Source organism: Bacillus sp. FSL W7-1582, from assembly GCF_038593325.1.
Taxonomy (GTDB): Bacteria; Bacillota; Bacilli; order Bacillales; family Bacillaceae; genus Bacillus; species Bacillus altitudinis.
The window spans coordinates 2,947,011-3,004,681 of sequence record NZ_CP151987.1; the positions used below are offsets into that span (position 1 = coordinate 2,947,011).

General features: G+C 42.2%; 58 protein-coding genes and 1 riboswitch (2 of these 59 cut by a window edge). Of the genes, 13 read left to right on the top strand and 45 right to left on the bottom strand.

Annotation, left to right across the window (positions count from 1 at the left end; genetic code table 11):
- The 7 genes from NSQ11_RS15305 to NSQ11_RS15335 form a co-directional block, all read right to left on the bottom strand.
- Window positions 1-312, bottom strand: partial view of a toprim domain-containing protein gene (locus tag NSQ11_RS15305; protein ID WP_008347035.1) — the 5' portion only. The gene continues 33 nt to the left of window position 1, outside the view; 312 of the gene's 345 nt are visible here — the first part of the coding sequence; the start codon lies at window positions 310-312; its stop codon lies off the left edge, out of view.
- 127 nt (window positions 313-439) lie between these two features.
- Entirely contained in the window at window positions 440-676 is a 237-nt protein-coding gene (locus tag NSQ11_RS15310) for a YusG family protein (protein ID WP_008347037.1), read from the bottom strand.
- Between the two features lie 44 nt (window positions 677-720).
- The gene (gene gcvH, locus NSQ11_RS15315; RefSeq protein WP_008347039.1) at window positions 721-1,104 is read right to left on the bottom strand and encodes a glycine cleavage system protein GcvH; all 384 of its coding nucleotides are present in this window, start codon (window positions 1,102-1,104) and stop codon (window positions 721-723) included.
- 66 nt (window positions 1,105-1,170) lie between these two features.
- Window positions 1,171-1,527, bottom strand: a complete 357-nt coding sequence (locus NSQ11_RS15320; protein ID WP_008356673.1) for an arsenate reductase family protein — start codon at window positions 1,525-1,527, stop codon at window positions 1,171-1,173.
- A gap of 110 nt (window positions 1,528-1,637) precedes the next feature.
- Complete coding sequence (locus NSQ11_RS15325) at window positions 1,638-3,419, bottom strand: acyl-CoA dehydrogenase family protein (protein WP_024719779.1); 1,782 nt, start codon at window positions 3,417-3,419, stop codon at window positions 1,638-1,640.
- A gap of 14 nt (window positions 3,420-3,433) precedes the next feature.
- On the bottom strand, window positions 3,434-4,609 hold the full coding sequence (locus NSQ11_RS15330; RefSeq protein WP_019743167.1) for an acetyl-CoA C-acetyltransferase: 1,176 nt from the start codon (window positions 4,607-4,609) through the stop codon (window positions 3,434-3,436).
- Window positions 4,610-4,621: 12 nt separating this feature from the next.
- Window positions 4,622-7,009 (bottom strand): 3-hydroxyacyl-CoA dehydrogenase NAD-binding domain-containing protein, encoded by a 2,388-nt coding sequence (locus tag NSQ11_RS15335; protein WP_335358089.1) that lies wholly within the window; start codon window positions 7,007-7,009, stop codon window positions 4,622-4,624.
- A 199-nt stretch (window positions 7,010-7,208) separates the two neighbouring features.
- On the opposite strand from NSQ11_RS15335, the gene NSQ11_RS15340 reads away from it, so the two are divergent.
- The 3 genes from NSQ11_RS15340 to NSQ11_RS15350 are packed head-to-tail and all read left to right on the top strand — an operon-like array spanning window position 7,209 to window position 7,968.
- Window positions 7,209-7,346 (top strand): YuzL family protein, encoded by a 138-nt coding sequence (locus NSQ11_RS15340; protein ID WP_008347049.1) that lies wholly within the window; start codon window positions 7,209-7,211, stop codon window positions 7,344-7,346.
- A gap of 10 nt (window positions 7,347-7,356) precedes the next feature.
- Entirely contained in the window at window positions 7,357-7,608 is a 252-nt protein-coding gene (locus NSQ11_RS15345; RefSeq protein ID WP_060698253.1) for a hypothetical protein, read from the top strand.
- Between the two features lie 12 nt (window positions 7,609-7,620).
- The gene (locus tag NSQ11_RS15350) at window positions 7,621-7,968 is read left to right on the top strand and encodes a spore coat protein (protein ID WP_007500333.1); all 348 of its coding nucleotides are present in this window, start codon (window positions 7,621-7,623) and stop codon (window positions 7,966-7,968) included.
- Between the two features lie 31 nt (window positions 7,969-7,999).
- Here the strand turns inward: NSQ11_RS15350 and NSQ11_RS15355 are convergent, their stop codons facing one another.
- The 3 genes from NSQ11_RS15355 to NSQ11_RS15365 form a co-directional block, all read right to left on the bottom strand.
- Complete coding sequence (locus tag NSQ11_RS15355) at window positions 8,000-8,251, bottom strand: YusU family protein (protein WP_035389350.1); 252 nt, start codon at window positions 8,249-8,251, stop codon at window positions 8,000-8,002.
- Between the two features lie 72 nt (window positions 8,252-8,323).
- Window positions 8,324-9,154 (bottom strand): ABC transporter ATP-binding protein, encoded by an 831-nt coding sequence (locus NSQ11_RS15360; RefSeq protein ID WP_035389352.1) that lies wholly within the window; start codon window positions 9,152-9,154, stop codon window positions 8,324-8,326.
- Between the two features lie 145 nt (window positions 9,155-9,299).
- A complete protein-coding gene (locus NSQ11_RS15365; RefSeq protein WP_171465740.1) occupies window positions 9,300-9,746 on the bottom strand; it encodes a YusW family protein in 447 nt (148 codons plus the stop codon).
- A gap of 113 nt (window positions 9,747-9,859) precedes the next feature.
- On the opposite strand from NSQ11_RS15365, the gene NSQ11_RS15370 reads away from it, so the two are divergent.
- A complete protein-coding gene (locus NSQ11_RS15370) occupies window positions 9,860-10,702 on the top strand; it encodes an oxidoreductase (protein WP_017368022.1) in 843 nt (280 codons plus the stop codon).
- 243 nt (window positions 10,703-10,945) lie between these two features.
- Here NSQ11_RS15370 and NSQ11_RS15375 read toward each other — a convergent pair whose 3' ends face one another.
- Complete coding sequence (locus tag NSQ11_RS15375) at window positions 10,946-12,316, bottom strand: trypsin-like peptidase domain-containing protein (RefSeq protein WP_008347064.1); 1,371 nt, start codon at window positions 12,314-12,316, stop codon at window positions 10,946-10,948.
- Between the two features lie 337 nt (window positions 12,317-12,653).
- Here NSQ11_RS15375 and NSQ11_RS15380 point away from each other — a divergent pair, with 337 nt between their 5' ends.
- Window positions 12,654-13,328, top strand: a complete 675-nt coding sequence (locus NSQ11_RS15380; protein WP_035389355.1) for a response regulator transcription factor — start codon at window positions 12,654-12,656, stop codon at window positions 13,326-13,328.
- A complete protein-coding gene (locus NSQ11_RS15385) occupies window positions 13,325-14,656 on the top strand; it encodes a HAMP domain-containing sensor histidine kinase (protein WP_007500323.1) in 1,332 nt (443 codons plus the stop codon). The genes NSQ11_RS15380 and NSQ11_RS15385 overlap by 4 nt, the downstream gene beginning before the upstream one ends.
- Window positions 14,657-14,675: 19 nt before the next feature.
- Here NSQ11_RS15385 and spxO read toward each other — a convergent pair whose 3' ends face one another.
- The gene (gene spxO / locus NSQ11_RS15390) at window positions 14,676-14,840 is read right to left on the bottom strand and encodes an anti-adapter protein SpxO (RefSeq protein WP_008347070.1); all 165 of its coding nucleotides are present in this window, start codon (window positions 14,838-14,840) and stop codon (window positions 14,676-14,678) included.
- 192 nt (window positions 14,841-15,032) lie between these two features.
- On the opposite strand from spxO, the gene NSQ11_RS15395 reads away from it, so the two are divergent.
- The gene (locus NSQ11_RS15395) at window positions 15,033-15,911 is read left to right on the top strand and encodes a TetR/AcrR family transcriptional regulator (RefSeq protein ID WP_017359276.1); all 879 of its coding nucleotides are present in this window, start codon (window positions 15,033-15,035) and stop codon (window positions 15,909-15,911) included.
- Between the two features lie 25 nt (window positions 15,912-15,936).
- Here NSQ11_RS15395 and NSQ11_RS15400 read toward each other — a convergent pair whose 3' ends face one another.
- The 3 genes from NSQ11_RS15400 to NSQ11_RS15410 all read right to left on the bottom strand — a co-directional run bounded on the left by NSQ11_RS15400 (window position 15,937) and on the right by NSQ11_RS15410 (window position 18,045).
- Window positions 15,937-16,272: a hypothetical protein gene (locus NSQ11_RS15400; RefSeq protein ID WP_035389357.1), complete on the bottom strand. Its 336-nt coding sequence runs from the start codon at window positions 16,270-16,272 to the stop codon at window positions 15,937-15,939.
- Window positions 16,273-16,395: 123 nt separating this feature from the next.
- Window positions 16,396-17,790, bottom strand: coding sequence for a class II fumarate hydratase (fumC, locus tag NSQ11_RS15405; RefSeq protein ID WP_008347076.1), 1,395 nt, complete (start codon window positions 17,788-17,790; stop codon window positions 16,396-16,398).
- Window positions 17,791-17,877: 87 nt separating this feature from the next.
- Window positions 17,878-18,045, bottom strand: coding sequence for a YvzF family protein (locus tag NSQ11_RS15410; RefSeq protein ID WP_003213147.1), 168 nt, complete (start codon window positions 18,043-18,045; stop codon window positions 17,878-17,880).
- 113 nt (window positions 18,046-18,158) lie between these two features.
- Between NSQ11_RS15410 and NSQ11_RS15415 the strand changes: the two genes are divergently transcribed.
- The 4 genes from NSQ11_RS15415 to NSQ11_RS15430 are packed head-to-tail and all read left to right on the top strand — an operon-like array spanning window position 18,159 to window position 22,188.
- On the top strand, window positions 18,159-19,583 hold the full coding sequence (locus NSQ11_RS15415) for a spore germination protein (protein WP_035389359.1): 1,425 nt from the start codon (window positions 18,159-18,161) through the stop codon (window positions 19,581-19,583).
- Window positions 19,570-20,664 (top strand): endospore germination permease, encoded by a 1,095-nt coding sequence (locus tag NSQ11_RS15420; RefSeq protein WP_035389361.1) that lies wholly within the window; start codon window positions 19,570-19,572, stop codon window positions 20,662-20,664. The genes NSQ11_RS15415 and NSQ11_RS15420 overlap by 14 nt, the downstream gene beginning before the upstream one ends.
- Window positions 20,661-21,779 (top strand): Ger(x)C family spore germination protein, encoded by a 1,119-nt coding sequence (locus NSQ11_RS15425; RefSeq protein WP_035389363.1) that lies wholly within the window; start codon window positions 20,661-20,663, stop codon window positions 21,777-21,779. The genes NSQ11_RS15420 and NSQ11_RS15425 overlap by 4 nt, the downstream gene beginning before the upstream one ends.
- A gap of 40 nt (window positions 21,780-21,819) precedes the next feature.
- Window positions 21,820-22,188: a hypothetical protein gene (locus NSQ11_RS15430; protein ID WP_007500307.1), complete on the top strand. Its 369-nt coding sequence runs from the start codon at window positions 21,820-21,822 to the stop codon at window positions 22,186-22,188.
- A 42-nt stretch (window positions 22,189-22,230) separates the two neighbouring features.
- Here NSQ11_RS15430 and NSQ11_RS15435 read toward each other — a convergent pair whose 3' ends face one another.
- The 7 genes from NSQ11_RS15435 to NSQ11_RS15465 form a co-directional block, all read right to left on the bottom strand.
- Window positions 22,231-22,866, bottom strand: a complete 636-nt coding sequence (locus NSQ11_RS15435) for a response regulator transcription factor (RefSeq protein WP_007500305.1) — start codon at window positions 22,864-22,866, stop codon at window positions 22,231-22,233.
- Window positions 22,863-23,927: a two-component system sensor histidine kinase LiaS gene (liaS, locus tag NSQ11_RS15440; protein WP_007500303.1), complete on the bottom strand. Its 1,065-nt coding sequence runs from the start codon at window positions 23,925-23,927 to the stop codon at window positions 22,863-22,865. The genes NSQ11_RS15435 and liaS overlap by 4 nt, the downstream gene beginning before the upstream one ends.
- The gene (gene liaF, locus NSQ11_RS15445) at window positions 23,924-24,688 is read right to left on the bottom strand and encodes a cell wall-active antibiotics response protein LiaF (protein ID WP_035389364.1); all 765 of its coding nucleotides are present in this window, start codon (window positions 24,686-24,688) and stop codon (window positions 23,924-23,926) included. Before liaF ends, liaS begins: the two co-directional genes overlap by 4 nt.
- A gap of 30 nt (window positions 24,689-24,718) precedes the next feature.
- The gene (locus NSQ11_RS15450) at window positions 24,719-25,588 is read right to left on the bottom strand and encodes a DUF4097 domain-containing protein (RefSeq protein ID WP_019744036.1); all 870 of its coding nucleotides are present in this window, start codon (window positions 25,586-25,588) and stop codon (window positions 24,719-24,721) included.
- A 111-nt stretch (window positions 25,589-25,699) separates the two neighbouring features.
- Entirely contained in the window at window positions 25,700-26,365 is a 666-nt protein-coding gene (locus NSQ11_RS15455) for a PspA/IM30 family protein (protein WP_342501151.1), read from the bottom strand.
- A gap of 15 nt (window positions 26,366-26,380) precedes the next feature.
- The gene (locus NSQ11_RS15460; protein ID WP_008347092.1) at window positions 26,381-26,776 is read right to left on the bottom strand and encodes a membrane protein; all 396 of its coding nucleotides are present in this window, start codon (window positions 26,774-26,776) and stop codon (window positions 26,381-26,383) included.
- 165 nt (window positions 26,777-26,941) lie between these two features.
- Window positions 26,942-27,511, bottom strand: coding sequence for a cob(I)yrinic acid a,c-diamide adenosyltransferase (locus NSQ11_RS15465; protein WP_007500294.1), 570 nt, complete (start codon window positions 27,509-27,511; stop codon window positions 26,942-26,944).
- A 189-nt stretch (window positions 27,512-27,700) separates the two neighbouring features.
- On the opposite strand from NSQ11_RS15465, the gene NSQ11_RS15470 reads away from it, so the two are divergent.
- The gene (locus NSQ11_RS15470) at window positions 27,701-28,447 is read left to right on the top strand and encodes a 3-oxoacyl-ACP reductase family protein (RefSeq protein WP_076821085.1); all 747 of its coding nucleotides are present in this window, start codon (window positions 27,701-27,703) and stop codon (window positions 28,445-28,447) included.
- Window positions 28,448-28,483: 36 nt separating this feature from the next.
- On the opposite strand, the gene pdxA is transcribed toward NSQ11_RS15470, so the two are convergent.
- From pdxA to NSQ11_RS15570, 20 genes are all read right to left on the bottom strand, one after another.
- On the bottom strand, window positions 28,484-29,488 hold the full coding sequence (gene pdxA, locus NSQ11_RS15475; RefSeq protein ID WP_035389369.1) for a 4-hydroxythreonine-4-phosphate dehydrogenase PdxA: 1,005 nt from the start codon (window positions 29,486-29,488) through the stop codon (window positions 28,484-28,486).
- A complete protein-coding gene (locus NSQ11_RS15480; protein WP_035389371.1) occupies window positions 29,464-30,810 on the bottom strand; it encodes a four-carbon acid sugar kinase family protein in 1,347 nt (448 codons plus the stop codon). Before NSQ11_RS15480 ends, pdxA begins: the two co-directional genes overlap by 25 nt.
- A gap of 25 nt (window positions 30,811-30,835) precedes the next feature.
- A complete protein-coding gene (locus NSQ11_RS15485) occupies window positions 30,836-32,620 on the bottom strand; it encodes a PrpR N-terminal domain-containing protein (RefSeq protein ID WP_335358076.1) in 1,785 nt (594 codons plus the stop codon).
- 146 nt (window positions 32,621-32,766) lie between these two features.
- Window positions 32,767-33,942, bottom strand: a complete 1,176-nt coding sequence (locus tag NSQ11_RS15490; RefSeq protein ID WP_008347099.1) for an exo-alpha-sialidase — start codon at window positions 33,940-33,942, stop codon at window positions 32,767-32,769.
- On the bottom strand, window positions 33,942-35,345 hold the full coding sequence (locus NSQ11_RS15495) for a sodium:solute symporter family protein (RefSeq protein WP_008347100.1): 1,404 nt from the start codon (window positions 35,343-35,345) through the stop codon (window positions 33,942-33,944). Before NSQ11_RS15495 ends, NSQ11_RS15490 begins: the two co-directional genes overlap by 1 nt.
- Before the next feature lie 71 nt (window positions 35,346-35,416).
- On the bottom strand, window positions 35,417-36,589 hold the full coding sequence (locus NSQ11_RS15500; RefSeq protein ID WP_081114494.1) for an iron-containing alcohol dehydrogenase: 1,173 nt from the start codon (window positions 36,587-36,589) through the stop codon (window positions 35,417-35,419).
- 4 nt (window positions 36,590-36,593) lie between these two features.
- Window positions 36,594-37,496, bottom strand: a complete 903-nt coding sequence (gene dapA / locus NSQ11_RS15505; RefSeq protein ID WP_079919746.1) for a 4-hydroxy-tetrahydrodipicolinate synthase — start codon at window positions 37,494-37,496, stop codon at window positions 36,594-36,596.
- A gap of 179 nt (window positions 37,497-37,675) precedes the next feature.
- Complete coding sequence (locus NSQ11_RS15510) at window positions 37,676-38,962, bottom strand: heme ABC transporter ATP-binding protein (RefSeq protein ID WP_202734227.1); 1,287 nt, start codon at window positions 38,960-38,962, stop codon at window positions 37,676-37,678.
- A complete protein-coding gene (locus NSQ11_RS15515) occupies window positions 38,959-40,017 on the bottom strand; it encodes an iron ABC transporter permease (RefSeq protein WP_335358075.1) in 1,059 nt (352 codons plus the stop codon). The genes NSQ11_RS15510 and NSQ11_RS15515 overlap by 4 nt, the downstream gene beginning before the upstream one ends.
- Window positions 39,983-40,933 carry an ABC transporter substrate-binding protein gene (locus tag NSQ11_RS15520; protein WP_335358074.1) on the bottom strand — a complete coding sequence of 317 codons (951 nt, stop codon included), beginning with the start codon at window positions 40,931-40,933 and terminating at the stop codon, window positions 39,983-39,985. Before NSQ11_RS15520 ends, NSQ11_RS15515 begins: the two co-directional genes overlap by 35 nt.
- A gap of 171 nt (window positions 40,934-41,104) precedes the next feature.
- Window positions 41,105-42,496, bottom strand: coding sequence for a glycoside hydrolase family 28 protein (locus NSQ11_RS15525; RefSeq protein WP_335358073.1), 1,392 nt, complete (start codon window positions 42,494-42,496; stop codon window positions 41,105-41,107).
- Window positions 42,497-42,516: 20 nt separating this feature from the next.
- Window positions 42,517-44,010: an altronate dehydratase family protein gene (locus NSQ11_RS15530; protein WP_048002134.1), complete on the bottom strand. Its 1,494-nt coding sequence runs from the start codon at window positions 44,008-44,010 to the stop codon at window positions 42,517-42,519.
- Entirely contained in the window at window positions 44,007-45,458 is a 1,452-nt protein-coding gene (locus tag NSQ11_RS15535) for a tagaturonate reductase (RefSeq protein ID WP_048002133.1), read from the bottom strand. The genes NSQ11_RS15530 and NSQ11_RS15535 overlap by 4 nt, the downstream gene beginning before the upstream one ends.
- A 58-nt stretch (window positions 45,459-45,516) precedes the next feature.
- Window positions 45,517-46,527: a LacI family DNA-binding transcriptional regulator gene (locus NSQ11_RS15540; RefSeq protein ID WP_017359253.1), complete on the bottom strand. Its 1,011-nt coding sequence runs from the start codon at window positions 46,525-46,527 to the stop codon at window positions 45,517-45,519.
- Between the two features lie 67 nt (window positions 46,528-46,594).
- A complete protein-coding gene (gene uxaC, locus NSQ11_RS15545; protein WP_335358072.1) occupies window positions 46,595-48,031 on the bottom strand; it encodes a glucuronate isomerase in 1,437 nt (478 codons plus the stop codon).
- Between the two features lie 136 nt (window positions 48,032-48,167).
- The gene (locus NSQ11_RS15550; protein WP_017359251.1) at window positions 48,168-49,922 is read right to left on the bottom strand and encodes a HAMP domain-containing sensor histidine kinase; all 1,755 of its coding nucleotides are present in this window, start codon (window positions 49,920-49,922) and stop codon (window positions 48,168-48,170) included.
- Window positions 49,923-49,925: 3 nt separating this feature from the next.
- The gene (locus NSQ11_RS15555; RefSeq protein ID WP_017359250.1) at window positions 49,926-50,648 is read right to left on the bottom strand and encodes a response regulator transcription factor; all 723 of its coding nucleotides are present in this window, start codon (window positions 50,646-50,648) and stop codon (window positions 49,926-49,928) included.
- 178 nt (window positions 50,649-50,826) lie between these two features.
- The gene (locus NSQ11_RS15560; protein ID WP_017368048.1) at window positions 50,827-51,642 is read right to left on the bottom strand and encodes an ABC transporter ATP-binding protein; all 816 of its coding nucleotides are present in this window, start codon (window positions 51,640-51,642) and stop codon (window positions 50,827-50,829) included.
- Window positions 51,643-51,663: 21 nt separating this feature from the next.
- Window positions 51,664-52,686, bottom strand: coding sequence for an iron ABC transporter permease (locus NSQ11_RS15565; protein ID WP_007500263.1), 1,023 nt, complete (start codon window positions 52,684-52,686; stop codon window positions 51,664-51,666).
- The gene (locus NSQ11_RS15570; protein ID WP_017368049.1) at window positions 52,687-53,739 is read right to left on the bottom strand and encodes an iron ABC transporter permease; all 1,053 of its coding nucleotides are present in this window, start codon (window positions 53,737-53,739) and stop codon (window positions 52,687-52,689) included. It abuts the gene before it with no gap.
- A 259-nt stretch (window positions 53,740-53,998) separates the two neighbouring features.
- Here NSQ11_RS15570 and NSQ11_RS15575 point away from each other — a divergent pair, with 259 nt between their 5' ends.
- A complete protein-coding gene (locus NSQ11_RS15575; RefSeq protein WP_025207967.1) occupies window positions 53,999-54,937 on the top strand; it encodes an ABC transporter substrate-binding protein in 939 nt (312 codons plus the stop codon).
- Between the two features lie 242 nt (window positions 54,938-55,179).
- On the opposite strand, the gene NSQ11_RS15580 is transcribed toward NSQ11_RS15575, so the two are convergent.
- The 3 genes from NSQ11_RS15580 to NSQ11_RS15590 all read right to left on the bottom strand — a co-directional run.
- On the bottom strand, window positions 55,180-56,589 hold the full coding sequence (locus tag NSQ11_RS15580; protein WP_035701368.1) for an amino acid permease: 1,410 nt from the start codon (window positions 56,587-56,589) through the stop codon (window positions 55,180-55,182).
- 192 nt (window positions 56,590-56,781) lie between these two features.
- A riboswitch (Lysine riboswitch) is annotated at window positions 56,782-56,960 on the bottom strand.
- 122 nt (window positions 56,961-57,082) lie between these two features.
- Window positions 57,083-57,226 carry a small acid-soluble spore protein SspJ gene (sspJ, locus tag NSQ11_RS15585; protein ID WP_008347117.1) on the bottom strand — a complete coding sequence of 48 codons (144 nt, stop codon included), beginning with the start codon at window positions 57,224-57,226 and terminating at the stop codon, window positions 57,083-57,085.
- Between the two features lie 82 nt (window positions 57,227-57,308).
- Window positions 57,309-57,671, bottom strand: the 3' portion of a protein-coding gene (locus tag NSQ11_RS15590) for a MarR family transcriptional regulator (protein WP_007500254.1). Its footprint extends 66 nt past the window's final position; 363 of the gene's 429 nt are visible here — the last part of the coding sequence; the start codon falls outside the window, past its right edge; the stop codon is at window positions 57,309-57,311.

Here is a 57,671-nt window from a genome sequence, read left to right on the forward strand (position 1 = left end):
AGCTAATAGAATAGATGCAATGTGGGCTGACGGTGAAGCGGCCACTTCGCGGTACGTTCTGTCGACAAAAAGATGCAGTGCTTCAGGGAATTCTTTTCGGAATTGCTTCCGCAGTTTGTCGCCAGCATCGTCACTGTCTGCTAATATGTAAACGTCTTTCCCGAATAAATCGTCCACAAGCTGATCCAGCTTCGATGTACTGATCGTGCCATTGGTGCAAATGATGGTAACAGGTTCACTTATGACTTCTTTTAGCTTCTGTTTATCTGATTTACCTTCTACAATGATGACCTTTTCTATCTCGACATTCATCACGATCACCCGGCCCTTTTGACGTTGATTCACTTCTTCCTTAGATTACAATCTTTCATTCGGGTTGTAAAGATTGGGCAATTGATCAACAAAAAGACTGCAGCACTCACTGCAGCCTTATCTGTGATCAGCACCAGCCATTTTCATCGTCACAGTCTACATATTTTTCAGTCCCATGGGTCAACGTATCTGACAGACGATAAAAACGGTTTTGATCATAGGAATAACCTGATTTTAATTCATATTGATTTTCACTAATCATCGTGCCAATCTCTTCGTTTTGATGGTAAAGCACCATGCCGCTCTCTTTGAATCGTCCAGTGACATGCTCTGTTATATCCACCTGTTCTTTTTGAAAAGACAAATTGGACACCCCCCATATAGGTAGAGTGTCCAATTTCACATGAATTAGTCTTCTTTTGTCATTTCTTCATATTGCTCAGCTGTCATTAAGTTCTCGATTTCAGATGCGTCCGCTGGCTCTACTACGATCATCCAAGCTTTTTCGTATGGAGAGTCGTTGACGAACTCTGGGCTGTCATCAAGCTCATCGTTTACTTCAACGATTGTGCCGTTAATCGGTGCGTATAGTTCAGAAACTGTTTTGACTGATTCTACACTTCCGAAAGGCTCGTCCGCTGTAATTTTGTCTCCTACTTCAGGAAGCTCAACGAACACGATATCGCCTAGCTCAGATTGAGCAAAATGCGTAATACCGATACGCACCTTATCTCCTTCTACTTTGACCCATTCGTGTTCTTCTGAATAACGTAAATCTTTTGGTGTGCTCATTTCATACCCCTCCAGTCTTTTCTTACAATCTATATTGAAGATACCACAATCTGAATGAAAGTTACATCATTTCCAGACGCTTTTAAATGTATCTTCATTAAATCCAACTGTCACTCGTTTGCCGTCTGTTGTAATTGGACGCTTGATTAGCATTCCGTTAGACGCAAGTAATTCAAGCTGCTCGTCCTCTGACATTGCAGGAAGTTTATCTTTCAGCTGCAGCTCTCTGTATTTCTGACCGCTCGTATTAAAAAATTTCTTCAGCTCTAAACCGCTTTTTTCGTAAAGGGCTTTTAATGTTTCTTTATCAGGCGTCTCTTCGACGATATGTATGCTGTTGATGTCTTTATTGTGTTCTTCCAGCCATTTCTTTGCTTTTCGGCATGTACCGCAAGATGGGTATTCGTAAAAATCTAAAGCCACCATTTTCACCTCCTGCAAATAGTGACAACATTTTATCACAAAACATATGAAAAACCTAAATGTATGCTTACAAAAAGGTGCGACATGATATCCGCACCTTTTCAGCCGTCTTATACGATATATTTCTCTGCTTCAAAGATTCGTTTCGCCACTTCGCGCTTTTTGGCGATGACATTCATTGGCGTGAATCTTGTCAGCTTGCGAAGGGCTGACAGACTCATACGGAGTGAATCTCCTTCTTCCATGGCAATCAATGATTCTTTCGCATGAGCTTCAATCTTTAAAAAGGCTTCCTGCGTGAAAATTTGTGTATACGCAAGCTTTTGTGCATTTTTTTCTGCGCCTGATGCTGCGATTGCTTTTTCCGTACGCAAGACCGCCGACTCAGCAGCAAAGAGTTCATTGACGATATCTGCTATATTCACAAGGATTTCTTGCTCTTTGTCTAATGCTTTCCCATATTTCATGGCGGCCATACCTGCCACCATCAAGGCGATCTTTTTCGCATGGGCAAGTAAGTATTTCTCTTGATCAAGCGGCTGATCACCCGGCTCTTCCGGCATCATCATCATTAGCTCTTCCTGTAGGGTTTGCGCTTTTTGAAGAAGCGGAAGCTCTCCTTTCATCGCTTTCTTCAAGAAGGTGCCTGGCACAAGCAATCGGTTAATTTCGTTCGTTCCTTCAAAAATACGGTTAATTCGTGAGTCGCGATAGGCTCTTTCGACTTCGTATTCTTGCATGAAACCATATCCGCCGTGAATCTGCACACCTTCATCCACAATATAATCGAGCGTTTCAGAGCCAAGCACTTTACAAAGAGAGCATTCAATCGCATATTCTGCAATGGATTGCGCAATTTGTTTCCCATCCTTTTGCTCCTCGTCACTTAACAGACCCATTCTTTGTTCAAATAACCCGACTGTGCGGTATACAGCACTTTCCATGGCATAAAGCTTTGCCGACATGTTGGCTGCTTTTTCGCCAATTAAGCTAAATTGAGAAATTGGTGTTTTAAACTGCTTGCGCTGATTGGCATACTCTGCCGATAATTGAATGACTCGTTTTGATGCTCCGATTGTCCCTACAGCCAGCTTATAGCGTCCAATGTTCAAAATGTTAAAGGCAATGACATGACCTCTGCCTGCTTCACCAAGCAAATTCTCCTTTGGCACTTCGGCATCTTCAAGGATTAACGTTCTCGTCGATGACCCTTTAATGCCCATCTTTTTCTCTTCAGGTCCTGTTTTGACTCCAGGAAAATCCTTTTCTACGATGAAAGCAGAGAAGTGTTCACCATCAATCTTCGCATACACGACAAACACATCGGCAAATGCGGAGTTTGTGATCCATTGTTTTTCCCCATTGAGGACATAATGTGTTCCAGCTTCATTCAGGACTGCCGTTGTTTTCGCACCTAGCGCATCAGAACCTGACCCTGGCTCTGTTAGGGCATAGGCCGCAATTGTTTCTCCAGAGGCGAGTCCTGGCAGGTACTTTTCCTTTTGCGCTTGATTGCCGAACAGCACGATCGGCAAAGAACCGATCCCAACATGGGCGCCGTAAGAAAGAGAGAAGCTGCCTGCTCTTGCAAATTTTTCAGTAATGATGGCTGAGCTGATTTTATCTAGCCCAAGCCCGCCAAATTCCTCAGGAACATCAGCACCAAGCAGGCCAAGCTCTCCAGCCTTTTTCAAGAGACGAACAGAATGCTCGAATTCATGATTTTCAATTTGATCGATGTGCGGAACGACATCTTGTAAAATGTAATCTTCTGTTGTTTTCCCGATCATTTGATGTTCATCAGAGAAATCCTCTGGTGTAAAGATATGCTCATAATTCGTCTCATCAATTAAGAAACTGCCACCCTTTTTTACTTCTTCCATTGCTTTCATCCTGTTTTCCCCCTTTAGATCAATTCAAAAATGCCTGCTGCTCCCATGCCCCCGCCGATACACATCGTCACAATACCAAATTGTTCATTTCGCCGTTTCATTTCATGAATGAGGGACAGCGTGAGTTTCGTTCCTGTACAGCCTAGCGGATGTCCTAATGCAATGGCGCCGCCGTTGACATTTACCTTCTCTTCATCGATCCCTAAATGACGAATGACTTGAATCGCCTGAGAAGCAAATGCTTCATTTAATTCAAACAGCCCGATGTCCTTCAGCTCTAGACCAGCGATTTTCAGCGCACGCGGAATGGCTTCAACCGGCCCAATTCCCATGACTTCAGGTGGTACACCACCAACAGCAAACGCTCTGAACTTGGCGAGCGGCTGAAGAGAAAGAGAAGATGCTTTTTCGCGATCCATCATCATGACACATGCCGCTCCATCACTCGTCTGCGAAGAGTTTCCTGCAGTCACTGTGCCTTTTGTTGAGAAGGCAGGTCGTAACGTTGAGAGAACCTCCTCTGTTGTGCCCGCTCTGACACCTTCATCTTGTGAGAACGTAAATTGGCGTTCTTCTAGTTGATTCTGCTCTCCTACCCGTCTTTCTGTCACATCAACGGGAACAATTTCATCTGAAAATTTCCCTTCTTGAAGTGCCTTTGCTGCCTTTTGATGGCTCCTCACCGCAAAAGCATCTTGATCTTGCCTTGTGACCTGATACTTTTGCGCCACTTGCTCCGCTGTGTGGCCCATGCTCATATAGTATTCAGGCGCTTGCTCTGTCAAAAGAGCGTTTGGACGAATGGAGTGACCCATCATTGGGACTTGCGACATCGATTCGACGCCTCCGGCCAAAATGGTTTCTGCCTGCCCAAGCATAATTCGTTCACCTGCATAAGCAATTGACTGCAGACCAGAAGAGCAATAGCGGTTAATGGTAATAGCAGGTACTGTATATGGCAAACCTGCTAATGCCCCAATATTCCGGGCCACATTCAGCCCTTGCTCTGCTTCTGGTGTCGCACATCCGATGATTAAATCATCGATTGTTCCATCATAATCACCGGCACGCTTTAGCGTTTCTTTTACACACAATGCGCCCATATCATCAGGTCTGACATGTTTTAATGATCCCTTTTTGGCTTTCCCTACTGGTGTTCTTGCGCCAGCTACAATCACTGCTTCTCTCATTTTGACTCCCCCCTAGTTACGTAAAGGTTTTCCTTTAACGAGCATGTGCTGCATGCGTGCCTGAGATTTGACTTCCCCTACAAGACTTAAAAAGGCTTCTCTTTCAAGCTCTAATAAGTATTGTTCATCCACCTCTGTACCAAATGGCAATTTGCCGCCAGAAATGACATGTGCTAGTTTTTTCGCAATGGTCATGTCATGGTCTGAAATGTATCCAGACAATCTCATGTTTTCAGCAGCCAGCACCATTGCTGCGTAGCCTGTTTCCCCCATCACGGGCACCTTTCGCTTCAGAGGTGCACGATAACCCGCTTCATCAAGAGAAAGAACGAGTTGTTTCGCATCATGGATTAAATGATCACCATTCATGCTGATCCGGTCATTCACTCGGAGCATCTTCATATCACGCGCTTCCTCTGCTGATGTAGATACCTTTGCCATCGCAATGGCTTCAAAGGTTTGTAGCGCAGCATCTTGGATCGCAGTTGCTGATGGCTTTTCCGCTCCTTGCAGATGGCGAATATAGAGTTCTTTGTTTCCGCCTCCGCCCGGAATGAGTCCGACCCCCGCTTCGACAAGCCCCATATACGTTTCACTGGACGCTTGGATAGCGGCTGCTGGTAGACAAAGCTCCGTCCCTCCGCCAAGTGTCATACCAAATGGTGCAGCCACAACTGGACGGTCACTATACTTCACCTTCATCATCGCCTGCTGGAACCTACGAATGACAAAATCAATTTCAAAGAAGTTGTCGTCCTGTGCTTCCATTAAAATTAAGGCGAGATTCGCACCAACACAGAAGTTCTTTCCTTGGTTACCGATGACCAGCCCTTTATAATTCTTTTCTGTTTCATCTACAGCACGGTTGATCATATCAATGACATCAAGCCCAATGGCATTGCTTTTCGAATGAAATTCAAGCAAGGCAACATCATCCCCGATATCGATCAAGCTTGCACCCGTATTTTTAAAAATGACATCGTGTTTCTTTTTCAATCTAGCTAACGAAATATTCTTGTCGTTTCCCTTTTCCTGTTCATAAGCACCAGTCTGATAAAATGCACGGTCTCCTTTGGCATTTTCTTGATAGAACGTGTCATGTCCTTCTGAAAGCATATCTTGCACCCATGTCGGGGTGCTGTGCCCTTCCGCTTCCATTCGACTGACGGCTTTTTTCACACCAATCGCATCCCACAGCTCGAACGGGCCATGCTGCCAGCCAAATCCCCATTTCATGGCGTTATCGATGGACTGAATATCATCCGCAATGTCGCCTTTTAGATGAGCTGAATAAAGAAGAACAGGTGCGGTCATATTCCAAAGCAATTGCCCAGCACGGCCGTCTTGATAAATAAGCGCTTTCAATTTCGCTTTTGTCCCCTTTTGCTGCTTGGTAATGTCAATGCCTGGATCCTTCAGCTTTGTCCGTTCTCCGTATGTGAGTGTGACAGGATCAAGCTCTAAAATGGTCTTTCCGTTTTTTTGATAAAATCCTTGCCCTGCTTTGCTGCCGATCCACCCTTTTTCGAGCATTCTTTCCATAAACTCAGGCAGCTGAAAAATATCTTTTTCCTTTCCTTCTACCTGTTCATACACATTGCGGGCTACATGAGAAAATGTGTCGAGTCCCACCACATCAAGTGTGCGGAAGGTCGCACTTTTCGGTCTGCCAATGAGTGGACCTGTAACAGAATCGACCTCTCCGATCGTGTATTTGTTCTCAAGCATTTCACGCACTGTGACAAGAAGCCCATAAGTGCCAATTCGGTTGGCAATAAAGTTCGGTGTATCTTTTGCTTCGACCACACCCTTGCCAAGTACATCTTCACCAAATGTTTTCATATATGAGAGTACTTCTGGATCTGTTTCTTGAATAGGAATTACTTCTAACAGCTTTAAATAACGAGCTGGGTTAAAAAAGTGAGTGCCTAAAAAGTGGCGTTTAAAATCAGCTGATCGGCCTTCTGCCATTTTTTCAACAGAAATACCGGATGTATTGCTGGATACGATGCTGCCTTCTTTGCGGTGTTCGTCGATGAGAGAGAATACGTGTTGTTTAATGCTGAGCTTTTCAGTGACGACTTCAATGATCCAGTCAGCATCGTGTAATAAGGAAAGGTGATCTGTGAGATTTCCGGGTGTGATGTATGATAGGTTTTTGGCTGAAGTAAGAGGTGCTGGCTTTTGCTTTAACAATTTTTTCATTGCGTCTTGGCTTAATCTATTCCGAACACTAGGGTGATCAAGCGTTAGCTTTTTTGCCGTTTCTTCCTTTGTCAGTTCATGTGGCACAATATCTAGCAATGTTACTGGTATCCCGATATTGGCTAGATGTGCAGCAATGCCTGAGCCCATGACACCTGAACCAATGACAGCCGCCTTGCGAATATGTTTGCCCATAAATATCCCCCTAAACATTTTGAATGAACAGTCATTCATTTTTTGTCCAAAAAAAAGCAATGCCTCTTTCTTTATCTTAAAAGATTTTCCGAAACAGTTCAATAGCAGATTTCAAAAATTTACACATTCTCATGCGTCTTTCTTTACAGCGTATGAATTAAAGACGAGGGGGAATTGTAAGAATGGAGGTGATGTCCACATGTCTCGTTTGCAAAAGAACCCATCAAAAGCAGGCGTAAGTGCTGCAAGTGTGAAAGGAAACGCAGGTCCATCACAAGAAGCAGACCTAGGTGGTAAAAAGACCAGTCAAAATCAGCAATATAAAAAGAAATCGTAAGGAGGAACACATCTTGAACAACCAGCAAATGAATATGCCCCCACAGGTGATTTCAGTAAAAGATTCCTTGTACCTAGAGGATATGCTGAACTGGAATTTGATCGCCATGAAAAAGGCTCATTTTATGGCCGAGCATTGTCAGGATCAAACATTGAAACAAGAACTCAATCAAGTTGGCCAAATGCATCATCAGCATTACACACAAATTCTTCAGCATTTAGGCAGCTCAGGGCAAGGCCAGTCTTCTGGCTTTATGCAATAGGAGGTAACAGACATGGAACAGCAAAACCAACAAAAAATCGGGAATCCACAAACGCCGGTTCCAACAACGACAAACATGAACGATCGCGACTTTGTCACAGACCTTTTGTCGACTGAAAAATATATGACAAGCGGATATAACACAGCGCTCAATGAATTCAGCCATGAATCTCTTTACCAAGATATTCAGCGAATTGCGCTAGAAACACAAAAAACGCAAAGACATTTATATGATGTCATGTTCAAATATGGCTGGTACTCTGTCGAAGCCGCTGACCAGCAGAAGCTCCAGCAGGCACATCAAAAGTTCCAGCAAACACTGACAGATCAATCACCGTACGGATCATCACCCATGTCATAAAGAAAAACTGCCAGTTTGAGCTGGCAGTTTTTTAACGGTCTTTATTCGCACGATGAGCTTCATTTAATTGCTTGATCCGCTGAATCATTTCTTTGATGTCTTCTTTTGCCTCTGGATACATGTCATTAAAATGCTTGGCTAAAGGCGGCATGCTTTTGGCAATATGAGAATAGATGATCCACTGCGTGACCTCTCTTTTCAGTTCCTCATTCGTTTCACCAAGCAGCAGCTCTGTATATTTATCAAGTAGGCCTTCGAGCTTTTCATCTAATTCATTTCCCATTGGTATTCCGCTCCTTTTTTCAGAAAAAAGCCTGACTCTGCATGTAACAGATGTCAGGCTTTTCACATACGATTATCTTGCAGCAAGAAATGTCTCAGCTTGTGCCTGTTGGACAATACAGCGTCCTCTGCCGTGCGGAATACATAACGGCGTTCCGAATAAAGGATCTGTTGTGACTTGGCAGTTCATATCAAAAACATTTTTCACAAGATCACAGTTAATGACAGTTTCCGGTCTTCCTTCTGCATAAATCGCCTTGTCTTTAATGGCCACAAGGTGATGCGCATATCTGCAAGCGAGATTGAGGTCATGCAGAACCATGACAATCGTGCGCTGCTCTTTTTCATTTAAATCAAAAAGAAGATCCAGGATTTCAATTTGGTGCGTCATGTCTAAATACGTTGTTGGCTCATCTAATAGAATAATATCCGTCTCCTGAGCCAGTGTCATCGCAATCCATGCACGCTGCCTTTGTCCACCTGATAATGAATCAACCGTTCGATCAGCAAGGTCTTCCATCTTCGTTGACTTTAGTGCGCGATTAACCGCTTCTTCATCTTGCTTTGACCATTGCTTCAGCCAATTTTGATAAGGATATCGCCCTTGCTTGACGAGCTGATGCACCGTTAATCCTTCTGGCGCTTCTGGTCCTTGCGGAAGAATGGCGAGCTGTTTCGCCACTTCCTTTGTTGGTAATTTTGCAATGGAATGACCTTCAAGAAGGACAGAACCACCCATTGGCTTCATGAGACGGGCCAAAGAGCGAAGTAGCGTGGATTTACCGCATCCATTGCTGCCAATAAATACTGTGATTTCACCCTTAGGGATTGACACATTTAGTTCGTCTATGATCATTGTTTCTCCGTAACCTAAGCTTAAACCTTCAGTAGAAATGGCACTCATTCCGCTCAAACGCTCCTTTTCTCATCCAAATTTTTTATATTGAATATCGTCTATGTAGACGTCAAAGATCACTTATCTCAATTTAGTGTATCAGATTTAAGTGATCTTGAAAATCATTTTCAATTAAAAAATGAGAAAGTCTCGTTTACTTTTTCTTTTCGAATGCACGTTTTGTCCCATCTTCGAGCTTGATATCGACTCGTATCCGCTGATAATCATCATCTAAATTAAAAGCAGATAATAACTCATTGACATATGTTTCATTCAGCTTTGCACTAGGAATCGACATATCATTGAGCTTCATTTTCATTTCACGTAAAGCTTCTTCCCCTTCATAGCGGACACCATTCATATGATCTCGAATCAGTGCTTCTTCTCTTCCACCAGCTTGACGATAGGTAGCTTCATATAATTCGCTTTTTTGTCCATATTGTACGTGCAATTGCAAATGCTGAAATGGCAATTCCTTCATTTGAACAGCTGACAGACTTTCAGCTTCTGCTTCATGTGGATGTTGTATTGGTTCGATTGAACGACAGCCAGACAGCATAAAGAACAGCACTCCTAGCAGTCCCGCCTTCTTCCAGCACATCATGTGTTTCCTCCTATTTCATAGCATCGTTTTTTATTCTTCTCCAAGCCCCTTTTGGTTATTCAATAAAACAGCAGACTATGGTAGATTAAAACAAAAAGGAGAACCGGAAGATGAATAAAACAGCCATTGTGACTGGTGCCAACAGCGGTTTCGGAAAGCTCATCACACTGCGTCTCGCTCAGCAAGGGTACACTGTGATTGCTGGCGTAAGACAGGAAACCAATGCGAAAAAGCTTGCCGAAGAAGTAAAGAACGCCGCTTTATCCGAATCAATACATATTGAAGCATTAGATGTGACAGATACACAGTCCATTCAAGCATTTCAAAAAAGGCTTAATGCCTATGCTCCCATTCACCTGCTTGTGAACAATGCGGGAACGGCCTATGCTGGTTTTGCTGAAGAAGTGCCTGTTGACCAGTACCGTGAGCAATTTGAAGTCAATGTCTTTGGTGTGATGGAAATGACACAAGCAGTCCTTCCGTTGATGACGAGCGGTGCAAAAATATTGAATATGAGCAGTATCAGCGGACTCATGGGAATGCCCGCACTCTCTCCATATGTATCGTCAAAGTTTGCGCTAGAGGGCTATACAGAGAGTTTGCGAATTGAGCTGGCTGCGTTTGGCATTCAGGCCGCTTTGATTGAGCCGGGTTCTTTCCAAACGAACATTTGGAACACCTCCATGAATGAGCAAATGACGCCGCCTGCAGAAGGTTCTAAATACACAGCTATTTATCAAAAGATGATGTCCTATATAGAGGCTCAAAAAAACAACTATGGAGATCCCGGCGAAGTTGCAGAGCTTGTGGTTTCGCTTGCAGAGAAGAAGCGGCTAAAGAAGCTAAGGTATCTTGTCGGGAAAGGTGTTCGTCTTTCATTCATAGCAAAGCAGCTCCTGCCTTGGAATGTATGGGAAAACATTATTTTACGGACACTATCCTCAAAAAAATAGGCACAAAAAAACAGGTGGATCGCTTATCCACCTGTCAGCGTGTAGACAAACCTTCGCATTCTTTGTCATCCTGCGTGCTGGTGCTCACGAATGTCAAATTCGCTCCGCGCCAGTACTCGTCCTTCCTAGACTTCAAAGGTTTTCTATCACGCTGAAAAAAAGAAGACAAAGGGCTAAAATCAAGTTCATTTTAGCCCTTTGTCAACAATCTAACAGGTGGATCTTTTATCCACCTGTTTTCTTTTATTCGTTATCAGACTGCCCAAGGGTAATATCAAGATTTTTATTCTTTCCATCACGAATGACAGTCATTGTCGTTTTATCGCCAATTTTTGTTTCTTTATAAAGGATTTCTTTCAGTTGTGAGCTGTTCGCTACATCTTTTCCTTTGAACTTGATGATGACATCTCCAGACTTCAAGCCTGCTTTTTGTGCAGGAGATCCTTTTGATACATCTTTTACATAGATTCCTTTACCGATTTGTTTATCAAATAGGCCAAGTGTATTTTCCTGATACGTTTCAGGCACTTGCTCAAGGTCAATCATTTGTACGCCAAGGTAAGGACGTTCGACTTTTCCATTTTTCAACAGCTGATCTACGATCGGTTTGACATCGTTACTTGGGATCGCAAATCCGAGTGATTCTACTCCGCTTTCGCTAATTTTCAAGCTGTTGATACCGATGACTTGACCGTCTGTATTGATCAGTGGACCGCCACTGTTTCCAGGGTTAATGGCAGCATCTGTTTGAAGCACATTCATCTCAACGGTTCCAGATGATGTATTGGCTTCAACGGTACGATCGAGACCACTAATAATCCCTTCTGTTACTGTACCAGAGAACTGCGCACCGAGCGGGTTCCCGATTGCGATGACTTTGTCTCCAGCCCGAAGCTTAGAAGAATCTCCAAAACTTGCAACTTTATCAATGCCGTCAGCATTTATTTCCACGACAGCTAAATCTGTCATTACGTCACTGCCGACAAGCTTGGCATCTTTTGTTTTCCCATCGTATAGTGTGACCTTTAATTTATTGGCACCCTCGACTACATGGTTATTTGTGATAATGTATGCTTTTTTTCCATCTTTTTTGAAGATGACACCAGAACCCGTTCCAGCTTCTGCTTCAGTTGAATCACCGCTAAGACCGAACGAGTTTTGTGTAGATTGATAGTTTGAGACCCCTACAATCGTCGGCTCTAAATCTTCTACCATATCAGCAACATTCGTCGCATTGGTGATTTGTTTTGTTGAGAAATTTTCAGATGAAGCCGGTTCGCTTGATGCTGTTTGGGTTTGAGTGTTTGCCGCTGTATCTTGTGACTGCGGTAAAAGCGGTGTAATGCCAAGCACAAGACCGCCTCCAATAATCCCTCCAAGAATCGGACTTAGCCATGCAGCCTTTCGTTTTTTCTCCTTTTTAGACGAACGGTCATCAATCACTTGAGGAGACCCATTTGTCACCCTCTCCTGAGAGGCAGATGCTTCGTTTTCATGATGGTGAAAAACGAGTTCTTTCTCTTTTTCTGGTTCTTCTATTTGTTTCTCATTCTCTTGATGTGTGTGTTCTTGATCATTCATTTTTTTCTCTTCATCTTCTCTTCGGAAATCCATCGCTTGCACTCCTTTGCATCATTTTCATGAAATGCTTCATTCATATGTCTAGACAGGACTCATGTCCTCTTAATGGCAATATCATTGAAAAATTCTTTATGACAATATGTCAAATTATATAATACTTATTCATAGAAAAAAAGCAAGGTGTGCACATTGGTGAAAAGCACCTATTCATTAGCCTTTTGTCTATGCCCTTTTTTCCCTTGAGCTTATCATAAACAAACATTATGGGATAATGATGAGAAGAATATGTGAAATTGTGAAAAAAGCGTGTGATTGTTGACATGCCGCCTTTGTATCCCGTTATAATGACGTTGAGAGGATGTGGAAGACTTTGTCGTACACCATTTATTTAGTTGAAGATGAGCAGAATTTAAATGAACTGTTAACCAAATATTTAGAGAGTGAAAATTGGAATGTGTCCTCTTTTTTAACCGGAGAAGCGGCACGCGAAGCAATGAACAAGCCCCCGCATCTATGGGTTTTAGATATTATGCTGCCTGATACAGATGGCTACACACTCATTAAAGAAATCAAAGCAGCCTCGCCTGACGTACCGGTCATTTTTATTTCGGCACGTGATGCAGATATTGATCGTGTGCTTGGCTTAGAACTCGGGAGCAGTGATTATATTGCGAAACCCTTTCTTCCGCGCGAGCTGATCATCCGCGTGCAAAAGCTGCTGGAGCTTGTATATAAAAACAGTGACACACCGCAGCAAAGCGTCACACCCGTTTCTTCCTATATCATTCATGAGGACGTAAGAGAGGTGTATGAAGGAGATCAGCTGATTAATTTAACGTCTAAGGAATTTGATTTGCTGCTCTTATTTACCCATCATCAAGGACATGCCTTTTCCCGGGAAGATATCCTCGTCAAGATCTGGGGGCACGATTACTTCGGGACAGATCGTGTGGTCGATGATCTTGTCAGACGGCTGCGCAAAAAAATGCCTGACTTAAAAGTCGAGACCATTTATGGATTTGGCTATAGGATGCTAAAGGGATGAAGAACAAACCACTCGCTTTTCAAATCTGGGTTGTCATCTCTGGCATTTTACTCACCATCTCGATTGTCCTGATCATTTTATTTTCAAATACATTACGCAGCTTTTTTACGAATGAAATTTATAAAAACATCGAAAACGAGCAGCAAGTGTTAACAGAATACCCTCTGAATCGAGACGGCTCACCAAAGTCGACACCAGAAAACCGCTCGGTTCAGCACATTCTGATTCCGTCAGATGAATTAAATCAAATGGCTCAGTTTTTCCCGCATGCCTTTATTGAAAAAGTGCAGTCCTTTGTTAAAAAACAAAAAAGCGCAACAAAACGCTATTCTGAAGAAGTGAATGGTCAGCATATCTTCTTTGTGATCAAAAAAGTCTCAACAGGCAATACACAATATATTCTCTTGTCATATGCACCCGATTCTTATCGAGATGACTTGTCCTTTACACTGTTTAAACAGCTGATTTTCATCTTAGGAACGGTTATTTTACTAAGCTGGATTCCATCGATTTGGCTCGCCCGCTACTTATCACGTCCAATCGTCGCGTTTGAAAAGCACGTCAAGCGCATTGCACAAGAAGACTGGGACGATCCTGTGATGGTTGACCGGCAAGATGAAATTGGCAAACTGGGGCATACGATTGAAGAAATGAGACAAAAGCTCATTCAAAAGGATGAAACAGAACGAACGCTTTTGCAAAATATATCACACGACTTAAAAACACCTGTGATGGTCATCCGCGGTTATACGCAGTCTATTAAAGATGGAATTTTCCCTAAAGGAGATCTTGAACAAACGGTGGAAGTGATTGAAGGCGAAGCGGAAAAGCTTGAGAAGAAAATCAAAGATTTGCTGTATTTAACAAAGCTTGATTATTTATCAAAACAACATCCGGCGCATTCTCCCTTCCTTGTGAGTAATACAATGCTGGAAGTGGTTGACCGTTTACGCTGGTCGAAAAATGAATTGCAGTGGAACGTGGACTTAGATGATGAGGCTGCACTTGAAGGCGATCCAGAACAATGGAGCAAATTATTTGAAAATGTATTAGAAAATCAACTTCGCTACGCAAAAAATAAAATTGATATTCATATGAAGCAGGAAGAGGATCAAATTCGCATCGTCATTCGTAATGATGGCCCTCCAATTGAAGAACACATGCTATCCAGCCTATACGAACCTTTTAGTAAGGGAAAAAAGGGCGAATTCGGCATTGGATTAAGCATTGTCAAACGAATTCTTTCAATGCATCAAGCGTCCATATCAATTGAAAATGATGAACTAGGTGTACGCTATACGATCACTGTTCCAAAGAAGAGGCTGTAGGTTTTTACCGCAGTCTTTTTTAGATGAATGAATACCCATTGAAATCACGGTATGTGGCTTTGATCTTCTTGCCAGCTTGATACATCCATTTCTTTTCAATGGTTGTCTCTTTCGGCATTTTGACTTTTTCTACTTGAATTCCTTTTGCTTTCAAGCGTCTAATCATATCATCAATTTCTCTCATGGAACATCATCCTTTCACATTTTTTGACCGGTTGGTCACCTTACTTTATAATATAAAGAATTACACTGTAAAAAACAAGTTACAATCTGATTAATTTTTGAAAAGTTTTGTCGTTTATGACCGATAAGTCACATCTCTTTGCGCACGTTTCCTAAGACATTTGTCTCTCGGTAAGAAAGGATGACATTCATATTGAAAAAGAAAGAAAAAATGATTATTGAGGCTGGTATGAAGTTATTTGCCAGCAAAGGCTATAATACAACGTCTGTTCAGGAAATTGCGGATGAATGCCACATGTCAAAGGGTGCGTTTTACCTTTATTTCAAATCGAAGGAAGCACTACTTATTTCGATCTTGCATTACTATTACGATAAGGTATTTACCCGGATTCATGAGGTTCAAACAGAGGGCGGCACACCAAAAGAGGCCTACCGGAAACAGCTCACTGTCTATTACGATAATATTTTGCAGCAAAAAGATTTTATTAAAATGCAGCTAAGCGACAGGGCGCTCCCATTGAACGAAGAAACACAGCAGCTCGCAAAGCAAATTCGACTTGCGACGATTCAGCTGCACATTGATAACATTAAGCAAGTGTATGGAGATGCGGCCATTCCTTATATGGCTGATCTATGTTTAACGATTGAGGGCATGAGTCACGTTTACTTTGAGCTTGCCATTTTATATGATTTTCAGCTCGAAGCAGAGGAGCTTGCCGCAACAATGATTCACCGTATTGATGATCTAATGGGCGGTATGATGAAGCGCAATGACCATCCGCTCATTTCTGTGGACCAAGCAAGCGACTGGTTTGGCCCGATTTATGAACGATCATTTGACCCGCTCACAGAATCTCTATTAAAAGAATTAAGAGAACTGGCAGAAGCACATTATGAAGTGAAAGACGAGCCAGATTTATTTGAAGCGCTTGGCATTTTAGAAAACGAGTTAAACAAACAAAAGCCAAGACAAGTCATCGTCAAAGGCATGCTTTATCAATTGAAATTATACACACCGCTTCAGCCGGTCTCCGGCTCCTTATTACGCATTCTAAAAGAAGATCATTTATAAACCCAGGGCTTGCTTGCCCTGGGTTTTATTGTGACAAATAATCAAAATTCTTTTCTGTTATGTCAGGAAGTTTGTTCGCTTGGACTCTTTCAAGCAATTCATCTACATATCTTTGAACAGCCAGCATGTCATACGGAAAATCAAAATCAAATTCTTCCTCCACCGGCAGTATATCCATATAATACGAACAGGCTGGTTTGTTACCAAGCATATCGTTATTGAAGCTTAACACATCTTCATACGATTCTTCTGACAGTTCAAAATGAGAAATCAAGTATATATCAATATGATTTCCGCTCTTTTGGCACCTTTGATCAACATATAATAAAAAAGCAGACTCCTCCGTATCCTGTGATATCACTTGGAAAAATTCAACATCCCGTGTCCGTAACCACCTAATAAATCTTGTCTTCAACTGCCTCAAACACCATTCACCTCGATAAGTTTCCATATAAAAACCAGAGGCACAGAGGCCTCTGGTGTCTTATTTTGCTTTCGGTGTCACCATTTCTTCTGGTTTCACAAACTCTTCAAACTGCTCTTCTGTTAATAGTTCTAATTGAAGGGCAGCTTCTTTTAGCGTTAATCCTTCTTTGTGCGCAAGCTTCGCAATTTTCGCTGCATTTTCATATCCGATGTGCGGGTTGAGTGCCGTCACAAGCATCAATGAATTGTTTAGGTTTTTCTCGATTGTTTCTAGGTTTGGTTCAATTCCAATGGCACACTTGTCATGGAATGAGTTCATACCGTCAGCTAGCAATTCAACTGACTGCAAGAAGTTATAGATGATGACCGGCTTAAATACGTTCAGCTCGAAGTTTCCTTGGCTTGCGGCAAAACCGATTGTTGCATCATTCCCCATGATTTGTGCGGCAATCATTGTTAAAGCTTCACTTTGAGTTGGGTTGACTTTTCCTGGCATAATGGAGCTGCCTGGCTCGTTTTCAGGAATGATCAATTCACCAATTCCGCAGCGAGGACCACTTGCAAGCCATCTCACATCATTGGCAATTTTCATTAAGTCAGCTGCAAGAGCTTTAAGCGCTCCGTGTGCATATGTGATTTCATCATGGCTTGTCAGCGCATGGAATTTGTTTGGTGAAGAATTGAACGTTTGACCTGTTAACTGGCTGATTTCTTCTGCCACGTATTTACCAAACTCAGGATGTGCGTTAATTCCCGTACCAACAGCTGTTCCGCCAATGGCAAGTTCTCTCATTTTTTCAGTAGATTCTAAAATCATTTCTTTTGAACGATCAAGCATGTACACCCAGCCGCTAATCTCTTGGCCCACTGTAAGAGGTGTTGCATCTTGCAAATGCGTACGGCCAATTTTCACGATCTCTTGGTATGCTTTTGCTTTCTCATCAAGCGTCGCTCTTAACTGGTCAATCGCAGGCAATAGCTTTTTGTACACAGCTAAAACAGCTGCCACGTGCATAGCCGTTGGGAATGTATCATTTGAACTTTGGCTACGGTTCACATCATCATTCGGGTGAATGCTGAATTCACTATTTTTATCTTTCAAGTAAGCAGTTGCTCTATTTGCAACGACTTCGTTCATGTTCATATTACTTTGTGTTCCACTTCCTGTTTGCCATACAACAAGCGGGAAATGCTCGTCATACTTACCACTGATGATGTCATCACATACAGCAGCAATCGCTTCAGCTTTTTCACTTTCTAAGTTGCCAAGACGTTCGTTCGCAATCGCTGTGCTACGTTTCAAAATTGCAAACGCATTCACAACTTCCTTTGGCATTTTCTCAGAACCGATTTTGAAATTTTCTTTACTTCGTTGTGTTTGTGCACCCCAGAACTTGTCCTGTGGCACCTTGATTTCGCCCATTGTATCTTTTTCGATTCTAAATTCTGTCATTATGTATCCCTCCATAGCTTCATCACTCAACTCTATTCTATACAAAAAACGAAAATCCTTTAAGCGTTTTCAATTAAAATTTTATCTTTATTTTAATTTTAGTTCAATATAAACACGAACATCTTTGGAATATTTGTATTTTGGATTTGTTTTTCCGTAATCTTTTGACGTATAGGTCACCTCATAATGCTTGTCAAACGACTGTAGAATACGGTCGATCTCCTCTTTTGTTCCTGCTAAACGAATTTGCGCCATCTTCTTTCCTCCAACACCGTGATTCTTTCATATACCACAAAATAATGTAACACAGAATATTGTTTTTTCAAGCAGGTAATGCTAAGAAAAAGAAATTGAGGCGGGTGATCCATTTGAATCAAACTCCATTGAAAGAGCACTTATACGATAATCTCTCTGTCATTCTCCCTCAGTTAAAGGACATGGATGATTTGATCCATGAGAAAAAAACATTGCCTCATGGACAGGTTGTCTACTATTTATACATTAAAGAAATGAACGAAACGATGCAGATTCAAACCTTCTTAAAGCTGCTATTGCAAGATCATGCCTCTCTGACAAAAGAGAAGCTAGAATCCAATTTATCAATGATGACAACTCGTACGGTGAAAACCTCTGAAGAGCTGGTAGATGCCATTTTTCAAGGACATTGTGTCGTAATGATTAACGGATTTCAGCACGCTTATATTTTAGAAACGCACGGAACGAAGAAACGCAGTTTAGGAGACGCTACATCTGAAACCGTCGTAAGAGGACCAAAGATTGGTTTCATTGAAGATATCAACACGAACTTGGCTCTCATCAGACAACGTTTGAAAAACCCTGATCTCAAAACAGTAGATATGAAAATCGGCGAAAAAAAATACACCAAAGTATCGATCATGTACATTGACGGGATCGTTGAGCCCTCTGTTTTAAAAGAGGTAAAAAAGCGTCTCAAACAAGTCACCATTGATGATATTCAAGACTCAGGCGTTCTTGAGGAGCTTATTGAAGACAATGTGTATTCTCCTTTTCCGCAAATTCAAAACACAGAACGGCCTGATAAAGTCGCATCTGCTTTAAACAATGGGCGCGTCGCCATCTTTGTTGATCATTCGCCTTTTATCTTAATTGTGCCTGCTTCCCTTGCGACGATTATGCAGTCACCTGATGATTATTATGAAAGGTGGATCGCCGCCTCTCTGATTCGTTTGCTGCGTTTTACGTCCATCTTTCTCACATTGTTTTTATCAGCCATTTATATTGCCCTTGTGTCCTTCCATCAAGGTCTTTTGCCCACAACTTTAGCTATTTCCATCTCAAGCACACGTGAGAATGTCCCCTTTCCTCCTATTGTGGAAGCACTCATCATGGAAATGACCATTGAGCTGCTGCGGGAAGCTGGGTTAAGACTGCCTAATCCACTTGGACAAACAATCGGACTTGTGGGCGGTGTTGTCATTGGGCAGGCAGCCGTACAAGCCCATATCGTCAGCTCCATTATGGTCATTATTGTCAGCGTCATTGCACTTGCATCCTTTACCTTTCCTCAATATGGAATGGGGATATCATTTCGTGTCCTTCGCTTTGTGTCCATGTTTACTGCAGCTGCATTCGGTTTATATGGACTTGTCCTGTTTATGCTCGTCTTACTCACTCATTTGACAAGACAAAAAAGCTTTGGCACCCCATATTTTTCACCAGATTTTGTGTTCAGTTATAAAAATGAGGACAATTCCATCATCAGATTGCCTTTGAAAAATCAAAAGAAAGGGGAACGACATGGTCAATCATAAAGAGTCGATCACAAGCTATCAGGCAAGTGCCATTATCGCCAATACCACACTAGGTGCAAGTATGATGATTCTGCCAAGATCAATGGCTCAAGCTGCGCCTACACCTGACGGCTGGATTGCACTCTTACTCATGAGTGTGATATACATTGTGTTCATTTTTGTCAATGTGCTCATGATGAAAAAGGTCTCCTTTTCTTCCTACTATGACTATACAAAAGAAGGACTTGGGAAATGGATTGGCTCACTTGCCAACCTGTTGATTATTATTTACTTTCTCGGCGTTGCCAGCTATGAAGTACGAGCCATGTCTGAGATGGTGAAATTCTTTCTACTTCAAAACACACCGGTAGCCGTGACGATGATCAGCTTTATTTTGGTTGGTTTTTACCTTGTGATTGGGGGGATTGGAGATTTTGCCCGGCTGTGCCCTTTTTTTCTGATTGTCACACTCATCATCTTATTTGTAGCCTACGGACTTAGTGTACAAGAGTTTAAGCTCGATAACCTACGGCCAGTTTTAGGAGAGGGCATTTCCCCTGTTTTCAATTCCTTGAATGCTTCGGCCATTTCGTTTGTCGGCATTGAAATGATGCTTTTCATGCCTGCCTATATGAATACGCAAAAACACACTTTTGCATATGGCTCCATCGGCTTTTTGATTCCTGCGATCATCTATATTTTCACCTATATTCTTGTGGTTGGTGCGCTCACGGTGAAAGAAACGGCGACTCTGACGTGGCCGACCATTGCCTTATTTCAATCATTTGATATTCAGGGGATTTTTATTGAACGGATTGAATCCTTTTTGCTGATTGTTTGGCTTGTCCAGCTTTATACGAGCTTTGTAGGATATACGTTTTTTGCTACGATAGGAGTCATCAAATTGACTAAATTCCCTAAAAAAATCTCGCTCGCCTTGATGGGCATTGTGATCTTCTTTGCCGCTCTTTTCCCAAAAGATGTTGATACGGTCCGAGACTATTTAACCTACGTAAACAACTTGTTCTTTCTTCTATTTGGTATACTCCCGTTTCTTTTATTTATCATCGTATTTTTCAAAAGGAGGCGGAAAACAGCATGAAAAAGAAAGCGGTTCTTGCGCTCTTCTCACTGATTCTATTATGCGGGTGCTGGGATAGTACAAATATCGAGGAGCTCAACATGGCAATTGGATTTGCTGTAGATAAAGGAGATGACGGACATAAATTGAAGCTGTCTATGCAGGTGCTCGTTCCGCAAAAAATTGAGCAAGAATCAAGCGTGAAAGATCCGACGAAGATTATTGAGACAAGCGGTGATTCCATACACCAAATTTTTCGTACAACGGCCCTAAAAACACACCGCATTTTTGCTCAGCAGCTGAGGGTTTATTTGTTTTCTCAAGACCTTATCAATGAAAATAATTTCGATTTGGTCATCAATCAATTCATTCGGGACAATGAAACACGAAGAGGAAGCCTTGTCTTTATGGCCTCTGAGAAGCCTGGAGATATGCTGAAAATCAATGACGACGGCCAGCCTGCCGCTTCCACCTTATACGATATTTCTTCGAATACAAAAACGACCATTCGTATGTTCAAGCCCGTTTCCTTAGGAGATATTTCTTCTGCTATGCAAAACAACGTATCCTTTGCCATTCCGAAAGTCAGTGTCAGTCAGGGCAAATTAATGCTGGATGGTGCCTCGATTATTCAGAACAAACGATTTCTCACCAACATCTCTCCTTTAGCGGTGCAGTCCTACAACCTGCTGACTGGAGATGCAACAGGCGGAGTGATTGAATTCCAATATGAACATAGCATTTATTCTTTTGAGATCTTTAAAATCAAACACAACATTGACACCCATAAAACAGCCAGTGGCAAATATGAATTTGATGTGTCAGTGGAGCTTGATGGAAGATTGTCTGAGGATTGGAATGAACGGGAAAATTCATTTAATGAAAAATACCTCCAAGAAATTGAGAAAGTCGTGGCACATCGACTTGAGGAAAATGTAAAAGATTTTATCGGGGAATTACAGCATGAAATCAAAGCAGATATTTGTGGGTTTTATCAAAAAGCAAGCATTGCATATCCGAAAGACTATCGAAAAGAAGCAAAACATTGGGATGACATTTTTAGTGAATCGGATATTCGTTACAAGGTAAATGTGAAAATCCGTGACTTCGGGACTAAGGGCGCAACACAATCCTAATAGAGTATGTTAAAATGGTAAGAAAAAAAGGGTGTCAATCATGAAACGAGCTTTACTTTCGGCCGGCATTCTATTTTTGATTCTAGGAATACTTCTGTTAGTCGTGGTATTCATGCAATCAAAAGAAGATTTCTTCATTGAAGCCGACAGCTTTTCAAGCACATTTTTGATCGTGATTTATTATGGACAAACCCCTGCGCTCCTTCTGATTGGAGGCGGTTTATTTGTTGGACTTTCACAGATCATTGATTTGCAAGAGAAAAAAGCTGCAGTGGCAAAGGAAAGCGTCAAGCTGCTTTCCGAGATGAAGAAAACCCTGGAAGACAAATCGGCCGAGGAGCAGGAGGCTTTTCCAGTTCCTGAGCTCCATCAACTATCCGAACGTCCAATCACAGGACAGAAGGACTAATTTTGTGCATGTTCCAGCAGCTTTCATTTGAAAGCTGTTTTTTTATTGAATCAGCTTATGGCGATGTGCATACACGGCTGCTTGTGTGCGGTCTTCTACATCAAGCTTGGAAAGAATGTTGGTAATATGCGTCTTGACTGTTTTGATGGTAATAAACAATTCCTCAGCAATGACCTTATTCGATTTCCCATCGGCAATCAGCTTTAATATTTCCATTTCTCTTGCGGTTAACGAATCGTGCAGAATGGACCCATTTGATGAATGGCGGAGTTTGTTCATGACCTTTCCAGCTACTTTTGATTCAAGCCTTGGTTCGCCGATACTTGCAGACCTGATGGCATCAGCAATTTCTCCTGCTTTCGATGTTTTTAAAAGATAGCTTAAAGCACCAGCCTCAATCACTGGATACACTTTATCATCATCAATAAAGCTCGTCAGTACAATAATCCGGGCATCCTCTATTTCCTGACAAATTCTTTTCGTTGCTTCGATGCCATCCATGCCTTCCATGACAAGGTCCATTAAAATCACGTCTGGCTTTAATTCAACCGCTAGTTCTACACCTTTTTGTCCATCTGACGCTTCACCGATGACTTCAATATCCGCCTGTGCCTCTAAAAAAGCAGCAAGACCCATTCTCACCATTTCGTGATCGTCAATTAAAAGCACTCGAATCATCGAACGTTCTCTCCTTTTCCTTCATCAAAAATGGGAACCTTCACATCAATTTGTGTGCCTTTTCCCTCAAATGACATAATCTCTGCGACACCGCCTACTTCACTTGTTCTTTCTCGTATCGATTCAAGTCCGTAGGAAGCAGTCTTCACATGATCTGTTTGAAAACCAATCCCGTTGTCGATAATTTTCAATTGAACTTGACGGTTCCGAATAAGCAGACGTACTGTCACCTTTGTCGCCTTTGCATGCCTAAACACATTGGAAAGGGCTTCTTGCACAATTCGGAACAGATGGTCCTCCACCCCTTTAGACAGCGGAGCATCATCTTCTATTTCCCAATCAATATCAATTGGCTGCTTTGCCTGAAATTCATTGAGTAGCTCAATCAAGCCTTTTTTCAAGTCTTTTCCTTCAAGGGTGATCGGTCTTAAATGCAAAAGGAGTGCACGCATCTCATTTTGTGCATCGCCAGCCATTCGTTCCACAAGACGCATTTGCTTTAAAATCTTTTCATCCTTTTCCTTCATCCCTTCAAGAATCGCAGACGTCATCATCGAAATGGCGAATAGCTGCTGGCTGACTGCATCATGCAGCTCACGCGCTAGACGCTGACGCTCTTCTGAGACAACCGATTTTTTCATTTGAACCTGCCATTCAGCTCGCTCATTTGAGAGCTTTTGTAAGGAGGCTACTTGCCCTTCCACTCGTTTCGCCATTTCATTTAATTGATCTGCCGCCAAACCAATTTCATCATCACCTAGAGAAGGCAGTCTATAGGCAAAATTCCCATTTTCAAACTTCAAAATCGACTCTACAAGCTGATCCAGCCGCTTCTTATGCTGATAGCCAAACACATGCCCCGCTGATACACCAATGGCGAGACTAATAATGAGCAAAATACAAAAAAACGGGATGCCGAACCACCGCGTAGACAGTAAAATCATGGGATCAAGCTGGTAATAAAAAAACATCGGGAGTGTCGTCATGATGACAACACCAAGCGAGATACCGACTGCAAGACGAACAGATTGCCACTGGATGCCTAAATGCAGTTTCCTCATAAGTACCTCACATCCACATCCCCTATCAGGAGAGAAATGGAGATTTTCACTTTTCGCTTGCTCTCATCATAATCATTTGTCATGACATACACTTTACTGCCGAACCCGCTTCTTTTTTCATCAATGATTTTCATATCACCAATCGCCGCCGAAGCACTCACACACACTTCAATATCCTGCGGTACATAAATATCGACATCTCCGATGAGTCCACTAATGACGATCGTACTCTCTTCCTCAGCAATAATCGCCTTTGATAAGTCGATTTTGACATCGCCAATAAAACCTGAAATGGTCAAATCACTTAATTGAAATGGTTTTTTCATCAGCCTGACTTCACCGATAAAGAAATCATGTTCTTTGCGCGGCTTTGCCTGGCTTTTTGTTTTCTTCTGATCGCCCTCTTTTTCAAGATTGACTTTCAGTGAAGGCTTTCCATCGTCTGATGAATCCTTTTTATCGACATCAAAAACAGGTTTGTTTTTCAATAAACGATAGCCCGCATAGATCAAAAAGGCAGCAAATAAATACCCAGTCAAACTAAACGTGATATTTAGTAGAAACTTCAAGAAGAGAAAGCCTGCAAAAATATAGGAAACCGAACCGAGCCAACGTTTAGATCGAGAGTGCAGCCAATAACCAAATAGAGCAAAAAACACTGGCCAAAATAGGTCTGCCCCAATCCCAATAATTTTGAGAAAAAGATTAATACCAAAAATCACCACAATGATGCCTAAAATTTGATTTCTAGAAAAACGCAGTTGACTCGCCTCCTTCCTTTTTTCGTTTGTTTACCGCAATTTTAAGTTTCCGCTTGTCATCTCAATATCGACTAAGTGTGTCCCTTTCCCATGCGTGCCTGTAAAACCTCGGCCTTCACTATCCGCTTGGTCAAAATCATACGAATGATCAATACTTCCACTCGTTTTTTTCACTTGAACTTTGAAATCTCCCTCATCTGGCAAGTTCAATTTCGCACTGCCTGATGTCATGTGAAAGTCGACTGGTGAATCAATTGTATCAAAGCTTGCTGTCAGCCTGCCGCTTGTCATGCCTAATTGCAGCTTTCCTTTTACATCTTGAATATCAGCACGACCAGAAGTGGCACCAATATCACTTTCCTTCGCATCAATATGAGACACTGAGAGTCTGCCAGAAGTCGCCTTGATTTCCACTCGATTTGCTGAGAAGTTCTCAGCTGTGAGGTTTCCGCTCGTTGATTTGAGCGTCACATCTTGAAGAGACAGCTTTCCTTCGCCATTTACTTCGCTCACGCCGATTCCACCTGTTATTTTCACATCTTTATGATAATCTGTTGGAATTTTGACTAAGAGTTCTCCTTTTTCAAATGCAGAGAAAAACAAAAATCCTTTATTTTCAGCACGGACTTTGAATGTTCCGCCTGTTTGTTCCGCATACATTTTCCCTTTTCCATTCACAACCATCACAGAAATATCCGAACGATCTTCCGGCTTCACCTTGATGCGAAATCCAGAAAGAGAGATATCTAATTGTTCAACCTCATCCTTTTTCGCTGAAGCTGTTGTGACCGCTTTATCACGAGAAAAGCTCAAATGAAAGAGATCTCCATTTTTGAAAAGCATCCCAATCATCAAAAAAACACCAACAAGTATACAAATTAGACCAATGAACCGTTTCATTTATATCATCCCTTTATCCTTTGACCTTTTTATTATAAGGAAAAGCGAAACAGAAAGAAATCAAATAACGGAAGAAAAATCCTGTTTTTCTTCCGTTTTGACACATTTCCATTAGTTTGCCGGCTGTTTCTCAAGCTGCTTTGATCGCTTAAGCTTTTGCCATTCCTTTTCAACCTCATCAGTGTAATCAAGATGAGCATATGCACCCTGATCGGCAAATTGTGCATAACTACCCGCTTTTGTCTCCATTTCCTCTATACGATTCTCCATGCGTAGAAATTCTTTATAAGCACTTTCACTATCAACCTTATTCATAGATTCATTCATATGCTGCTTTGCCTGTGCAGCATTGGCTCTTGCAATCAGCGCTTGCTTCTTGTCTTTAACATCACGCAGCTTTGTTTCTAGATGCTGCAACTGTTCTTTCAGCTCTTTCAACTGTTTAACAGATTGCTGGTAGGCTTCTTGATATTCGTTGTGCTTTTCTTCAAAATACTTCATTTCAGTCAGTGCTTTCCGTGCAAGTTCTTCTTCTCCTGCATGAAACGCCAGCTCCGCCTGTTTCTTTCGCTTATCAGCAAATGCTTCTGTTTCTTCTGCTTTTCTCAAGAAACCTTGCTGAATGGTTTGCTGTTTAATGATCGCATGTTTCGCTTTGGCAATATCGTCCTCCATATCACGAACATATTGATTCAGCATGACACGCGGATTCTCCAATTTATCTAAACCTTCATTGACTGTTGCAACAAACATATCACGTACTCTTCTTAATACCATTTCATATTCCTCCCTTTATTTTTTCTTTAAAAAGTCTTCCCATTCTTGATCAAATGACGTGTGCATCGGTTCTTCCATGTTCGGTGCCGTGTTTGGCTCCATATAGGATGATCTGCCTGATGATTCCTTTGCAGATTCACCATTGATCATCTTCCAGCCAAAGTAGAGAAGTACTCCAGCAAATGCGATTCCGAGTAAAAATGGCAGCGACTGCACGACGAGCAATACACCGATAATAGAGAGAATGACCCCTGTTGTTTTACTGCCTTTATCATATTTTTTGACACCTACATAAATGAGCCACGCCCCAATCAAAGTCGGGATCAGCCCGCCCAATGAACCACCAAAGAAGATGGATAAACCGATAAACATCAGGATTGAACCGATGATGGTTTTACTTGTGATTTTCATCTTCATGCCTCCTTTCTTGCTCCTTGCTTTCACTATAGTCAAAAAAGGAAGCTGGCAAAACGTGTCGTAGATTGATCTTTGATTGCGACCAGAGTCGTAACATGGCTCAGACTGAGCGGTTGAATCTATAGAAAAAGCACTCTTCGACTAGAAGAGTGCTTTTCCTCATTTAGAACGAAACACGTCTGCACTTCGTTCATATTCAACATCCGCTTCACCAAGCCGATGATTTACAATACGGGCGACAGCAAATAAATAGTCGGATAGACGGTTCACATATGTGAGCGTAACTGCTGGAATCTCCTCCTGCTTTGCGAGTGTCACAATATGCCGCTCGGCTCTCCTGACGACTGTTCGCGCTACATGTAAGAGGGCAGCACCTTCCTGGCCGCCAGGTAAAATAAATTTAGTCAGCGGTGCGGCTTCTTCTACATACACGTCCATTCGCTTTTCAAGGACTGTGACAGACTCTTCTTTTAACTTGCCTTCTTTCGGTGGTTTCACCGCTGCCAAATCACCGCCGCAGTCAAACAGCTCATGCTGAATGACCATTAGCTCAGATAGAATATCTTGAAACAATTCGCCATGCTGCCTTAAGTTTGCATGGGCTAGTCCAATCAAACTATTCGCCTCATCTAATGTACCGTACGCTTCTACTCTTGCGTCATCTTTATCAGCTCGCCCGCCAATCAAGCCTGTTTGACCTTGATCTCCAGTTTTTGTATAAAGTTTCATTGAGGTTCCCCCTTATCCATTGCTTGTTCCTTTTAGTATACCCTGAAGTGGAAAAGATGTATTTGTTTTATTATGAAACACTTTTATTCAAAATCTCTTCATTTCTACTTTATATGTTGAATGATGAAACATCACATTTTATAATAAATGAAAGCGCTTTTTAATTATGACTGATGGGTGGGATGATAGATGACTTTACAAAACAAAGTAGCAATCATTACAGGTGCAAGCAGAGGGATTGGCCGCGCCATTGCGGAGGCATTTGTCTTTGAAGGAGCTAAAGTGGTGCTGAACGGAACGAATGAAGTGCTATTGCAAGACGTTTGCTCCTCTCTGAATAAAGAAGAGACACGCGCTGTTTCTGTCACTGGTGATGCTAGTTTACCAGCGACAGCTGCCTCCCTCGTTGAGAAGGCAAAAAACCATTTCGGACAGATTGATATATTGGTCAACAATGCTGGGATCAATTTGCGGAAATCAACAGTCGATACATCTGTTGATGAATGGAAAAGACTAATTGATATTAATTTGACGGGTACGTTTCTCATGTGTCAAGCAGTCATTCCTGACATGATCAAACAGCAAGGCGGGAAGATTGTCAACATGAGTTCAACTACTGGCAAAACCCCTCATCACAATGCATCACCCGCTTACGGCGTTTCAAAGGCAGGTATCAATTACTTAACGATGCATCTTGCCAAAGAATTAGCAGCACATCACATTCATGTAAATGCTGTCTGTCCTGGGCCAATTGAGACAGACATGAGCAAACAGTGGAGTGATGAATACCGTAGATCTGTTTTAGAAAGAATTCCTCTGAAAACAATTGGAACACCGCAGCAAGTCGCAAACGCCGTCACCTTTTTAGCCTCTGATCAGTCAGATTTCATCACAGGGGAAACCATCAATATGAATGGCGGAACGTATATGAACTAAAGAAAGAGCCTCCATTGGAAGGCTCTTTCACTTTTACTATCGGTTCTCTCTCGTACCAGAAAGCATGATTGCCTGCCGAATGGCTTCTTCCATACTCGCAGAATCAGCCTTTCCTGTTCCTGCAATATCAAATGCTGTCCCATGATCGACACTTGTACGGATTATAGGCAATCCAACTGTAATATTAACGCCTGATTCTAAGCCAAGCACCTTGATTGGTCCATGCCCTTGATCATGATACATCGCCACAACGATATCAAAGTCGCCTCTTGTCGCCCTAAAGAACAGTGTATCAGCTGGTAGCGGGCCAAATACTTGAACCCCTTCATCCTGTGCTCGTTCTACCGCTGGAATGATCTTCTCCTCTTCTTCTCCGTTTCCAAACAGACCATTCTCCCCGGCATGCGGATTAATCCCGCACACAGCAATTCTAGGTGCAGGGATACCAGATCGAACGAGGGTATCATGAGCCAGTTTAATCGTTGTGTATACACGCTCAGGATTGATTTTTAAGATGGCATCCATTAATCCGATATGTGTCGTCACATGCACCACTTTTAAATTAGGAGCTGCCAGCATCATGGCATAATCGTCCGTACCTGTCAGGTCAGCTAATATTTCTGTATGCCCTGGATACATATGACCAGCCTTATGAAGTGCTTCCTTGTTTAACGGTGCTGTACAAATGCCGTCAATTCTACGGTCATTCGCAAGTGTAATGGCTTTTTCAAGATATCGAAAAGCGGCATTCCCTGCTTCTTTTGAAATCTCTCCTACTGGAATATCACTTGTTAATAGATGAAGATCAAGACAAGGAACGGCACCAGCTTTTACTTGTTCCGCCTCCTCCGGTTCTTTAATACTGACAATCTCCACATGTGTATTCACAAAATCTTTCGCCCTATTTAATATATGGGTGTCTCCAATGACAAATAGAACGGCTTCTTCATGTAAACGGCTTTGCTGGAAGGCTTTTAAAATAATTTCAGGACCAACCCCAGAAGCATCTCCCATCGTTACAGCAATGATTGGTTTTGCCATTCGTCTACCCCCTCTATGTTTTTCAACACTTCAACCGCATGGAGCACAGAATCTTTTTGACCATATGCCCCTGCTTTTGTGACCGCATATACACTCGTATCAACGAGCCGCCCAAGCGGGATGCCGGGTTCAATTTCTTTCAACAGCTGAATCCCGCCTGCTCCAAGCTCATGGCATATCGCACGCGCCGTATCTCCACCAGTTAAAAAAAGGCGTTTCATCCCTGTTAATTCAACAATGTCTTTTGTGATCTTACCAAGACAGACAGATAAGGTACTTCCTACTTCTTGTCTTGTCATGCCATTCGCTTCACCGTATGCCAACATCTGTTCAACCATTTCTGGCCTTGCGTCTGTATAAAGGAGAATATCTTCATCCTGACGCATGAGCAACTGATCCATGACTGATTTCCTTTCCCATGCTTCACGGCCGTTTAATACATTCAACGGGTTCACTTTCACCTCGAGACAATCGTGTTTTTCTCTTAAAAAAGCAAACTGCTCATTTGTTTTTTGAGAAGCACTTCCTGAAACGATGAGAACAGATTCATGCTTTTTTGCATGAGAAAGATTGCGGTGTTTCGCGACATAGGATGATAATGCGCCAGCGAGTCCGGCTGACCCGACCCAAAGCACTCTTTGATTGATCTTCATAAACAAATCAACGATCTGTGTTAAATCATTGTTCGTTTCTGCATCACACACAAACCATTGATGACCATGTTTTAATAAAGATGAAACGTCATGACTCGTTTCGTTTAGCTCTGAATAGATCGCTTGCTGCGAAAGATGTTTTGGCTTGATGTTTGTCTGCTCGTCAATTAAGTCTGAAATACTGGATGTCAGGACAGGCGTTTTTGGGTCCTTCGCTGCTTCTGATAGATGAACAGGCACACCCTCCACATAATGAATCCCATAGGCCGTAGATCTATTCGCATCGGGGTAAGCGGGGGCAATGACTGCCGCATCAAACCGGCCAAGATCCATTAGTGCCTGAAGCTCTACTCCTATATTTCCTCTTAACGTTGAATCTATTTTTTTAAAGAAAAGGTGCGAATCCCCTTGTAGAAACGGCTGGACCACTTGACTGACCTCATTATACGCTCTTTCAGAAGACATACTTCGTGAGTCTGTATCGACAATAAGTACATCTTCCTCCTTGTACCGGCTCATATCCTCAAATGACGGCTGGAACAGCACAGAGGCTTTTAAACCGGCCTTCACAAATTGAACACCTGTATCACTTGCGCCTGTTAAATCATCAGCCACAATGATCACCTTTTGCTCTAAGTTCGCTCCTTTTTTTAATAGATCGTTTGTCATTTAGACACCTCGGTCTCATTGCATATTATTCCTTTAACTTTCTCCACAGCGTCGTGCGGTTAATATTCAGCCGCTTTGCTGCTTTTGATTGATTCATATTTTCTTCTTCCAGCACCGTCCGAATGATTCGTCTTTCAATCTCGTCAAGCGTGCCATGTAAATAGCTGGACAGCTGTTTTTCTTCATTCTCAGAAGCAAGTTGCTCAATTGCCGGCTTTGCTTTACTCAACGTGATATATCCACTTTTTGTTGTCAGCACCAGTTCCTCCATAATCCGCTTGAACTGCCGGACATTTTCTCTAAATCGCTCGTTTTGAAAGGCGGCAATCACATCTGCTGACAGCCCAACAACCTGCGTCCCATAAAGAGAATTTAATTCAGCTATAAATAACCTGCTCATATCCTCAATATCTTCTGCCCGTTCAGATAACGGCGGGACATGAATGACGAGCTCCTGCAAACACGTATATAGGTCTTCATGAAACGCCCCAGATTGCATCAATTTGAACAAATCAACTGTAGATGCAGCCATCCAGCGAATGTTCTGCTGATGATGAATAAGCTGCTCGGCCATAATGGGCTGCATAGCCATTGGGACACGATCAATATCCTTCAGAAAGATCGTCCCTTTTTGATGCACCGGAATTATGTTTACATCATCTAATTCAGTCAAACGGCTGCAATGCACCGTCATAAAGCTCTCATTTTTCCTCTCGCTCAATTGGTGAATAGCAAAAGCAAGGCTTGATTTACCAGTTCCTTGTTCACCATAAAGACAAATCGATCGATCTGTTTGGCTGAACGCCTTTGCCCTTTTAATCACATCTTTCATATTTGAACTCTGCTCAGTAAAAAGAGCAAATGGATGTGCTGAATGAACAGGTGCAGCCAGCGTCCATATACGCTGCCCCTCCCTATTAATCACAGCAGAAGGCTTCTCAATCGTCAAAAGCAGCTCACCTTTAGATAATAAGCTTCCTTTGACATGCCACACTTGCTGCTGAAAGGAGATTTGAGAATATCCATTTTGTTTTCCTTCTCGAACTGCTTTTACTGCTAGTTCAAGCGCCGGGCACCAATCCATCACATCAACATGAGACGTAAACGGTGCAAATAACCCTTTTTCTGTCCATTCTTTCATTTGCTGATTGATAAAATAAAGCTGATTGTGCTGATCAATGATCAGCATCCCTTTTGACTCTTGGTCAATCATTTCACGAAAGAGGCGCTGCTCAGCTGTCGCCTCTTTATATAAACGGTACATTTGTTTTGCTTGATGAAACGCTTCTTTGACAGATTCACGTCCTGAGGTAATGAGCATGCTTTGCATCCCCAGCTCCTTGGCCGCTTTATCTGTAATCACATCACCCAGTACAACCTGTGTCCCTTGCTCCTGTAACTGCTGTAAAAGATCCCACACTTCTTCCTCTTGCTGTATCGTATAAATATCAATTTTGATCCCGTATAACTCTCCGATGGTGCGTACACCATGTGTAATATTTTCAAATCCAACTACTGCTTTTTTCCCTTGGTAATCTTTAATCAGCGTGAGGGCACGAAGCAAGTCGTAGCCTGACACAGGGATATCCACCACTGGAATGTTGACGTGTTTTTGAATAAGCGCAGCTGTCCCCCCGCGGCTCATAATAATATCCATTCCTTGAGCCTCGGCCTGTTCTGCCAGTGCAACACCAGACCTAAGATCTCCGACTTCAAGCTGGAATGTGATGCTTTTTTCGTCTTTGGCAAGGTCGGTTAATACATCGCCTAATCCTTTATACGGCGCAATACCTAATACTTTTATATTCATGAAAAGGACCCCCATTTTTTATCTCTTCATCGTGAGACATACGTTGAGGGAGTCCAAATGTTAGCAAATTGAGACAACCCTCCAAACATCAATTATAAATGAAGAAAATGAGGGTTACAATTCACGGAAACACTGATCCCTTGCGGTTAAGACGTGTGATGAGTCCATTCTTCTTTCACACACACATACTTGATGGCCTGCCGGTAAAAAGTAAACGCAATGTGCAGACTACCATCTTTTCCTTCTGTGATGGATGGATAGGAATACTCTCGATTCAATTTGTCCTTTGAGTTGTTTGTCATGGCATATCCATCGCCAATTTCAAGGTTACGTCTGACGGGCCATGTCGCACCGTCATCCGTCGAGATGGCAAGTGTCATTGGCGCACGCGGTGTTCCCCAAAAGGCTGGACGCGCCTCTGTATCAACAGCCGTTCGTGTATCGCCTTCATCCTCAATTTCATCATACAAGGACGCTCTTCTTTCTGTTTGATCATCCGCGTTGATATGGTTATAAACGAGGGCAAGATGACCATTATGGAGCACCGTAAATTGAATGGATGAGTTATTGTTTGGCAGCTCTGTTGCTCTTGGCTCAGACCATGTCCGTCCATGATCCACTGAACGGCTCATATAAATCGAATCAGCAAACCGGCTTCTAAAGAGGGCAAGCAGGGAACCATCCGCACATTTTCCGATATTCATATGAACACAGCCAGTACTGTTGGGCACAGTGACCTCTTCCCAGGTCTTCCCTTGATCTGAGGAAATCTTCACAGCACTGACATCACGGTTTCCTGTCCATTTTACGCCAGGAATCGTTTTACAATAGAACACCGGAAGGAGCCAATCATCATTATCCAATACAACAATAGGCTGTCGTATAAACGTCCCCGGCTGATCAAATAAAGTACCAATCTCTCCCCAAGTCTCTCCTCTATCCTCCGATAAACGATATCTCACAAGAGCTGTATCTTGATTGCCAGAAAGTTGTGCTGTATAAAGCAGCCACAGCCTGCCATCTTTCTCTTGAAAAAGAACTGGATTTTGTTCAGATCGTGTAGAATCATCAGACAGCTTCACAGCCTTCGTCCATTGATTACTTCCTTGCTTGAGCCTTGACATATAGATAGAGATATCAGGAATTCCTTCTTGCGTACCGCCAAACCATACACACAGCAAATCTCCATTATCCAGTTCGATGAGATTTGCCGCATGGTTTTGCACGCAATCTGTTGGTAAAAAGGCTTCTTTTCTAGCTGCGTCTTGTTCATTTTGTCGCAATTTTCCATCTATTTTGATCATGATGTCTTCATTTGTCATCATAATTCTCCTTTCAGTGATTGATCCTTTTTAGCTGGCGGGCTGATCCATCGATCCATCACCAGAACTAGGAAAGGAATGATAATGGCCACATACATATTATCGATTCCAAATGGATTATCGAGTAAATACCACACCGTCGTGGCGATGCCTGAAGCGGCAAGACCAATGGTTGCTCCTCTATTTGAATTAAAGTATGGCAAGTAAAAGCCCATTGCTGCTACAACTGCAATCGATGTTCGAAGTGCTCGTGTAAAAAAGGAAAGTGACAGCAACTCTGGTGCAAGTGCGACCCCCACAAGCGGCACAATCCCAACCATGACGGCTACATACCGAGTCACCTTCATACGCTGCTCTGGTGATGGTTTCTTTTTCGGTACATAAAAGTCATCAATAATCAACGTGGTTGTAGCAAGTGCAACCGTCGAGACACCAACAAAAATGGATGCGACAAGCGATGTTGCCACAATAGCGCTCAAAATCGGATTCATATGCTGTAAAAAGACAGGGAAAGCATAAATAGGGTCAATGTCTGGATACAAATAACGGGCTGAGACACCGATGATCCCGATCGCAATGGCAAGCGGCAAACAAAGGAGTGCTGCATACAGGGTCGATTTTTTCGCTTCTCGTTCACTTTTCGACGAGGTGATCGCTTGAATGATAAACTGCGTCGCAAAAATGGCACCCATATTTCCTATAAACCAAGCTCCAATCGTTCCCCAACCGATGGTCCCATCCCATGTAAAGAAATGGTCGGGTAATGTTTGTTTCATTGGCTCAAAGCCTTTTGTTAAATAAAGGGCTACCCCTAGTGTAATCAAAATCCCCGCATACTTCACAATTGAATGAAGGATCGTGACCCATGCAACCCCCTTCATTCCTCCGAAAGTAAAATAAAATGTACTCACAACCGCCGTGATGATGGCACAGGTCATTAAAGGAAGACCAAGAATGGATGCAATGGCAGCTGAACCACTTAAATAGTTTCCTAGATTCACCAAGAGCAGGGCTGCAATCATAATGACAGAGACAACAAGCTTTGTTGATTTCCCAAATTTTTGATCAATAATACCTGAAATCGTGTATTGTCCTGTTCGATAAAACTTTCCCACTAAGAAAAAGGAAAAAATAAAAAAGGCAATAGCAACTGTGATAACAGACCATGAAGCGGAAAGCCCGTGTGTAAAAGCAGATTCAGCTGTTCCGACAGTTGACTTCGTCCCAATGAATTCACTCATTAACAAAATACCGACCACAATAGCTGGAAGTGACTTAGCGGCATTGTTAAATTCTGAGTTAGACTTACTACGGAAACGCATCGTCAGCCAGGTCGTAAACAGAATATAGAGAATAATGACGATTAAAATAAATGTGATGACAGAACTGCTTAAGACATTCACTTAAAATCCCCCTTTGTGTGCAAGCCGTATGAAGCAACTTCTCATGTCCCATCCCAGTGACGTATGAAGTGTTAAACGTGGAGCAGTTTCATGTAGATCTGTTCAATATCAGAGACAGACATCGGCTTCGGGTTGTTATCCATTAATCTCTTCACCTCTGAAGCAGCTTCAGCAAGTGCCGGCACATCTTCTTTTGACACGCCGAAGGCTTTGAGTTGTTGAGGAATGTGTAAATCCGCTGTCCACTCTTCAACCTGACGAATCACTTGCTCTGCAAGCGTATGCTTTGAGCCTTTCTCTTCGATCCCTATCACTCTAGCAATATCTTCAAGACGATCTTTGATATGGTCTGCATTAAACGCCGTGACATGAGGAAGCAGCATGGAATTAGCGACACCGTGTGAAATCTTGAATTTCCCCCCTAACGGATAAGCCATTGCATGAACAGCAGCGGTTCCGGCACTTGTGAGCGCCATCCCGCCATACATGGCACCAACCAACATATCTTCCCTTGCTGTCATGTTATCCCCGTGATGATAGGCCTCCTGAATACTTCCTGAAATGAGCCTCATCGATTCGAGTGCAAACATATCACTAAATGGATTGGCTTTATTTGAAATATACGATTCAAGCGCATGCGTAAAAGCATCCATCCCTGTAGCTGCGGTAATGGCTTTTGGCAATTTGAGTGTCAGTGCGGGATCTAAGATCACAAGATCAGGCAAAAGGTATGGGCTGACCATGCCAATTTTTAATTCTTTTTCCGGAAAGGTAACAATCGCGTTTGGTGTCACTTCTGATCCCGTACCTGAGGTTGTTGGAATGAGAATCGTTGGAATTCCTCTTTTTTTAACAAGGTTCGTGCCAACGAGATCAGAAATTGGCTGATCATTCGTCTTTAGAACAGCTAATATTTTGGCCGCATCCAGCACACTCCCGCCACCAATCCCAATAATGGCTTCATGCTCCCCTTTTAAAAATGTCTGGAACACGTCCTCGATATTTTCTTCCGTTGGTTCAGGCTTAATCTCTGTGCTGATCTCACTCGCAATCCCTTTTTTCGCAAGTTCTGTTTTGATTTGATCTGCGTAACCAAGAGATACGATGGATGGCTGCGTTAAAATAAAAATCGATCTCAATTTGCTAAGTCCTAATAGCTCTAGTTTCTCCCCAAGGAGCTCTAGAGAGTGGGCGCCAGAAACAATGTGTGATGCCGTTTGAAAGTGATAATGTGATATCGTCATCTCTTCACGACTCCTTTGCTGCTTTTGCTTGTATCCGATAATTCTCCATCATGTTCACCACAGCTTCTAAAGCCTCGCCGGATAATGCTTTGACCGGGCTTTTTGGCGGACCTACAGGAATCCCTGAAAGTTCAGCTGCTTTTTTCAAAGGTGCTGGTAACGTTCCTAATGTGAATGTCGCTCTTAACGGCTGTAGCTGCTGCTGACATTGCTCACTTTGGTCAAGATTTCCTTGCTGAAACGATTCATAAATGCCAACGACGGTTTTGGGAAGCACATTTGCCGTTGCCGCCACTGCACCTGTTCCGCCTAGCTTCAATGTCTCTAAAATGAGGGAATCCGTTCCTGCAAGCACGACAAACTCTTCATCCTTTGTGACATCGAGATATGCTTTGATATTGGCAATATCTCCACTACTGTCTTTAATACCTAACACATTCGGTAGAACGCTGAGCCTTGCAACCGTCTCTGGCGCAAGTGACACACCTGTTCTTGATGGAATGTTATAAAGTAAAATGGGGATGGTCACATTCTCTGAAATATGACGAAAATGCTCATACAGCTCCTCTTGTGATGGCGCAACAAAATAAGGGGTGATAACCGACAAGACATCTACGCCTAAATCTGCGAACTTGTTTGACAGCTTAATGGTTGCCTTAGTGCTATTCTCACCTGCTCCCATGTATACAGGCACCCTGCCGCCCGCAGCCTTTACAACAGTTTCAGCAATTTGAAGCTTTTCTTCCTCTGAAAACAAATGAAATTCGCCGTTTGTCCCTAAAGCAAAGATGCCGTGCACACCTGAGTCGATTAAATGATCAATAAGTTGCTTTGTCACTTCTGGATGAAAATGCTCTTCTTCTGTAAGCGGTGTCAAAATAGCTGGAATGATTCCTTGAATGTTCAAATGATCCTCCCCTTCCGGTTGTTGCATTTTTAAACAATTAATTATTAAAACGCTTTCATGATTCTTATTATAAAAGCAATATGATTTATTTAGCAACATATTTTTCGTTTTTTTCAAATATTCAGTGGATGACATAAGTAGATGTTGATGTTTTCAACAAAAAAAGTGAACCAGCCGGTTCACTTTTTCATAGCATTCAATGTATGAAGAAGATGCTTCACTTTCAGTCTGACTCTTTCATGTAAATGAGCAGTATGCTCCTTTTCTTCTGCATTGGCAGCAGCGATACAAAGATGATGTACCTGGATACTTGTCTCTTGTTTAATGAAGTGCGTCAGCTCGCCCATCAGCTGGACAGACGCACCATCTGATATCGTTCCTTTCAGCACAAGCCAAACGGACAGCTCTCCTTCTTGATGCATCCCATAAAGAAGGACATCTTCATCATCATCTTCAGCGGCGTATTGCTTCGGCCCATCAGATTGACCAAGAAATAAGTACCCTTCCTCATCATCCAGCATGTCATGGAGTGCTTCAGTTCCCGTTCCAAGGGACCGTGTCCAAAAGAAACCCCCGCTTTTCTCATGTGATGAAAGGATGCGCAATGGCTGATGAGTAGAAAATGTCATTCCGTTTGCGCCATATGTTTTCCACCCATCCGCTAAGTTCAGCCTTGAATGTTCAGAGATGGACGCAGGTTCAATTACCAGCTGAGGGTTTGCCCGCAGTGGATGTTGGAGAGGTGTTACATTTGTTTCATACACCCGGTTCACCCGTTCGGTGGTCAACACATGATGCGGTTCTCCCAGCATGTCCGTCTTTCCTTCATTCAGCAAAAGCAGACTGTCACAATACAAACTGGCAATGTTCACATCATGAAACACACCGATCACCGTTAAGTTAGAGGAAACCGTCTCTTGTTTAATCAAATCGAGTAACTCTTTTTGATAAGCTAAATCAAGAAAACTCGTTGGTTCATCCAGCAATAAATAGTCAGGGCACTGAGCCAGCGCTTGAGCTAAGTAAACCCGCTGCTGTTCTCCACCGCTTAACTCATGAATGGATTGATCTTTAAATTGAGCAATATCTGTTTGGTCCATCACCTTGCTGACAATCTCGATATCTGCTTTCGTAACAGATTGCAGCCAACCTTTCTGATAAGGATAACGCCCAAACTGGACCGTTTCTTCCACTGTAAATGAAAAGGCTTGATCGGTCTTCTGGGGAAGAACCGCCAATTTTTGCGCAAGTGCCTTTGGCCGGTAGGATTGAACTGGATGGCCATCTAGTGTTACTTGGCCGCTCTCAGGTGCTAAAATACCTGCGATCATTTTAAGCAGTGTCGTCTTACCGCTCCCATTTGGACCAAGGATGCCGAGGAATTCCCCTCGCTCCACTTCAAAACTCACGCCATGAATGACCTCTTTTTCACCATATCCTCCTCTAACTTCCTTCACTTGAATCATAGATGCGTCCCTCCTCTATATCTGCGGATGAGGATGATGCCAAAGACAGGAGCACCAATTAACGCCGTAATGATGCCAATAGGCAATTCAGTCGGTTCAATGATCGTACGGGAGAGCACATCTGCTAAAACGAGAAAAGAAGCACCATTCAGCATCGACAAAGGCAGCAAATGACGATGATCCGTAATGGATAAAAGACGGATAAAATGTGGAATCACCAATCCTACAAATCCGATCGTTCCTGACACAGCCACCGCACTTCCAGTCAGAATCGAACCAGCAAGCAGCACCACATATTTGCTCCGTTTCACATGCACCCCTAACAGTTTTGCCTTTTCTTCGCCATATGTCATCACATTTAAATCTCTTCCCATCAAGATCAGTGCAAATGTACCAATGAGGAAAAAAGGAAGGAAAAGAGCAATATATCGCCAGCCTCTCATAGACACACTGCCTAGAAGCCAATGAATAATCTCTTTTAAATCATCACCTGTTAACGCAATCATTAATGAAATGAGGGCTCCTAAAAAAGAGCTAAAGATGACCCCCGTCAAAATTAAAGAAGAAATGCTCATTCCTCGGTGAACCATACGGGCAAAAAAGAGGACGAGACATAGTGTGGCAAGCGCTGTTGTCATACTCAAAAAAGGCAGTGTAAAACTGCCAAGCAAAGGAAACTGCAAACTGAAAAACAATGTGGCTACAGCCCCCACAGATGCCCCTTGAGATACCCCAAGTGTATAAGGGTCAGCGAGAGGATTTTTTAATAAACCTTGAAAGGCTGCACCAGATAACGCCAGAGCTGCTCCGACTAACGCCGCTAATATCACTCTCGGCAGCCGGATATTCATCATAATATTGCGGTCAATTGCATCAATGGTTCCGGCCTCGATTCCAAATACTTCATGAACAAAGATCCGAAGTATAGAAGGAATGGGAATCCCTAAACTGCCAAATGAGATTCCCATTCCAATGCTCACGACAAGAAGTAAAGCACTTGCTGTGTATGCAACGATGATTTTATTTGAACGTGTCAGGATAGATGCTTTTCGCAAGAGCCTCCACTCCTTCAACCAATCGCGGTCCCGGTCGTGATGCCAGATCCGTATTCAATTGAAAGACTTGTTTTTCTTTGACTGCTTTGATCGCCTTCCAGCCGTCTCTTTTTTTCAGATCAGCTAAGCTTGCACCATCAATCGTAACGATGGCATCAGGATTTCGTTTAATAATTGATTCTTCCGTCATTTGCACCCAGCCTGTTTGGTCGCCAGCAGCATTTTTTGCATGAATGACAGACAACATTTCGTCCATAAACGTTTGTTTACCTGTTGTATAAATTTCAGGCGCACCCGATACTTCGACAAAAACTGTTTTTTGTTTGTCTTTGGAGATGGATTCTGCTTGTTTTTTGATGTCATTCAGTTTTGATTTCATCTCATCTACAAGCTTCGTTGATGCCTCTTTTACGCCAGCTGCTTCACCAATCATATTAATAGACTTATACACATCTTTGAAAGAGGCTGCATCATTAACAGTCAGCACTTGAATACCTGCATCTTCAAGCTGTTTAAATCCGTCTTTTGAACTCATTTGTGATGCATGTGCTAAGACAAGATCAGGCTTTAAGGAAATGACCTTCTCTACATTGAAATCAAGACCGCCAATCTTCTCCACCTTTTCTACTTCCTTTGGATAGTTGTCAAAGTCTGATCTACCAACGATTTTATTTCCAAGGCCAAGGGCATAGGCAACCTCTGTATTACTTGGAATTAACGAAACAATTCGTTTAGGCTGTTCTTTGATTTCAACGGTTTTACCAGCTGCATCTTTGATGGATACAGGAAATGCCGTAGCCGCTGTCTCTTTAGGCTTTGAACTGTTTGTTTTTTGATCCGTTTCCGCACCTGCACACCCTGCTAAAACACCGATCACAAGTAACAATGATAGCCAAATACCAGTTAACTTCTTCATCAATAAACCCCCTGCTTTATGTACTGCTTGACGTCATCTCTTTCGTCAATTCTTTTCTAATTTCGGGAATATTATACTACAGTGCAGATAGGTTGTATATGTGATTCCGAATACGTCTTGTCTGTCCTTATAAAAGAAAAACAGCCTTTGACGTGGCTGTTTTCACTTCCGCTATTGGTTGATATGTTCACCATTAATGACAACTTTCTGAAATGAAGGAGATACTGCATGTTCCAATGAAAGAGGGTACGTGACATCGTCAATGACACAGTCTTTCATTTTAAAGTGTGTGACCGGGGAATGTGAGTATGCGGCGATCTTCACGCCATATCGCCCTCCGCTACTTTTTAACCCTTCTACTTCAATATGACGGACTACAGGTCTATGCGGACCGGCATCCCCTTCCTCATACATCATGTCGATACAGACCACCTCATGCTTTAAGCTTTTCACTAGATTGTTTTTAAAATAGATGTGTTCAATGGTACCGCCCCTGACAGAGTTGGTCTTAATGCGCAATGCCCTGTCGAGGTTCGGACTGTCCATGACATTATCCTCTGCATATACATACTTGACGCCTCCAGAGATTTCACTCCCGATCGTTACTCCGCCATGACCATCACGCATCGTATTTCTACGAATGACGATATTTTCAGATGGAACACCGATTCTCCGGCCGTCCTCATTTCTGCCCGATTTAATGGCAATACAATCATCGCCATTATCAAAATAACAATCTTCAATGAGCACATGTCGGCACGACTCTGGATTCACACCATCTGTATTTGGGCCATGACCGATGATATTCACCCCACGGACGATGACGTTTTCACTTAACACCGGATGGACTTGCCACATCGGTGAATCCTTTACTGTTACTCCTTCAATGAGAATGTTTTGGCAATTGTATGGCTGGATAAAGCTTGATCTTAAATAATGTCCTTCGCCAAACACCCTTTCTTCCACTGGTATTCTTTTTTCAGCCATTTCAAAAAGAAGCTGTCGATCCCGATCTTGAGAGGGTTGACCATTTGTTCCATACTTCCAAGGCCACCAGTGGTGTTCATCGCCCCTCCCGTCCAGCGTGCCTGCTCCTGTAATCGCGATGTTTTCTGCATGATGGGCATAAATAAGTGGTGAATAATTATAAAGCTCAATTCCTTCATATCTTGTTAGAACAAGTGGGAGATAATCACGTGTATCTTGGCTGAAGCTCACATAGGCGTTTTCATGAAGATGAAGCTCTACATTGCTTTTCAATTCAAGAGCGCCTGTCAAAAATGTCCCTTCAGGAATCAGCACACGCCCTCCTTTCAAACGATGTGCATCATCGATGGCAGACTGAATAGCATTTGTCGAAAGCTCTATCCCTTTGTTATCTGCACCATAATGAATGACATTGAATTCACGATCTGGGAACTTTGGCGCTTTTATCTGCTTTAACACATGATCTATACCATCTGTTTCTTTGTCTTTTTTCCCTTGCTTTGCTAAACGTGCGAGTCCAATTCCTGTTAGTACTGTTCCTGCTGTCACATACATCAAATTCCATTTTTTAGACATTTCCTCATCCCCCAGACGCCTTAAAGTGTCACACCTGTTTTAAAAATGGCCAGCTCTCTAAAATTGTTTTTTTCATGATTTAACAGCTTTCCACTCGCCACATCAATCACCGTGGCAATGAATTTCTCTAGCACCACATCTTCTGGTACATCTTCAAGCAATTCCCCCGCATTAAAGTCGATCCAATGTTTTTTTGTTTCATATAAAGCGGTATTGGTCGATACCTTCATCGTTGGAACAAATGTGCCAAACGGTGTGCCTCTGCCTGTTGTAAAGAGGACGAGCTGACAGCCAGACGCTGCGAGAGCAGATGAAGCAACCAAATCATTCCCAGGCGCACTTAATAAATTCAATCCTTTTCGTTTTAGTAGCTCCCCGTATGTTAAAACATCCTTTATAACGGAAGTACCCGCTTTTTGTGTGCAGCCGAGAGATTTATCTTCTAATGTCGAAATTCCTCCTGCTTTATTTCCCGGGGAAGGATTTTCATATACTGGCTGTCGATGATCCATAAAGTATTGTTTAAAATCATTGATCATCTGCACAATACTGTCGAATGTCGCTTTTGATTCCGCTCTCTCCATTAAGATCGTTTCAGCCCCGAACATTTCCGGTACTTCTGTTAAAACGGTGGTCCCTCCTTGAGCCACAATAAAATCGGACAGTCTGCCTAAAAGTGGATTTGCGGTAATGCCTGAAAACCCATCTGATCCTCCGCATTTCAACCCAATTTTCAGCTCAGATAACGGAATGTCTTCACGCTGATCTTCTTTCGCTGCGTCATAAATTTCCTTGAGCAAAGCGACACCTGTCTCAATCTCATCCCCTACTTCTTGGCTTCTTAAAAATTTCACCCTCGTCTGGTCATACTCCCCTAATGTAGCTTTAAAATCCTCAATGTCATTGTTTTCACAGCCAAGCCCTAGAACGAGAACCCCTCCAGCATTCGGGTGCTTTACGGCATTTTGTAAGATGGTTTTTGTGTTTTCATGATCATCCCCAAGTTGGGAGCACCCATAATTGTGCTTTAATACTAACGCCGTTTCAAAAGGATGGATGCTTCCCCCCATTTCAGCAGTAAATATTTGAATGATTTGATCGGCAATGCCATTGACACACCCAACTGTTGGGACAATCCAAAGCTCATTTCGTATACCACTTGCGCCATTTTTTCGTTTATACCCTTTGAATGTCAGATTCGTTTTTTCATAGGGGTTTTCTGTTAAAGAAGGTCGGTATTCGTAATCGAGCTTACCTGATAGATTCGTTTTGATATTGTGCGTATGCACCCATTCTCCAGTCGAAATCGCAGTGGATGCATGACCAATGGGGTAGCCATATTTGATGATATTCTCTTTTTCTTTGATCTCAGCCAATGCAAATTTATGACCTTTAGCAACGGTTTCTTTTAAAATGATTGTATGTCCTTGGTGCTGAAGCTCTTCGCCTTGCTCAAGCACTTTTAAAGCGATGCCAACATTATCTGAAGGATGAATCACAACAAAGTCTCTCATACCTTCTCCCCCTGACTTTCATATTGAAGTATTTGGTGAACAGCAGCTCTCATGCCATTTTCATGAATGCAGGTGAGCTGCTCGGCTACTGCATCCTTCAGCCCTGCGATCCTCGTCAAATCCATCCCCCATAAAACTTCGTTTGAAAGAAGTCGATCGACCATTAATTCATAGGAATGTTCCACTTCCTCCCATGCTTCCTTCATGAATGTCATCACAGACTCATCATCCTTTATTTGCTCTGCTTGGATTTGATAAAAATAAATCAAACTGCTCAGTGAGAACATAAGTTTCGTAGGCAACTGTTTTTTTAGCTCTATATAATCTAGAAGAGACGGGAGAATACGTGCCCGAAATTTAGATACACCATTTAAGGCAATATCGAGTAATTGATGTTTGACAAAAGGGTTGCAGAATCGATCCCAAACGGATTGTGTATAAAGCAGCAGCTCTTCTTCAGGAAGTGGCAAACTTGGCAGCACTTCCTCCTCAAGCATGCGGCGAATGAACACACCAACATGCTCATCATCCACCGCTTTTTTGACAGTATCCAAGCCACATGAATATGCAATCGGCACCATCGCTGTATGCGCACCGTTTAAAATGCGAACCTTGCTCATACGATAGGGAGCGATATCTTCCACAAAAAGTACGTTTAACCCTGCTTCTTGAAAAGGAAGCTCTTTTTGAACAAACGGAGGTGCTTCAATGACAAACAGGTGATAATATTCTGCCGTGACAAGCAATTCATCAATATACCCCTCTTCTTTTTGAACAGTCTCCGCTGCTTTCTGAGAAAATCCTGGGACAATCCGATCAACTAACGTATTACAGAACGTGTTGGCTTCCTTGACCCAAGCCACAAAATCAGGCGGAAGATTCCACTCAGCTGCCATTGTGATCACATATTCTCTTAATCGATCACCGTTTTGTTCAATCAATTCACAAGGTAAAATGATCAAGCCCTTTTTCTCATCTCCAGAAAAAGCTTTGAAGCGGTGATACAAGAAGGCTGTCAGCTTTCCTGGAAAACTTGCTTGCGGCCGATCTTCTAATCGGTCCTCTTTTCTTAACACAAGTCCTGCCTCTGTTGTATTAGAAAAGACAAAGCGCACATCAGGACTTTCCGCTACATGTAAAAAGGCTTCATAATCTGTATATGTGCTGATTCCCCTGCTGATGGATTGAATGACGATCCGTTCGTTCATTTCTTTTTGGTCATGAAACCCTTGAATACATAAAGTGTACAAACCATCTTGTTCATTTAGAGCGGTCACTGATCCTTTTCGAGGAGGAACAACCACTGCTCTTCCTTTAAAATCTGTACAGTCGTTTAACTTCTGGATCTGCCAATTCATAAATCCCCGCATAAAGTTCCCTTCGCCAATTTGTAGAATGGTTTCAGGATATTCAGCCACTGGGTACACATCTTTGGATAATCGTCTCAAACGCTTTTCCTCCCCGCATTTTTTGCACACGTGAACATTTTCATTTAAAAGATGCTGATTACTGCACCTTTTTTACTGAATCTCTAATCATCAGCTCTGTGTGGACATACACTTTTTCCAGATGATCGTCTTCTTGCTTTTCACCGTTGATGACTGAAAGGATCGCTTCTGCTCCAAGCGCACACATTTTTTCAATTGGCTTTTTGACTGTTGTGAGGGCAGGCGTTGTATAAGATGAAAATGAAATATCATCAAAACCGATAATAGAGAGATCATCAGGACACCTTTTACCTTTTGCAAACAATGCATTCATCGCACCAATCGCCATGTCATCGTTTGAGCAAAAAAGGGCAGTTGGCGGATCATCAAGAGTGAGTAAGGCTTCCATTGATTCATAGCCGCTCTTCATATGATAGTCGCCTGTGATCATGTATTCCTTCTTCATGGGTACATGATGGTCAATGAGTGCTTGCAAAAAACCAGCTTTTCTTTCCTGTGTGGATTTAAACCCTTCTTTCCCTTCAATAATGGCAATTTGTTTATGCCCCTGCTGAATGAAATAGTGTGCAGCTTGGTATGCCCCTTCACCATCATCCGCTAATATATTCATCACTTGATTACTTTCTACACGGCGATTCAGTACAATAATGGGAATGCCCTGTTTTTTCACATGATGGATAAACGCTTCATCATGCTCGCTTTGGCTCATAAGCAAAATACCATCATACCGCTGTTTATGAATGGTTGTGTAATCGTGAAAATCGTCAATTCCTCTTACAACCAAATGATAGTTTTCTGTTATTACACTGTTGACGCCTTTTAATGCATCAACAAAGAAACTTGAGGATGTGCCTTCTGTTAAACTCGTAAAAAACAGACCAATTGTAAATGATTTTTGCGAGACAAGGCCTCTGGCATGGACATTCGGTGAGTAATTCAGCTGTTTTGCAATCGACAAGATGTTTTGTTTTGTTTTCTCTTTAATAAAAGGACTGTTATTCAAAGCCCTTGATACTGTGGTATGAGAAACGTTTGCCAATTTTGCTATATCTTTGATTGTGACTGTCATGCTATTCCGCCTTTTATGATTTTTTATCATCTTATCATAAAAACGCTTTCATATTCTTGCTTTTTGTTCATATCATCTTGCTTTTATGCGAAAGCTCATTTGCCCGTTCAAATTGAAAATACTGCTTTGCATTTTCATAGCTGATTCCTTTTACCATTCCCCCTAGCAAATTGAGATCATTAGGCGCTTCACCTTTTTCCACCCAATCTCCAATGATGTCACATAACAGTCTACGAAAATATTCATGTCTTGTGTAAGACAGGAAGCTTCGTGAATCTGTCAGCATCCCAATAAATCGGCTGATCAGTCCGATACTGGAAAGTGCCATCATCTGCTCTGTCATTCCCTGCTTTGTATCATTAAACCACCAGGCTGTTCCATGCTGCATTTTCCCAGGAGTCTTTCCATCTTGAAAACTTCCAGCTATCGTTGAAATCACCACATTGTCCCTTGGATTCAAGGAATAGAGGATGGTTTTTGGCAATGCATGTGCTTGTTCTAACCGATCTAATACGCGGCAAAGAGGTTTTGCAATGTCTTCATCATTCATTGCATCATATCCGGTATCTGGTCCAAGCCGCTCAAACATTTTCGAGTTGTTGTTTCTGAGCGCATTGATATGAAGCTGCATCGCCCATCCCCGCTGAGCATATGCCTGACCGAGTTCAATGAATGTGTACGTTTTAAATTGAACCTTCTGCTTTTCCGTCAATGGATGTCCAGACATTCTTTTATGAAAAATGATCGTAGCTTCTTCTTCCGTCGTGTCTTCGTACGTCATTTCATTGATGGCATGATCTGAAATCAAACAGCCCTGTTCATGAAAGAAATCGATTCGCATATGAAGTGCTTTTATGAAGTCTTGATAGGATTCGATCTTGATAGATGAAACCTCCGCTAGCTGATGAACATACTCGATAAACAAGTCATTTGTGATATCTAATGCCTTATCTGGCCGAAACCCTGGCAGTACTTGCACAGAAAAGCCTTCTTCCCGCAGTTGTTGGTGATAAATCAACGAATCAACCGGATCGTCTGTCGTCACAACCGTTTCAACATTTGATTTCACAATGAAATCTCTCGCACCAAATCCATCTCCTTGCAACTTTTCATTTACTTTTTTCCAGATGATGTCTGCGCTTTCTTCATTCAAAAGTTCTTCAACATCAAAATATCGTCTTAGCTCTAGATGGGTCCAGTGATAGAGAGGATTTCCAATCGTCATCGGAACAGTTTTCGCCCATGCTAAAAATTTCTCATCATCTGAGGCATCCCCTGTGATATGTGTTTCAGGTATCCCATTTGCTCTCATGGCGCGCCATTTGTAATGATCCCCGTAAAGCCATGCTTCGGTTATATTTCGGAACGTTTTATTTTCATAGATTTCTTTTGGACTTAAATGACAATGGTAATCAATAATCGGAAGGTTCTTTGCAAACTCATGGTATAGCTTTTCCGCCGTTTGACTGTTTAATAAAAACTGCTCATCTAAAAAGGCTTTCATCAAACTCCCCCATCTCTTATAATGATGAAAATCAATTTGTTCACGTTAACAATTTTATTGTAATCGTTTACAAAATTGATTTCAATCCTAAAACAAGAAAAAACGATCTCCTTTAGAAAAGAAAATCGTTTTTTGGTTATTTTACAGAGGGTGTTTTCTTTAGGATAATCGCAATAGTTGTTCCTTGACCTAATTCACTTTCTACTTGAATATCGCCATCGTGTAGCAAGACAAGCTCTTTTGCAATCGCCAGTCCTAATCCTGTTCCATTTGTTGGATCATTCGTATTTGTCCCTCTATAGTAACGATTAAATAAATGATCCACCGTTTCTTGCGCCATTCCGCGTCCGTTATCTTTCATTTCGATCCGAACTTCATCATTTGTTTCAGATAGAACAGCTTGAATAAGAGTACCTTTCTGGTTATGCTTCACTGCGTTCGCCAGCAGGTTCTCAATGACTCGTCTAAACCAGGCTTTATCGATCTCAAACATGACACCCTCTGTTTGATCTTCAAAGGATGATAAATAATCTTCTGAAAGCGTGCTTCTTGAAAACTCGTCCATAATGGAGGCTAAAAATTCACCAAGCTCAACAGGTTTTCGATTAATAGGCAATGCACCATTTTTCAATCGATACGTGAGGTTTAAATCCTCAATCAAGGTCGACATGTATTCTGATTTCTCACGAATGACTTGTCCCATTTCCATGACTTCTTCCTTGGACCATTGGTATTGATCTGATTCTAGCATTAATCCATAGCCGTAAATCGTGCTAAGAGGCGTTTTTAGATCATGAGACAGCCCTGCGATCCATTCTTCCCTTGTGGTTTGAATTTTTCTTCGGTTTGCTTCATTCTCTTTTAACGTATTGGTGAGCTGATCCATTGTTTTGAGGATATCCTCAAACAGCCGGTACTCCCGCTTAATACGGCCCTTTTTATTTTTACTTACTGGAATACCTTTTCTATTTGTTGGCTCCTGCAACTTATTTCTTGATAAGAAAATCAGCCAGCGGATAATGTGATAGATCGGTAGCCCATAGCGATACGAGTACCATAATGTCATAACGATAATAATCGTAAGCGCAAGACCTGCAATCAAAAGCGTTGTATATTGGTTTAAAGCCTCTGTCTCTTTATCATAAAGCTCGTCTGGGCTGTATACTTTGTTTGGCACCGAAACAATCATATACAAATCCTTATTCACTTTGATATACGACAGGTCACTTCTAAACTCCCAAGGCTTTGATTGATACTTGAGCAGTTCAACATCCGTTACGTTATTTTTCAAATTATTTTTGGCTCGGATACCTTTTAAGTATTTTCCTTCTTCATTAAACAGATGCACCGATCCATTCATTCTTTTCAAAAATTCTTTTGTTTCAACCGAATATTGAGACAATGCAGCCAGGTTTTTTTCATGCTGCTTGAGATAATTGGCTACCTTTGTGCTGTTCGTTTTAAATCCATATAAGACGATAAAGCTTTCTTGATCAATCTCAATTGGCCAGAAGTACATCTTGTAATCTTTAAATTGTCTTTTTTCAAAGATCTTGATCATTTCATCCTTTTGATAGGATGTTGGAATGTTTTTAGGGAGTTGATAGCTATAGACGTTGCGTTTTTTGGAATCAATCACTTGTAGCCAGCCATCACGTTTTTCCACTGCTTGTTTGAGCTGATCATCGGCTTCCATTTTTCCATCCTCGTTAAAATAAAGCCAGCTCATGAGTGTATCTCCATCTGCCTTCGTTAAACCAGTTTCAGTCATATTCTCATAGCGCTTTTGAAAATAAAGATTTTCAGAGAATGTTTGCCCGATCGTTAGAATGACGATGACAATAAACATTTGTCCGACAAAGTGAAAGAAAAGTTTTGTTCGTAAATTCATAAACTATTGAAGAACCTTCACAGGTTGCGGAATGAACTTATAGCCCATACCACGGATCGTCACAATATATTCAGGCTGGCTTGGATCTAACTCTATTTTTTCTCTCAGCTTTCGGATATGAACCATGACGGTGTTGTTGTCACCATATGACGGAACACCCCATACTTTCTCATAGATTTGATCTTTTGAAAGTACCACATTCGGATGGTCACAAAAATACTTCAGCAAGGACAAAAGCTGAGCTGAGCAAGCTGTCACCTTTCCCCTTACTTTCAACTCGGCTGCATGAGGATGGTACGAGAAATGAGCATATTCATATTGACTGTGCGCTTCTTCCTGCTCCTCCTGTAAGGAGATATAAGTTCGGTTTAAGTGCGCCTTAATTCTAGCTACTAGCTCTAACGGATTAAATGGCTTTGTGATGTAATCGTCTGCACCTTGTGCAAATCCAGTCAATTTGTCTACATCAGACGTTCTTGCTGTTAAATAGAAAATCGGTGCCTTCGTCATTTTCCTGATGTCAGGCAGAACATCAAAGCCTGACTTACCGGGCATCATCACATCTAGAAGTAAGAGGTGGATGTCCTCGTTTTTGACAATATCTAATGCTTCATCTGCATGATAGGCTTTATAAATATGTTGAAACCCTTCTTTTTTTAATACGCGTTCAACCATTTTTACAATTGCTTCTTCGTCATCTGCAATCAATATTTTTGCTGTTTCCACGCATCTCTTTCCTTTCTAGCTATGATCTCTAACCGTATATTACCATTGTCCAAAGTAAAAAAGTACCTCTTTTCTGCATAAAAGCGAAAAAAGATCAACTGGAGAAAATGGCATCACAAGGTAATATCAAAAAATGCAAAAAAACCCGGTCATACATACCGAGTTTTTTGTCCATCTATTATCCGTTCACAGCTTCAAGCTTTCTTTCATGATTCATTAAGTCATATGTTAAACAGATTGGCTTATTCGTTCTCGGATCAAGAACAATTTCTGCATCGATGTGGAACACCTGACTGAGCACCTCTTTTGTCATGACTTCATGAGGCGTACCATCTTTAATGACTTTCCCTTGATTGAGGGCAATCATGTAATGTGAAAAGCGTGCAGCATGATTGAGGTCATGAATCACCATCAGCACCGTTCTGCCCTGCTCTCTGTTTAAGCGTTCTAATAGCTGAAGGATCTCCAGCTGATGAGCAAGATCTAAATACGTCGTTGGTTCGTCTAATAAAAGCAGCTCTGTTTCCTGAGCGAGTGCCATCGCAATCCATACCCGCTGACGCTGTCCACCGGAGAGTGCTTCAATTGGCCGGTCATGAAATGCAATCATTCCCGTCTCCTCAAGTGCCCATCTGATGATTCGTTTGTCCTCATTTGATAAGCGGCCAAATCCATTTTGATGTGGGAAACGTCCATATGACACAAGCTCATAAACGGTCAGACCACTTGGGGCTTCAGGCGTCTGCGGTAAGATAGCCATTTGTTTTGAAATTTCTTTTGTTGGTGTTTGATGGATCGCCTGGCCATTTAAATAAACAGCACCTTGATGGGACTTCATAATACGAGACATTGTTTTTAAAATCGTTGACTTCCCGCACCCATTCGGCCCAATTAATGTGGTCACCTTGCCTTTTGGGATGCTGATATTTAAATCGTCTACAATCAAACGGTCATGATAGCCAATACAAAGCTTTTCTGTTTCAAGTGATTTCATCTGTTGTACTCTCCTTCCTCATTAGTTCGTTTTCATCAATAAGTAAATGAAGTAAGGTGCGCCTAAAGCAGAAACGACAAGTCCAACGGGCACCTCTGATGGAGCAAGTATGACACGCCCAAGTGTATCTGCAAGTAATAACAGCAGTGCACCAATCATAGCGGACGCCGGTATCATTCCTTGATGTTTCGGCCCAACTAGCTTTCTTGCGAGGTGTGGTGCCGCTAACCCTAGGAACGATATACTCCCTGCAACTGCGACACTTGCACCGGCTAATGCAACTGCAATCAGCATGAGAAAACTTCTTTCTTTATGAACTGAAATCCCTAAGCCATAAGATATCTGATCACCCAAATTCATGATATTTAAGTAGCGTGCCCTCACCATCGCTAATACAAGAAAAATCAGCATCCATGGCACGACTGATAAGACATATGTCCAGCTTGAGCCCCAAATACTTCCTGACAGCCACACAATGGCTTGGTTAAAATCATTTGGGCTCATCTTTAATTGAATGACTACAATTGCTGCCGAAAATGCAGCATTGATCCCAATACCAGTTAAAATCAATCGAACAGGCGTAATGCCCTTTTTCCACGCTAGCACATAAATGAGAAATGCAGCAAAGGCTGCACCTGCGAAAGCGAAAAGCGGCAGTACAAATATCGTAAAATCACCTAAGTTCGACATCGAGCCCTGAAAGGCAAAGATAAACAAAACAACCGCAAAACCTGCACCCGCATTTACACCTAGAATGCCGGGATCAGCTAAACCATTTTGAGAAACACCTTGCCAAATGGCACCTGATACAGCGATAGAAGCGCCAACAAGTAAAGCGATGACCATCCTTGGAAGTCTGAACTCGAATAATACAAGCTCATCCATTTCACTTCCGAGTCCAAAAAATGTTTTGAATGTATCCATCGGAGAAATCCTTATCTCTCCGGTATTTAAACTAATCAGGAACACAGCCACGATGGCTAAAAAGATCATGACCATCGTTCGTTTGTATTTCTTTTTCTTTGCCTGCTGCACCATTTCCATTTAAATTCCGCTCCTTTCACGTCTCGCTAAATATAAGAAGAAAGGAACGCCTATAATGGCTGTAATGGCACCAACTGGCGTTTCAAACGGCGCATTGACAAGCCTTGCCGCAATGTCTGCATAAATGAGCAAAATAGCCCCTAAAATAGCTGAGCAAGGTATAATCCAGCGATAGTCAACGCCGACCAAGAAACGCGTAACATGAGGAATCACAAGCCCGATAAAGCCAATAGAACCTGCAACTGACACGGCTGCACCTGTTAAAAGGATCACGACCAATATGCCAAGTACCTTGACTGTTCGTGTATATTGTCCAAGCCCTTTTGCTAATTCATCGCCCAAGCTTAAAACCGTAATGGAGCGGGCAAGAACCATAGCGATGATCAGTCCTACAACCGCAACTGGAATGATGATCTTAATATTGCTCCAATTTACCCCAGCCACACCGCCTGCGTACCAAAAACTCATATCTTGCGCGACGTCAAATCGAATGGCAATCGCTGAGGAAATTGAGCTTAAAAGTGCGCCAACAGCCGTACCGGCTAATGCGAGTTTTACAGGAGTAAGCCCCCCTTTTGAAAGGGTTCCAACCCCAAATACAATAGAAGCACCGAGTGCGGCACCCAAAAATGACCAAAGAATTAATGTAAAAGAAGATTGGCCTGGGAAAAAAGCAAACGCAATGGCAATCGCAAATGCAGAGCCATTTGTCACACCCATGATTTCAGGAGACGCAAGCGCATTTCTTGTCATGCCTTGCATGATGGCACCCGATACTGCTAAAAAGGCACCGACAAGTGCGGCACCAACTGTACGCGGCAGCCTCAGTTCCCTAATGATTTGATGTGAGGTTTGTTGTGAGTCAAAATGAAAGACGGCTTCCCATACCGTGTGTAAATGAATGTTTGCCGCTCCTAGCGATACTGATAAAAAAAGACCGAATGCTAAAGCAATGATTCCTATGATGACAACAGCTGCTGTACCAAAAGGCTTTGTCACAATATCTATCGCATCATCTTTAGCTGACAGCTGTTTATTCGATTGTGAGCCCAAAACCAGTCTCTTCCTTTCCGTTCATATCTATTCGTTATTAGTGATAATGATTATCAATCTCGGAGTCTAGTATATCACTTTCTTCACGTTTTGAAATCCTTGTTCTGATAAATTTCTTTATTTTCATCAAAAAACCGGGAGAATTTCACCATTTTCATTTTGGTCATAAAATAGCCGATGCATTTTTTCTTCTATCATGTTAAGATATAATCGCGAATGAGAATCATTATCATAAACAATTGAATAGGAGCGAACTTTTGTGAAAAAACGAACTGGACTTCTTTTGATTTCCTTCATGACCCTTATGATTTTTACTGCTGCTTGCGGCAGCACTTCCAATAAAGAATCGGGAGCCAAAAAAAATGACACGATCACCTATCAAGATGTAAAGGGTGAAGTGAAACTGCCTCAAAACCCACAACGAATTGTGCTTCTGGCGGAAAGCTATTACGGGGATCTCGTCACACTCGGCAAAACCCCAATTGCTGCCACTGCGCCCATCTTTAAAAACCCTTTCTATAAAGGAAAAACAGATGGAGTGAAGAATATTGGAAAATCTCCCTCTGTTGAGAAAGTAGCCTCTTTGAAGCCAGATATGATCATTGCTTGGGGAGAAGATGAGAAATTTGATCAATACAAAAAAATTGCACCTACAGTTGCCATTCAATACAATCAATATTCGTTTAAAGACCAGCTAAAAGAATTCGGTAAAATGACAGGCACATCAAAAAAAGCAACGGATTGGATCACAAAATGGGATGCCAAAATTGCTGAAGTGAAACCAAAAGTAACAAAAGCTGTAGGAAACAAAACCGTTTCGATCGTATCACCATTCGATAAGGGCATTTACATTTTCGGTAACACTTTTGCACGCGGTGGTGAAATCATTTATGACGAGCTGAAATTAAAAGCCCCGAAGGCCGTCCAAAAAGAAGCCATCGACAGTGGTGTCGGTTATGCAAACATTTCTCTTGAAAAGCTTCCAGAATTTGCAGGTGATTATATTTTCACAAGCCCATGGAGCGGTTCAAAAAGTAATGGCGATCAAGTGTATAAAAGCAGCATCTGGGCATCACTTCCTGCTGTCCAAAACAAACGCGTATTTGAAACAGATACAGTCGGTTACTTCTTTAATGACCCTGTGTCACTAGAAGGTCAGCTCGAATTTATTGTGGATCGATTAACATCTGCCTCATAAAAAAATACGTTTCTCCAATGCTGGAGAAACGTATTAGATTGTTGGCAAAGGGGTGAAATGAACTTTATTTTACCCCTTTGTCTTCTTTTCAGCGTGATAGAAAACCTTTGCAGTCTAGGAAGGACGAGTACTGGCGCGGAGCGAATTTGGCATTCGTGAGCACCAGCACGCAGGACTGACAAAGAATGCGAGGGTTTGTCTACACGCTGAAACGTTTCTCCAATGCTGGAGAAACGTATTTCTTATACTGTACCTTTGGCAAATTTTTTGGACATGAATGGGTAAAGTAAAATGCCAACTAAAAACAATCCAATACCAAGACCAAATGTTTTTAAATCAGCTGTGCCTGAAATAATGACCCAAGCGGAATACCCCATGGCCACAAGCGCAATGATCCCGTCTCTTGTCCGATTTCCTTTTTGGAGCTCATATGTGTCACCTTGCATGATGACCTTAAAGCTGTAGATCGACGACACGATATACGGAATGAGATACGCAAGTGTCGCTGATGTTGTTAAGAAAGTAAAGGCTTCATTAATCGTACGTGACATGACTGAGAAAATAAACAGCTGTGACATGATATTTGTGACAGTCAAAGCAAAAACAGGACTGCCTTTTTTGTTTGTTTTTGCAAACACTGCTGGGAAATCGCCAGCCTTTGCTGCTTGATAAGGGACTTCAGAACCAAGCAAAATCCAGCCGAGCATCGAACCAAATAAACAAATGATCGCAAGAAGTGCCATGACAATGCCGCCAGCCGGTCCGATAATCAGCTGAAGCACGTCTACGAATGGTTTATCAGAACCTTGCAATTGATCATGCGGCAGAACGCCCATTGTAATCAAGGTAATAATCATATAAATAGACAGTGCAATTAAAAGTCCTGTAATCGTCGCACGTTTGACATCACGCTGCGAGGAGGCTCTTCCTGATAAAATGACAGCAGATTCAATGCCGATAAATGCCCATAGTGTGGAAATGGCCGCATGATGAATTTGGCCTCCAAGTCCGAGCACTCCTTCACCACTTGCTGCTTCAACAGGGAAGTAATAATGTTCAAATAATGCTGTTTGGAATGCAAATAAGCCTGCGACAATAAAAAGGACGAATCCAAGCACCTTTGAAAAGGTCGTAATAAAATTCAGCTTACTTGCTGCGCTTAAGCTTGTAATTAAAATCGTATGAGTCCCCCATAGAAGGATTGTACATACGATAAACGTTGTGAGCTGACCAAGTGTGATCGCTTCTTTTCCAAAAGTAAAGATCTCCGTTTTCACGGTTAAAATTGGGAAAAAGGTTGTTAAATAACCAGCTAGGCTTGTGATAATGGCGACATTACTAATCCAGCTTGCCACCCAATATCCCCAAACCATTGTAAAACCGGCTGCTTTTCCTTTTTTCGGATCTTTAAAAAGCGCTCTTGCATAGCTTTGTGGTCCAGCTGTCAGCTGCGGTTTATGAATGGACAAATGTCCAAACACAAAGGCAATCATCAGTACGCCGCCACCTGTGACAAGCCATGCCATCGTCACACCTAAAGGACTTGCATGCTGGGCAAGTGTACTAGGCAGCATAAAGATGCCTGAACCTACCATATTTCCGACGACAAAAGCCGTCAATAACCAAAAACCCCATTTTTTTGTCTGTTCCATTTTCGTACCTCCGTTATATTCACTTTGGACCAGACCCGGCAGTATCTTCATTGATATATTTGTGAAGCAATGACTTGCATTCTTTATGTTCATGTTGGGTCACTTTCTTACCAGCATACCCTTTTCTTAGGCAATCAGAACATAAAAAAAAGCCTGAACAAAAGTCCATGCTTTTCAAAACATACACCTTGATCTCCGGATAGCCCTCCACGCTTCAAAGACGTGGCAGTCCTGCATTTGTTCAATGCAGACCCAGCATAAAGAAAGTTGGAGCTCTCTCTACACTTCGGCGCTGATGCCTTTTTTCTCATGATCAACGATTCCATCTCTCCCATGAGTGACTCATCATCCGCGCAACCTCTACCTCACTGAGACATAGCGTGAGGATTTCTATTCATTTTTACTACACGAAGGTTATCAAACATTCTCATATCTGTCAAAGGGAAAAACATAGAAAAAAGGCAGAGAAATGATTCTCCGCCTTTTTGTCAGCTTATTGATGGTTGTTTTTCTTCTTTTGGACAGCTTCCTGAAGCGGATCGCCTGCTAGTTCTTTACTTGCTTCTTCTAACAGCTGATCGACCTGCTGATGGTCTTTCTCGCTTTTCGCCTTTTTATCCTTTTGGAAAAATGACATCGCTATTTCCCCCCTTTTCATAAAATGCCTTTGCCTGTTTAATTTGTGCTACAGCGCTCAGCATTATACAAAGAGGAGCGGTTCATTCATCGTGAAAGGTCTGTCTCATTTTTTGCAAATACGTTAGAAAGGTCTTTAAGTCTTCCTCTGTGAAGTCTGACATCATATGCTGAATCACCTTTCCAAAAAGACGTGTATGCTTTTCGTAAATAGCCAGCCCTTTTTCCGTGGCTTCTAGCCGAACAAGGGAATGATCGTCCTTGTCCCTCTCTCTCTGAATGTAGCCTTGCTCACATAATTTATTGAGGGCAATGGAAGCGGCACCTGGGTTGAGAGAGAGTCTTTGTTTGAGCTCTTCAGCATGTGATACTTTTCCTTGTATCAATATAGAAAGAGCATATATCTGTGGAGGCGTGATGTCTTTTTCTAACTCAAGTAACTTGCG

Excerpts from the sequence above, each read along its gene's own strand:
- gcvH (WP_008347039.1), bottom strand. The coding sequence starts at position 1,104 with ATGAGCACACCAAAAGATTTACGTTATTCAGAAGAACACGAATGGGTC.
- NSQ11_RS15325 (WP_024719779.1), bottom strand. The coding sequence starts at position 3,419 with ATGAAAGCAATGGAAGAAGTAAAAAAGGGTGGCAGTTTCTTAATTGAT.
- NSQ11_RS15330 (WP_019743167.1), bottom strand. The coding sequence starts at position 4,609 with ATGAGAGAAGCAGTGATTGTAGCTGGCGCAAGAACACCAGTAGGGAAA.
- NSQ11_RS15335 (WP_335358089.1), bottom strand. The coding sequence starts at position 7,009 with ATGGGCAAACATATTCGCAAGGCGGCTGTCATTGGTTCAGGTGTCATG.
- NSQ11_RS15340 (WP_008347049.1), top strand. The coding sequence starts at position 7,209 with ATGTCTCGTTTGCAAAAGAACCCATCAAAAGCAGGCGTAAGTGCTGCA.
- NSQ11_RS15350 (WP_007500333.1), top strand. The coding sequence starts at position 7,621 with ATGGAACAGCAAAACCAACAAAAAATCGGGAATCCACAAACGCCGGTT.
- NSQ11_RS15355 (WP_035389350.1), bottom strand. The coding sequence starts at position 8,251 with ATGGGAAATGAATTAGATGAAAAGCTCGAAGGCCTACTTGATAAATAT.
- NSQ11_RS15360 (WP_035389352.1), bottom strand. The coding sequence starts at position 9,154 with ATGAGTGCCATTTCTACTGAAGGTTTAAGCTTAGGTTACGGAGAAACA.
- NSQ11_RS15365 (WP_171465740.1), bottom strand. The coding sequence starts at position 9,746 with ATGTGCTGGAAGAAGGCGGGACTGCTAGGAGTGCTGTTCTTTATGCTG.
- NSQ11_RS15370 (WP_017368022.1), top strand. The coding sequence starts at position 9,860 with ATGAATAAAACAGCCATTGTGACTGGTGCCAACAGCGGTTTCGGAAAG.
- NSQ11_RS15375 (WP_008347064.1), bottom strand. The coding sequence starts at position 12,316 with ATGGATTTCCGAAGAGAAGATGAAGAGAAAAAAATGAATGATCAAGAA.
- NSQ11_RS15385 (WP_007500323.1), top strand. The coding sequence starts at position 13,325 with ATGAAGAACAAACCACTCGCTTTTCAAATCTGGGTTGTCATCTCTGGC.
- spxO (WP_008347070.1), bottom strand. The coding sequence starts at position 14,840 with ATGAGAGAAATTGATGATATGATTAGACGCTTGAAAGCAAAAGGAATT.
- fumC (WP_008347076.1), bottom strand. The coding sequence starts at position 17,790 with ATGACAGAATTTAGAATCGAAAAAGATACAATGGGCGAAATCAAGGTG.
- NSQ11_RS15410 (WP_003213147.1), bottom strand. The coding sequence starts at position 18,045 with ATGGCGCAAATTCGTTTAGCAGGAACAAAAGAGGAGATCGACCGTATT.
- NSQ11_RS15420 (WP_035389361.1), top strand. The coding sequence starts at position 19,570 with ATGGTCAATCATAAAGAGTCGATCACAAGCTATCAGGCAAGTGCCATT.
- NSQ11_RS15425 (WP_035389363.1), top strand. The coding sequence starts at position 20,661 with ATGAAAAAGAAAGCGGTTCTTGCGCTCTTCTCACTGATTCTATTATGC.
- NSQ11_RS15430 (WP_007500307.1), top strand. The coding sequence starts at position 21,820 with ATGAAACGAGCTTTACTTTCGGCCGGCATTCTATTTTTGATTCTAGGA.
- NSQ11_RS15435 (WP_007500305.1), bottom strand. The coding sequence starts at position 22,866 with ATGATTCGAGTGCTTTTAATTGACGATCACGAAATGGTGAGAATGGGT.
- liaS (WP_007500303.1), bottom strand. The coding sequence starts at position 23,927 with ATGAGGAAACTGCATTTAGGCATCCAGTGGCAATCTGTTCGTCTTGCA.
- NSQ11_RS15450 (WP_019744036.1), bottom strand. The coding sequence starts at position 25,588 with ATGAAACGGTTCATTGGTCTAATTTGTATACTTGTTGGTGTTTTTTTG.
- NSQ11_RS15455 (WP_342501151.1), bottom strand. The coding sequence starts at position 26,365 with ATGGTATTAAGAAGAGTACGTGATATGTTTGTTGCAACAGTCAATGAA.
- NSQ11_RS15460 (WP_008347092.1), bottom strand. The coding sequence starts at position 26,776 with ATGAAAATCACAAGTAAAACCATCATCGGTTCAATCCTGATGTTTATC.
- NSQ11_RS15465 (WP_007500294.1), bottom strand. The coding sequence starts at position 27,511 with ATGAAACTTTATACAAAAACTGGAGATCAAGGTCAAACAGGCTTGATT.
- NSQ11_RS15470 (WP_076821085.1), top strand. The coding sequence starts at position 27,701 with ATGACTTTACAAAACAAAGTAGCAATCATTACAGGTGCAAGCAGAGGG.
- pdxA (WP_035389369.1), bottom strand. The coding sequence starts at position 29,488 with ATGGCAAAACCAATCATTGCTGTAACGATGGGAGATGCTTCTGGGGTT.
- NSQ11_RS15480 (WP_035389371.1), bottom strand. The coding sequence starts at position 30,810 with ATGACAAACGATCTATTAAAAAAAGGAGCGAACTTAGAGCAAAAGGTG.
- NSQ11_RS15485 (WP_335358076.1), bottom strand. The coding sequence starts at position 32,620 with ATGAATATAAAAGTATTAGGTATTGCGCCGTATAAAGGATTAGGCGAT.
- NSQ11_RS15490 (WP_008347099.1), bottom strand. The coding sequence starts at position 33,942 with ATGACAAATGAAGACATCATGATCAAAATAGATGGAAAATTGCGACAA.
- NSQ11_RS15500 (WP_081114494.1), bottom strand. The coding sequence starts at position 36,589 with ATGACGATATCACATTATCACTTTCAAACGGCATCACACATTGTTTCT.
- NSQ11_RS15510 (WP_202734227.1), bottom strand. The coding sequence starts at position 38,962 with ATGATTCAAGTGAAGGAAGTTAGAGGAGGATATGGTGAAAAAGAGGTC.
- NSQ11_RS15520 (WP_335358074.1), bottom strand. The coding sequence starts at position 40,933 with ATGAAGAAGTTAACTGGTATTTGGCTATCATTGTTACTTGTGATCGGT.
- NSQ11_RS15525 (WP_335358073.1), bottom strand. The coding sequence starts at position 42,496 with ATGTCTAAAAAATGGAATTTGATGTATGTGACAGCAGGAACAGTACTA.
- NSQ11_RS15530 (WP_048002134.1), bottom strand. The coding sequence starts at position 44,010 with ATGAGAGACTTTGTTGTGATTCATCCTTCAGATAATGTTGGCATCGCT.
- NSQ11_RS15540 (WP_017359253.1), bottom strand. The coding sequence starts at position 46,527 with ATGACAGTCACAATCAAAGATATAGCAAAATTGGCAAACGTTTCTCAT.
- uxaC (WP_335358072.1), bottom strand. The coding sequence starts at position 48,031 with ATGAAAGCCTTTTTAGATGAGCAGTTTTTATTAAACAGTCAAACGGCG.
- NSQ11_RS15550 (WP_017359251.1), bottom strand. The coding sequence starts at position 49,922 with ATGAATTTACGAACAAAACTTTTCTTTCACTTTGTCGGACAAATGTTT.
- NSQ11_RS15560 (WP_017368048.1), bottom strand. The coding sequence starts at position 51,642 with ATGAAATCACTTGAAACAGAAAAGCTTTGTATTGGCTATCATGACCGT.
- NSQ11_RS15565 (WP_007500263.1), bottom strand. The coding sequence starts at position 52,686 with ATGGAAATGGTGCAGCAGGCAAAGAAAAAGAAATACAAACGAACGATG.
- NSQ11_RS15580 (WP_035701368.1), bottom strand. The coding sequence starts at position 56,589 with ATGGAACAGACAAAAAAATGGGGTTTTTGGTTATTGACGGCTTTTGTC.
- sspJ (WP_008347117.1), bottom strand. The coding sequence starts at position 57,226 with ATGTCATTTTTCCAAAAGGATAAAAAGGCGAAAAGCGAGAAAGACCAT.